General features: G+C 44.6%; 47 protein-coding genes. 22 read left to right on the top strand and 25 right to left on the bottom strand.

The window, feature by feature from the left end; all coding sequences use genetic code 11:
• Window positions 1–323: 323 nt before the first annotated feature.
• On the top strand, window positions 324–575 hold the full coding sequence (locus tag BC343_RS26160; protein ID WP_078350765.1) for a hypothetical protein: 252 nt from the start codon (window positions 324–326) through the stop codon (window positions 573–575).
• 3 nt (window positions 576–578) lie between these two features.
• Here the strand turns inward: BC343_RS26160 and BC343_RS26155 are convergent, their stop codons facing one another.
• From BC343_RS26155 to BC343_RS26145, 3 genes are all read right to left on the bottom strand, one after another.
• Window positions 579–2,333, bottom strand: coding sequence for an ABC transporter ATP-binding protein (locus tag BC343_RS26155; protein ID WP_238381875.1), 1,755 nt, complete (start codon window positions 2,331–2,333; stop codon window positions 579–581).
• Window positions 2,334–2,508: 175 nt separating this feature from the next.
• A complete protein-coding gene (gene truA / locus BC343_RS26150) occupies window positions 2,509–3,261 on the bottom strand; it encodes a tRNA pseudouridine(38-40) synthase TruA (RefSeq protein WP_078350762.1) in 753 nt (250 codons plus the stop codon).
• A gap of 51 nt (window positions 3,262–3,312) precedes the next feature.
• A complete protein-coding gene (locus BC343_RS26145; RefSeq protein WP_078350761.1) occupies window positions 3,313–3,579 on the bottom strand; it encodes a hypothetical protein in 267 nt (88 codons plus the stop codon).
• A 116-nt stretch (window positions 3,580–3,695) separates the two neighbouring features.
• Between BC343_RS26145 and BC343_RS26140 the strand changes: the two genes are divergently transcribed.
• Window positions 3,696–4,163, top strand: coding sequence for a DUF4293 domain-containing protein (locus tag BC343_RS26140; protein WP_078350759.1), 468 nt, complete (start codon window positions 3,696–3,698; stop codon window positions 4,161–4,163).
• A gap of 15 nt (window positions 4,164–4,178) precedes the next feature.
• Here BC343_RS26140 and BC343_RS26135 read toward each other — a convergent pair whose 3' ends face one another.
• The 6 genes from BC343_RS26135 to BC343_RS26110 all read right to left on the bottom strand — a co-directional run bounded on the left by BC343_RS26135 (window position 4,179) and on the right by BC343_RS26110 (window position 8,339).
• Window positions 4,179–4,481, bottom strand: coding sequence for a type II toxin-antitoxin system RelE/ParE family toxin (locus tag BC343_RS26135; RefSeq protein WP_078350757.1), 303 nt, complete (start codon window positions 4,479–4,481; stop codon window positions 4,179–4,181).
• A complete protein-coding gene (locus BC343_RS26130) occupies window positions 4,474–4,725 on the bottom strand; it encodes a hypothetical protein (RefSeq protein ID WP_078350756.1) in 252 nt (83 codons plus the stop codon). Before BC343_RS26130 ends, BC343_RS26135 begins: the two co-directional genes overlap by 8 nt.
• A gap of 295 nt (window positions 4,726–5,020) precedes the next feature.
• Window positions 5,021–6,028 (bottom strand): recombinase RecA, encoded by a 1,008-nt coding sequence (recA, locus tag BC343_RS26125; RefSeq protein WP_078350754.1) that lies wholly within the window; start codon window positions 6,026–6,028, stop codon window positions 5,021–5,023.
• Between the two features lie 128 nt (window positions 6,029–6,156).
• Complete coding sequence (gene nth / locus BC343_RS26120) at window positions 6,157–6,921, bottom strand: endonuclease III (RefSeq protein WP_078350753.1); 765 nt, start codon at window positions 6,919–6,921, stop codon at window positions 6,157–6,159.
• A gap of 227 nt (window positions 6,922–7,148) precedes the next feature.
• Window positions 7,149–7,295: a hypothetical protein gene (locus BC343_RS31145; RefSeq protein WP_156088776.1), complete on the bottom strand. Its 147-nt coding sequence runs from the start codon at window positions 7,293–7,295 to the stop codon at window positions 7,149–7,151.
• A gap of 459 nt (window positions 7,296–7,754) precedes the next feature.
• A complete protein-coding gene (locus BC343_RS26110; RefSeq protein ID WP_078350751.1) occupies window positions 7,755–8,339 on the bottom strand; it encodes an RNA polymerase sigma factor in 585 nt (194 codons plus the stop codon).
• Between the two features lie 433 nt (window positions 8,340–8,772).
• On the opposite strand from BC343_RS26110, the gene uvrA reads away from it, so the two are divergent.
• The 3 genes from uvrA to msrB all read left to right on the top strand — a co-directional run bounded on the left by uvrA (window position 8,773) and on the right by msrB (window position 13,059).
• Window positions 8,773–11,661 (top strand): excinuclease ABC subunit UvrA, encoded by a 2,889-nt coding sequence (gene uvrA / locus BC343_RS26105; RefSeq protein ID WP_078350750.1) that lies wholly within the window; start codon window positions 8,773–8,775, stop codon window positions 11,659–11,661.
• Window positions 11,662–11,911: 250 nt separating this feature from the next.
• Window positions 11,912–12,529, top strand: coding sequence for a peptide-methionine (S)-S-oxide reductase MsrA (gene msrA / locus BC343_RS26100; RefSeq protein ID WP_078350749.1), 618 nt, complete (start codon window positions 11,912–11,914; stop codon window positions 12,527–12,529).
• On the top strand, window positions 12,529–13,059 hold the full coding sequence (gene msrB / locus BC343_RS26095) for a peptide-methionine (R)-S-oxide reductase MsrB (protein ID WP_078350748.1): 531 nt from the start codon (window positions 12,529–12,531) through the stop codon (window positions 13,057–13,059). Before msrA ends, msrB begins: the two co-directional genes overlap by 1 nt.
• A 346-nt stretch (window positions 13,060–13,405) precedes the next feature.
• Here msrB and BC343_RS31475 read toward each other — a convergent pair whose 3' ends face one another.
• The 3 genes from BC343_RS31475 to BC343_RS26080 all read right to left on the bottom strand — a co-directional run bounded on the left by BC343_RS31475 (window position 13,406) and on the right by BC343_RS26080 (window position 16,144).
• Window positions 13,406–14,242 (bottom strand): glycine-rich domain-containing protein, encoded by an 837-nt coding sequence (locus tag BC343_RS31475; RefSeq protein WP_202909868.1) that lies wholly within the window; start codon window positions 14,240–14,242, stop codon window positions 13,406–13,408.
• Between the two features lie 116 nt (window positions 14,243–14,358).
• On the bottom strand, window positions 14,359–15,150 hold the full coding sequence (locus tag BC343_RS26085; RefSeq protein ID WP_078350747.1) for a UPF0158 family protein: 792 nt from the start codon (window positions 15,148–15,150) through the stop codon (window positions 14,359–14,361).
• A 73-nt stretch (window positions 15,151–15,223) separates the two neighbouring features.
• On the bottom strand, window positions 15,224–16,144 hold the full coding sequence (locus BC343_RS26080; protein WP_078350745.1) for an energy transducer TonB: 921 nt from the start codon (window positions 16,142–16,144) through the stop codon (window positions 15,224–15,226).
• Between the two features lie 275 nt (window positions 16,145–16,419).
• Between BC343_RS26080 and BC343_RS26075 the strand changes: the two genes are divergently transcribed.
• Window positions 16,420–17,730, top strand: a complete 1,311-nt coding sequence (locus BC343_RS26075; protein ID WP_238381872.1) for an MBOAT family O-acyltransferase — start codon at window positions 16,420–16,422, stop codon at window positions 17,728–17,730.
• Window positions 17,731–18,678 (top strand): hypothetical protein, encoded by a 948-nt coding sequence (locus BC343_RS26070; RefSeq protein ID WP_078350743.1) that lies wholly within the window; start codon window positions 17,731–17,733, stop codon window positions 18,676–18,678.
• An 82-nt stretch (window positions 18,679–18,760) separates the two neighbouring features.
• Here BC343_RS26070 and BC343_RS26065 read toward each other — a convergent pair whose 3' ends face one another.
• From BC343_RS26065 to BC343_RS26045, 5 genes are all read right to left on the bottom strand, one after another.
• Window positions 18,761–21,028 (bottom strand): aconitate hydratase, encoded by a 2,268-nt coding sequence (locus BC343_RS26065; protein WP_078350742.1) that lies wholly within the window; start codon window positions 21,026–21,028, stop codon window positions 18,761–18,763.
• Window positions 21,029–21,455: 427 nt separating this feature from the next.
• On the bottom strand, window positions 21,456–22,607 hold the full coding sequence (locus BC343_RS26060) for a PQQ-dependent sugar dehydrogenase (RefSeq protein ID WP_078350741.1): 1,152 nt from the start codon (window positions 22,605–22,607) through the stop codon (window positions 21,456–21,458).
• A gap of 75 nt (window positions 22,608–22,682) precedes the next feature.
• Complete coding sequence (locus BC343_RS26055; protein ID WP_078350740.1) at window positions 22,683–23,504, bottom strand: alpha/beta hydrolase; 822 nt, start codon at window positions 23,502–23,504, stop codon at window positions 22,683–22,685.
• A 4-nt stretch (window positions 23,505–23,508) separates the two neighbouring features.
• Window positions 23,509–24,267: a hypothetical protein gene (locus tag BC343_RS26050; RefSeq protein ID WP_078350739.1), complete on the bottom strand. Its 759-nt coding sequence runs from the start codon at window positions 24,265–24,267 to the stop codon at window positions 23,509–23,511.
• A gap of 51 nt (window positions 24,268–24,318) precedes the next feature.
• A complete protein-coding gene (locus tag BC343_RS26045) occupies window positions 24,319–24,936 on the bottom strand; it encodes a polysaccharide deacetylase family protein (RefSeq protein WP_078350738.1) in 618 nt (205 codons plus the stop codon).
• 82 nt (window positions 24,937–25,018) lie between these two features.
• On the opposite strand from BC343_RS26045, the gene BC343_RS26040 reads away from it, so the two are divergent.
• The 5 genes from BC343_RS26040 (at window position 25,019) to BC343_RS26020 (ending at window position 29,743) form a co-directional block, all read left to right on the top strand.
• Entirely contained in the window at window positions 25,019–26,377 is a 1,359-nt protein-coding gene (locus BC343_RS26040) for a TolC family protein (protein WP_078350813.1), read from the top strand.
• Window positions 26,378–26,409: 32 nt separating this feature from the next.
• Entirely contained in the window at window positions 26,410–27,753 is a 1,344-nt protein-coding gene (locus tag BC343_RS26035) for an efflux RND transporter periplasmic adaptor subunit (protein WP_078350737.1), read from the top strand.
• 229 nt (window positions 27,754–27,982) lie between these two features.
• Window positions 27,983–28,990, top strand: a complete 1,008-nt coding sequence (locus BC343_RS26030) for an NAD(P)H-dependent glycerol-3-phosphate dehydrogenase (protein WP_078350736.1) — start codon at window positions 27,983–27,985, stop codon at window positions 28,988–28,990.
• A gap of 30 nt (window positions 28,991–29,020) precedes the next feature.
• Window positions 29,021–29,359: a hypothetical protein gene (locus BC343_RS26025; protein WP_078350735.1), complete on the top strand. Its 339-nt coding sequence runs from the start codon at window positions 29,021–29,023 to the stop codon at window positions 29,357–29,359.
• A gap of 60 nt (window positions 29,360–29,419) precedes the next feature.
• The gene (locus BC343_RS26020; protein ID WP_078350734.1) at window positions 29,420–29,743 is read left to right on the top strand and encodes a hypothetical protein; all 324 of its coding nucleotides are present in this window, start codon (window positions 29,420–29,422) and stop codon (window positions 29,741–29,743) included.
• Window positions 29,744–29,760: 17 nt separating this feature from the next.
• On the opposite strand, the gene BC343_RS26015 is transcribed toward BC343_RS26020, so the two are convergent.
• From BC343_RS26015 to BC343_RS26010, 3 genes are all read right to left on the bottom strand, one after another.
• Window positions 29,761–30,129 carry a DUF6169 family protein gene (locus BC343_RS26015; protein WP_078350733.1) on the bottom strand — a complete coding sequence of 123 codons (369 nt, stop codon included), beginning with the start codon at window positions 30,127–30,129 and terminating at the stop codon, window positions 29,761–29,763.
• A 70-nt stretch (window positions 30,130–30,199) separates the two neighbouring features.
• Window positions 30,200–30,355 (bottom strand): hypothetical protein, encoded by a 156-nt coding sequence (locus tag BC343_RS31140; protein ID WP_156088775.1) that lies wholly within the window; start codon window positions 30,353–30,355, stop codon window positions 30,200–30,202.
• A 224-nt stretch (window positions 30,356–30,579) separates the two neighbouring features.
• Window positions 30,580–32,421 (bottom strand): DEAD/DEAH box helicase, encoded by a 1,842-nt coding sequence (locus BC343_RS26010; protein WP_078350732.1) that lies wholly within the window; start codon window positions 32,419–32,421, stop codon window positions 30,580–30,582.
• A 302-nt stretch (window positions 32,422–32,723) separates the two neighbouring features.
• Between BC343_RS26010 and BC343_RS26005 the strand changes: the two genes are divergently transcribed.
• Window positions 32,724–33,599 (top strand): alpha/beta fold hydrolase, encoded by an 876-nt coding sequence (locus BC343_RS26005; protein ID WP_078350812.1) that lies wholly within the window; start codon window positions 32,724–32,726, stop codon window positions 33,597–33,599.
• A gap of 103 nt (window positions 33,600–33,702) precedes the next feature.
• Window positions 33,703–35,763 carry an IPT/TIG domain-containing protein gene (locus BC343_RS26000; protein WP_078350731.1) on the top strand — a complete coding sequence of 687 codons (2,061 nt, stop codon included), beginning with the start codon at window positions 33,703–33,705 and terminating at the stop codon, window positions 35,761–35,763.
• A gap of 75 nt (window positions 35,764–35,838) precedes the next feature.
• On the opposite strand, the gene BC343_RS25995 is transcribed toward BC343_RS26000, so the two are convergent.
• Window positions 35,839–36,033, bottom strand: a complete 195-nt coding sequence (locus BC343_RS25995) for a hypothetical protein (RefSeq protein WP_078350730.1) — start codon at window positions 36,031–36,033, stop codon at window positions 35,839–35,841.
• A 100-nt stretch (window positions 36,034–36,133) separates the two neighbouring features.
• A complete protein-coding gene (gene tsaD, locus BC343_RS25990) occupies window positions 36,134–37,141 on the bottom strand; it encodes a tRNA (adenosine(37)-N6)-threonylcarbamoyltransferase complex transferase subunit TsaD (protein ID WP_078350729.1) in 1,008 nt (335 codons plus the stop codon).
• A gap of 199 nt (window positions 37,142–37,340) precedes the next feature.
• Here tsaD and BC343_RS25985 point away from each other — a divergent pair, with 199 nt between their 5' ends.
• Window positions 37,341–41,798, top strand: coding sequence for a translocation/assembly module TamB domain-containing protein (locus BC343_RS25985; protein WP_078350728.1), 4,458 nt, complete (start codon window positions 37,341–37,343; stop codon window positions 41,796–41,798).
• 14 nt (window positions 41,799–41,812) lie between these two features.
• Here the strand turns inward: BC343_RS25985 and BC343_RS25980 are convergent, their stop codons facing one another.
• The 3 genes from BC343_RS25980 to BC343_RS25970 form a co-directional block, all read right to left on the bottom strand.
• Window positions 41,813–43,018 carry a bifunctional 3,4-dihydroxy-2-butanone-4-phosphate synthase/GTP cyclohydrolase II gene (locus tag BC343_RS25980; RefSeq protein ID WP_078350727.1) on the bottom strand — a complete coding sequence of 402 codons (1,206 nt, stop codon included), beginning with the start codon at window positions 43,016–43,018 and terminating at the stop codon, window positions 41,813–41,815.
• Window positions 43,019–43,116: 98 nt separating this feature from the next.
• Window positions 43,117–44,535, bottom strand: coding sequence for an LptF/LptG family permease (locus BC343_RS25975; RefSeq protein WP_078350726.1), 1,419 nt, complete (start codon window positions 44,533–44,535; stop codon window positions 43,117–43,119).
• A 102-nt stretch (window positions 44,536–44,637) separates the two neighbouring features.
• Window positions 44,638–45,018 (bottom strand): START-like domain-containing protein, encoded by a 381-nt coding sequence (locus BC343_RS25970; RefSeq protein WP_078350725.1) that lies wholly within the window; start codon window positions 45,016–45,018, stop codon window positions 44,638–44,640.
• 378 nt (window positions 45,019–45,396) lie between these two features.
• Between BC343_RS25970 and BC343_RS25965 the strand changes: the two genes are divergently transcribed.
• The 7 genes from BC343_RS25965 (at window position 45,397) to BC343_RS25935 (ending at window position 57,435) form a co-directional block, all read left to right on the top strand.
• Entirely contained in the window at window positions 45,397–46,683 is a 1,287-nt protein-coding gene (locus tag BC343_RS25965) for a tyrosine-type recombinase/integrase (protein WP_078350724.1), read from the top strand.
• A 622-nt stretch (window positions 46,684–47,305) separates the two neighbouring features.
• A complete protein-coding gene (locus BC343_RS25960; protein WP_078350723.1) occupies window positions 47,306–47,713 on the top strand; it encodes a hypothetical protein in 408 nt (135 codons plus the stop codon).
• A complete protein-coding gene (locus BC343_RS25955) occupies window positions 47,710–49,128 on the top strand; it encodes a S1 family peptidase (protein WP_078350722.1) in 1,419 nt (472 codons plus the stop codon). Before BC343_RS25960 ends, BC343_RS25955 begins: the two co-directional genes overlap by 4 nt.
• A gap of 403 nt (window positions 49,129–49,531) precedes the next feature.
• The gene (locus BC343_RS25950; RefSeq protein ID WP_078350721.1) at window positions 49,532–49,894 is read left to right on the top strand and encodes a hypothetical protein; all 363 of its coding nucleotides are present in this window, start codon (window positions 49,532–49,534) and stop codon (window positions 49,892–49,894) included.
• Window positions 49,895–50,217: 323 nt separating this feature from the next.
• Complete coding sequence (locus tag BC343_RS25945) at window positions 50,218–53,403, top strand: hypothetical protein (protein WP_162276949.1); 3,186 nt, start codon at window positions 50,218–50,220, stop codon at window positions 53,401–53,403.
• Between the two features lie 117 nt (window positions 53,404–53,520).
• The gene (locus BC343_RS25940) at window positions 53,521–57,111 is read left to right on the top strand and encodes a DUF6443 domain-containing protein (protein ID WP_162276948.1); all 3,591 of its coding nucleotides are present in this window, start codon (window positions 53,521–53,523) and stop codon (window positions 57,109–57,111) included.
• 6 nt (window positions 57,112–57,117) lie between these two features.
• Window positions 57,118–57,435, top strand: coding sequence for a DUF1493 family protein (locus tag BC343_RS25935; protein ID WP_078350718.1), 318 nt, complete (start codon window positions 57,118–57,120; stop codon window positions 57,433–57,435).
• Window positions 57,436–57,671 lie beyond the last annotated feature (236 nt).

Here is a 57,671-nt window from a genome sequence, read left to right as displayed (position 1 = left end):
GATATGAGATGTGAGACATGAGATAACCTCAACGCAACACATTAAACCCTATTGTTTGCGAAAATAGCAAACCTGCTTTAAAGGTAAAAGTTTATGCTGGATAATTAACAATAATTAACTACACGATGAGCGGATGGAAAGAAAAGGAACAGGATTAAGGGATTAAATGATTAGTCAGGATTTTTTTGTTTGTCAAGTGTCACGTCCTGAAAAACGCTTACACTTTTTAAGGTGTCATAGCTGAAAATCCTGACTAATCTTTCAATCGCTAAATCCTGTTAAAATTCCGGTCAACAAATAAAGACCACACCTGTTAATCGTGTATGACAACACCAGCAAACAACCACGATAAACCATCCCCGTCAGATACACCTACCGAAAGGCCTGCAGACGAGGGGCACGAAAGCGTTGTAAAAAACAGCGACAAGCAATACCATGCCGACGAACCCGCGCAAAAGGACATCGCTAAAAAGCACGAGAAGGAAGAGCAACCGGTAACACCTGTTAAGGATGCGCCGAAGGAGAACCAGCCCGATGCATCTGACGATGGTGCACGCCGACTGGAATCCAAATAAGCCCTAAACGGGTTTAGCTATACCTGCTGAATTAAACTGCAGATCGTATAGTTTACGGTAATAGCCGTTCTCTATTTTCAGCAATTCCTGGTGGGTACCGCTTTCCATAATTTCACCATGATCAAGTACTAATATTTTATCTGCATTCTGGATGGTTGATAAGCGATGGGCTATCACTATAGCCGTGCGCCCCTGCATCAATTTGTTGATGGCGTTTTGTATCAATAATTCGGTTTCGGTATCAACCGACGAGGTGGCCTCGTCCAGCACCAAAATTGCCGGGTTATACACCAATGCACGGATGAACGATATTAACTGCGCTTGCCCTGCAGAGAGGGTTGCCCCCCGTTCCATTACATTATAGTCGTACCCGCACGGTAAACGTTCGATGAAATCATGCGCACCTACGTCCTTGGCTGCAGCAATAATTTCTTCGCGAGTAATGTTTTCGTTATTCAGGCTGATGTTATTGCCAATGGTATCGGTAAACAAAAAGACATCCTGTATTACTGTGGCTATTTTCGAACGCAGATAATCTACTTTGTAATCGCGGATGTCATGCCCGTCGACCGTTACGCTGCCCTTCCCAATATCATAAAAGCGGTTGAGGATGTTGATGGTTGACGATTTGCCTGCGCCGGTAGCACCGACTAATGCCAGCGTTTCGCCGGGCTTAATGTGGAAGTTTATGTTTTTAAGCACCCAATTCTCGTCGTTATAAGCGAACCACACATCTTTAAATTCGATATCGCCCTGTAAAACTGGTGGGGCCAGTTGCCCATCATTAGGAGCCACATCGTCGGTATCCAGCACTTTAAAAATACGGTCGGCCCCTACCATCCCCATTTGCAAGGTATTAAATTTATCTGCCAGCTGGCGTATAGGGCGGAACAGCATATTTAGCAGCACAATAAAACTGGTGATGAGGCCCGGCGTAATGCCATGCTCGGATGCCGAGATGGCATGCAATTGCTGATCGTTAAGTATGCGTTTGCAACCATACCAAACCAACAGCGCCATACAAACGGCGAACAATATCTCCACCACCGGGAAAAAGATAGAATAATACCAGTTTGAGCGGATGTTGGCATCGCGGTATTTCAGGTTCACGGCTTTGAATTTGCGCATCTCCTGTTCTTCGCGGGCAAAGTATTGGATAATGCTGATACCGCTGATGTGCTCGGCCAAAAAGGTATTCAACTGCGCTACCTGTGTTCGTACCTCCTGGAAGGATGATTTGATGGCCTCTTTAAAGACATAGGTTGACGCGAACAGGAATGGCATCGGTATCAGGGTAATGAGCGCCAGTTTCCAATCCTCGTGCAGCATCCAGCCAATAACGGCGATAACCAGCAGCATATCGCCCATAATGGAGATAAGCCCTTCCGAAAATATATCGGCAATGGTCTCCAGGTCGGATACCGTGCGGGTGATAAGCATACCAATGGGCGTGCGGTCGAAATAGCGCAAGCGCAAACTGGTGATGTGGTTGAATACATCCTTCCTGAGGTCGCGGATAACCGATTGGCCAAGCGAGTTGGTGAGGTAGGTTTGGTAATATTGCGCGATGGTTTGAATAAGCAGCTGCCCTATCATCAGCTCTACCATAAAAACCAACCCCTGGTAATCGTTGGCGAGGATATACTTATCCAGCGTGAGTTGTATCAATATAGGCTGCAGCAAAGCCACCACCGAGAGGAAGATAGTAAGGAAGGCCGCTACTACAAAAACCATTTTATAAGGCTTTACATAGTACATAATGCGCGAAAGCAATTTCCAATCGAAGGCTTTGCCGGTAACAACTGCGGAGCCCCCCCCGCCTCCGCTGGTTAGCGGAGGAGTTTTTGAAGTACTTTTGTTATCTTGTTTTTCTTCTTTACTCATTACTTATCAAATTTCCATTCCCCCTTCATGGGGTTAGGGGGCTTAAGGGTTATAGGTACAGGTACTTCACCTCGGTTAAATACAAGCCGCAAGCCGGTACACTTGTTCCGGCATTGCTGCGGTTTTTACTTTCTATAATATCGCGCACAGCTTCGGGTGGTATTTCGCCTCGGCCAACCATTATTAGCGTACCTACTATGGCCCTCACCATATTACGCAGGAACCTATCGGCCGATATTTTAAATACAATGCCTTTTTCCGTCGGTTCCCATGCCGCATTTACAATTTTACAATTATTGGTTTTAACCTGCGTATTCGATTTACTGAAACAGCTAAAATCTGAGTATTCCATGATAATTGCGGCAGCGCGGTTCATCAACTCCAGATCGGGCGTATCGCGCAGCAACCACGAATAGCCGTGCCTGAAAGGGTCTTTCTGAAAATGGATATGATACTCGTAACTACGTAAAGTAGCATCGAAACGGGCATGCGCCTCGGGTTCTACGGGGATAATGCGTTTAATGGCGATGTCGTGTGGAAGAAGAGCGTTGAGGCCTTTTTTGTCCATGGTCCATGGTCTATGGTCCATGGACGAATGATCAAAATGCACAAAGTACTCTGTAGCGTGTACGCCGGTATCCGTTCTGCCGCAACCTGTGGTTTCTATAGGTTGGCGCAACAAGGTAGATAATGCTTTGTTTAGCAACTCCTGAACCGTAACAGCATTGGGCTGTATTTGCCAGCCATGGTATTTGGTACCATCGTAAGCAAGTTCAATAAAATAGCGTTGATATTCTGCCACGGGGCAAAGGTAGTAAAGCCGTGTGTAAATGCAGGTGGTTTTGGTTATCTGCTAAGAATTGCGCGTGAAAATAAATTTGTTCCGGTGAACAATTAAAACCGCCACAGCAAAGGACAATACTACACCTAAAAAACCAGCCATCGACCAATCCATTAACTGGCCTGCAGGATCGTCGCCAAACATTAAAAACGGACTAAACAAAATCTGTGGGGTAACTGCAACACCCAGGCCAACAAAGCCCCAGGCAATTGTATTACGATGAAGCTTATGCCCAAGATAGGCGTAAACCGAAAAAATGATAATTGCGAGAAAGGCCATTGCGATAATAATTGGTAAAGTAAATATACATCCTTATTTCATCTTTTATAGGCTATTAACAAATTAGTTTTGCCAATTATTAAAAAAATTATCTTTGTGCCCATACTCAACAAACCATGATACAACGCATACAAAGTATATACCTCTTCGCGGCCTCGCTTGTAATGTTCGCCTTGTTTTTATTTCCGGTAGCGCACAACCTTTTTGTTGATGGTAAACTGGTAAACGTAAGCGTAACTGGCGTTTCGGAAATTGTGAACGGGCAAGAGAAAACCATCGAATCTTTCCCGGCATTGACGGCCATTACAGCCATCATAGGTTTAGTACCGCTGGCGATTATTTTTCTTTACAAAAACCGCAAACAGCAAATCACCTTATGCTACAGCGCTATATTGGCACTTATAGGCTACAGCTTCTGGATGGCTCAAACTGTAAAAAAAGTAGTTGGCCCTATACAATTGGAATATAAGAATATGGGGATAGGGTTGGTTTTAACTTCGCTAAGTATCATCCTTATCATATTTGCTTTTAAAGCTATTCAGCGGGATGAGAAGTTGGTGAAGTCGGCGGATAGGCTGAGGTAAGCTTGGAATCCGAGGTTAAAAAACGCTCAGCAACTTTTCCGGATTCTGCCTGCTATCGAATATCGTAAGGATTTTGACGGCATCCGGGGTCACAACAAAATAAATCACATTGTGCTTTGTGAGTACACAACGCTGCACTCTTTTCACTTTATCTATATAGGGGTATATATCAGGACTATCCAGTATAAAATTACAAACCTGGTTAAAACGTTTTATAAAATCATTGGTTACCTTTTCGTTCCAATCAGATAGAAGATATTCAATTATTGTTTCATAGTTAGCCAAAGCCAGCGGCATTAAAATGACTTCCTTAGCCATTTAAGCCGTACTTTTCTTTGATCCTTCTATTCACTTCAGCCAAAGGCGTTCCTAATCCCATTTCAGCTTGTTCAAGCCCCTTATTTATCAATTGTTTGTGCAATGCCGGTAACGAATCCCATTCTTCAATTTCAACCTGGCTATTAAGATAATTGGTTACCAGCCCATAAAGCTTAGTTATTTGCTCATCATCGGCATGCTCGATCTTATCAAGCAAATCACTTTTTAAAACAGCTGCTTCCATACCACCTCATTTTGTTTGTACTCAAATATACAAAAATCCATCTTTGAAATATTCCCTACTTTTTTGCGATCCCACTTCCAAACAGAGCGAGGCTTCCAAATTGGAAGCCTCGCTCTGTTTATTCTCATTGCCGTTGCGTTTATTGCAAGGCGGCTAAACCCCTCCCTGCCTTTGCATACATCCTACCGCACCCCTCCCCAAGGAGGGAATTATTTCGTCATTTAAAGACTTATTAGTATCTAACTCGCACTAAACCCAATCGGTGGAATCAAATCCAATCGGTGGAATCCCAGCCTTAGGCTTCCATCATGCTTTCGCCGGTTACGGTAGCTTTTATTTTGCTTTCCAGTTCCTCGGCTAATTCAGGGTTATCCAGTATCAATTGTTTAACAGCATCGCGGCCCTGGCCAAGGCGGGTATCGCCGTAGCTGAACCATGAACCTGCTTTTTTAATGATGTTGTATTCTACACCCAAGTCGATAATTTCACCAGCTTTAGAAATACCTTCACCGAACATGATATCGAACTCGGCTATACGGAACGGAGGTGCCACTTTGTTTTTCACAATTTTCACCTTCACGCGGTTACCTGATACTTCGTCGGTGTCTTTTATCTGCGATATACGGCGTACATCTAAACGTACCGAAGCGTAGAATTTAAGGGCGTTACCACCGGTAGTAGTTTCGGGGTTACCGAACATTACACCTATCTTATCGCGCAGCTGGTTAATGAATATACAGCAGCACCCGGTTTTGCTGATGGTACCGGTTAGCTTACGTAAGGCCTGCGACATTAAACGGGCGTGCAAGCCCATTTTCGAATCGCCCATTTCGCCTTCTATCTCGGCTTTTGGCACCAGGGCTGCCACTGAGTCGATAACCAAAATATCGATAGCACCCGAGCGGATCAGATTGTCGGCAATTTCTAAGGCTTGCTCACCATTATCGGGCTGAGAGATGAGCAGGTTCTCTACATCTACACCTAATTTTTTAGCGTAGAACCTGTCGAACGCGTGCTCCGCATCAATAAAGGCAGCAATACCACCTTTTTTTTGTGACTCGGCAATAGCATGAATAGCCAGGGTAGTTTTACCCGACGATTCCGGGCCATATATTTCAATGATACGGCCTTTTGGCAAACCACTTACGCCCAAAGCAATATCCAAACCCAACGAACCGGTTGATATTGTTTCGGTTGCCTCAATAGCTTGTTCGCCAAGCTTCATGATGGTGCCTTTTCCGTATGATTTTTCCAGCTTATCAAGGGTAAGCTGTAGTGCCTTCATTTTATCTGTATTGCTCATCTCTATGTTTTTCGTGAAACAAATATAAACAGTGTTTTTATTATTTGCTAATTATTTTAGTATTTATTTGAAAATATTTTTTGCTTAGCCGCCCCGTGGATGGGCCCGGCAATGATTTGGGTTGCAGCTTAATTATTATCCTGCTTGTCCACACTCCGCTTTTTCAGCTCCTTGCTTATTGCGTTCAGCGCCTTTTTCTTTTTGGCTTCTTTAGCTTTCTTCTGTTTAAGGGCTTCAGCTTTTAGTAGTGCAGACTCGGTGTTGTGTTGCTCGTAGTATTTGCAGAACCAGGTTAGCGGGCAAATATCGCATTTAGGGCTGCGGGCAACGCAAATATAGCGGCCATGCAGTATCAACCAGTGGTGTGCTATAGCCAGGGTATTCTCGGGCAGGTTCTTTACCAATTGTTTTTCGACCGCCAGCGGAGTGCTTGCCTTCACCAGCCCAAGGCGGTTTGCAACTCTGAACACGTGCGTATCTACTGCGATAGCCGGCGCCTCAAAAACTACCGACGCTATCACATTGGCCGTTTTACGCCCAACGCCGGGCAGTTGCTGCAATTCTTCTATACCCGAAGGGACTTCGCTGCCAAATTTCTCTACCAACATTTTGCCCATGCCCGCCAGGTGCTTTGCTTTATTATTAGGATAGCTTACACTGCGTATGTAGGTAAATATCTCATCAGCATCAGATGCGGCCAAAGCCTCGGGCGTAGGGAAACGCTCGAACAATTTGGGAGTGATCATATTGATGCGCTTATCGGTACACTGTGCAGAAAGTATCACAGCCACCAGCAATTCGTAGGGGTTGCCATAATGGAGCTCAGTTTCGGCTCCCGGCTGGTTCTTCTGAAAATATTCTAAAAAATGGCGGTAGCGTTCGGCTTTCAGCATTTAGTTTATTCGTTCATTGGTTCATTAGTCATTGGTAACTAAGTGGTGAACGGTTACGCAATATTCATGATTTGTTGGCAAAGCAGCAAGTATGCCGCGCATAAACTTATCAGTTGCACACCAATGAACCGGTGAACCAATAAACTAAAAATAGAAAGGTTCATAAACCAAACTTCAGGCCTTGCCGGCAGAATGGTCTATGAACCAGTTTCGGGGGTGCGATGCACTTAACGCAGGCTCTTCGAGTAGTCGAGTATCTGGTGGATGGTTTGCGGTTTTGGTTTCTTTTTCAGAAGATCCAATTCGGCATGGATAGAGTGGTAGAATATCACTGTATCGGCATCCAGATTTTCTTGTGTAAATAACTCGTTCATCTGAGCATGATTAGTGTCCGCGTAAAAATTTGTAGTAAAGGTTTCACCCATAAGCTATTTTTGTTTTTTGTTATGTAAATAACGACAGTTAATTTCAATTATTTTATAAAGATGAAAATTAAATGAAATTTTTTTCATCTTGCTAATCAACTGATGCTCATCGCCTATACGCACACTCATTGCGTTTAAACGACACGCTTAATTGCTATTATTTTTACAACGCAAGGGAGTGGCGGAAAATTGTAATTGGAAGGAAAATGTTACATGAATGTTACTTTTCTGAACTCGAATTTGGGGGAATTTTTAGAATTATACAGAAGGGAAAAACTACAAGACTGTTGATTCTAAAAATTCGGAAAATTCCATAAAATTCGAGTTCAGACAAAATAAAAAAAGCCGCCCGTGAAACGAGCAGCTCAAATATCTTCTTCTAACCTCTAACTAACCAGCCTCTAACCTCTAATTCTTGAGACTCAACTCCTTCGTCTGCATCATTTTGCGCAGGTTGTTAAGGGCGTAACGCATGCGGCCAAGGGCAGTGTTAATGCTTACATCAGTAACGTCGGCAATTTCTTTGAAGCTCATATCGCCGAAGTGGCGCATGATTAGTACTTCTTTTTGCTCGGCGGGCAGCAATTGTATCAGGGCTTTTAGGTCTTTATGGGTTTGTTCGCGCACCAGTTTGTCTTCAGCGCTTTCGTCATAATTGCCCAACACTTCAAAAATATCAAAGTCGTCGCCATTGCTTACCATTGGCGCGCGTTTTTCGCGGCGGAAATGGTCTATCACCAGGTTGTGCCCAATACGGGTTACCCATGGTAAAAACTTGCCCTCTTCGTTATATTTGCCGGCTTTTAGCGTATTAATAACTTTAATAAAAGTATCCTGGAAAATATCTTCGGCCAAGGCTTCGTCTTTAACGAGCAGGTAAATAGAAGTGTAAATTTTGGATTGGTATCTTCTGATGAGCTCCACAAGTCCTGCTTCGTCACCGGCGATATATAGATGGATTAGATCCTGATCACTTTTCAATTGAAAATCCATAGAGAGCTACTAATAAACTAAATTAAAATCTTTTGCGTTATTAAAAGTAGAGTTCTATCTATAGCGTTTCTGTTAGGGGTTAAAAAATGTTACCCTCAAATATAATGATCTTAAAAATAAAAGCAAATATTTTTTAGAAGGGCTATTGTCATGCCTTTATCACAATGCTCACCTGTCAGTATATTGCAAGTATTCATTTTAACGCCTCCGCTATTCCACAACTCATTTGCAAAAAGCTAAATATTTTAGGATTTTTGCATTCGCAAACGGTTCATGGTTAATAGATCATAGTTCATGGCATAATGCACTATGTAAGAACAAATAAAGGTTAATAAACCTTTAATGTTAGATGGTTCCCCAAAAAAAGGTTTAACCCAATAACAAACTATTTTTACTATGATCTATGAACCATCAACAATGAACTAATTTAACAATGACCAAAGAAGCCGAAAAAGACCCGCAAAAACATATCATCATAAAAGGGGCCAGGGTACACAACCTGAAAAACATGGATGTGGCCATCCCCAAAAACAAGCTGGTGGTGGTTACCGGCATGTCGGGTTCGGGTAAATCCTCGCTCGCCTTTGATACGCTGTATGCCGAAGGGCAGCGCCGCTATGTAGAAAGCCTGAGCAGCTATGCGCGCCAGTTTTTGGGGAGGATGAATAAGCCTGATGTAGATTACATTAAAGGTATTGCCCCGGCCATAGCTATAGAGCAAAAAGTAATTACCAGTAACCCGCGCAGTACCGTGGGCACCAGTACCGAGATATACGATTACCTTAAGCTGCTTTTCTCGCGCATTGGTAAAACTATATCCCCCATTTCGGGCGAAGTGGTGAAAAAGGATAGCGTTACCGATGTGGTGAACTTTGTAATGAGCCTACCTACCGATACGCAGGTGACTATCCTTTGCCCCCTGCATCCGCATAATAACCGCAGCCTGAAAGAAGAACTGGCGGTGCTGATGCAGAAAGGCTTTATCCGTGTGGAATATAACGGTCAGTTAAACCGCATCGAGAGCATGCTGGAAGACGAAACAGTTGCCAACGTTGCCTTTGGCGACGCACCCGAAGCAAAACCTAAGAAGGGGAAAGCCAAGGTAGCCGAAGAACCCGAAGCCCCTTTAGCTGCAAATGATTCTTTGAAAATAGTTATTGACCGCATAACCAAAAACGACGAGGACGAAACCATAAGCCGGCTTGGCGATAGTATACAAACTGCCTTTTTTGAAGGCAAAGGCGATTGCTTTGTACGCTACCGCGAACCGGAAAGTGACGTAGAACAAGAACGCTTCTTTTGCGACCGGTTTGAATTAGATGGAATTCGCTTTGAAGAACCATCGGCAAACTTCTTCAGCTTTAACAATCCTTATGGTGCCTGCAAACGCTGCGAGGGCTATGGTAAGGTGATAGGTATTGACGAGGACCTGGTTATCCCCGACAAAAGCAAAACCGTGTACGAGGGCGCTATTGCCCCATGGCGCGGCGAAAAAATGCGCGAATGGAATGATAAACTGGTAAAAAGCGCCATCAAGTTCGATTTCCCTATACATCGCCAATACAACCAGCTTACCGAGGCACAACAACGCCTGCTTTGGGATGGTAACCAGTACTTCCGCGGGCTCGACGATTTCTTTAAAGAGATGGAGGAGCAAACCTATAAGATACAGTATAGGGTTTTGCTATCGCGATACAGGGGTAAAACAACCTGCCCCGAATGCAAAGGCAGCCGCCTGCGCAAGGATGCCACTTATGTGAAGATAGACGGCAAATCGATAACCGATGTGGTGTTGATGCCATTGGATAGCGCATTGGAATTTTTCGGCAGCCTGAATTTAAGCCCAACCGATGTAAAAGTGGGCAAGCGCTTATTGCTGGAAATAACCAACCGCCTGCGTTTTTTAAATGATGTGGGGTTGAGTTACCTCACGCTAAACCGCTTATCGAACACCTTATCAGGTGGCGAATCGCAGCGTATAAACCTGGCAACATCGCTGGGTAGTAGTTTGGTGGGTTCGGTATATGTGCTTGATGAACCAAGCATAGGGCTTCACCCGCGCGATACGCAACGGTTGGTGGGCGTGCTTAAATCGCTGCGCGATGTGGGTAATACTGTACTGGTGGTTGAGCACGAGGAAGAAATTATGAAAGCTGCCGACCACATTATTGATATTGGACCTGAAGCCGGCACCCATGGAGGCAACCTGATATTCACCGGTACTTACGACCAGATCATCACCGACGATGATAGCTTAACCGGCAAATACCTCAGCGGCCGCGAATCTATCGCTATCCCTACCCATCGCCGTAAATGGAACGATTATGTGGAGATAAAAGGCGCACGCGAAAACAACCTGAATAACGTGAGCGCTAAATTCCCGCTGGGTGTGCTTACCGTGGTTACGGGCGTATCGGGCTCGGGTAAAACCAGTTTGGTGAAACGTGTACTTGCCCCCGCCCTGCAGAAAATATTAGGTAACTATAATGGTGAGCAGACCGGCGCCTTCGATAGCGTAGAGGGCGATTACGCTAAAATAGAACAGGTAGAACTGGTGGACCAAAACCCCATCGGCCGTTCGTCGCGCTCTAACCCGGTTACTTATGTAAAAGCCTGGGATGAGATACGCAACCTGTATGCCGCCCTTCCAGCCGCAAAAGCTGCGGGATTGAAGCCATCGGCATTCTCTTTCAACGTAGAAGGCGGGCGCTGCGATGTTTGCCAGGGCGAAGGCGAAGTGAAGATAGAGATGCAATTTATGGCAGATATCTTCCTCACCTGCGAATCCTGCGGAGGCAAGCGCTTTAAGCAGCATATTTTGGATGTGCAGTACAACGAAAAGAACGTTTCGGAAGTTCTGGAACTTACCATTGACGAAGCGCTTATCTTCTTCGCTAAGGAGCCTAAGATATTGGCCAAAATAAAACCTTTGGTCGACGTGGGATTGGGCTACGTACAGTTAGGTCAATCGAGCAATACGCTATCGGGTGGCGAGGCGCAACGTATTAAGCTGGCATCGTTCCTGGTGAAGGGCAACAATACGCATAAAACGCTTTTTATTTTTGATGAGCCCACCACAGGACTGCACTTTGCAGATATCAAGAAACTTTTGAAATCCTTCGATGCTTTATTAGACCATGGCAACACCATTATTGTGATAGAGCACAATATGGATGTGATAAAATGTGCCGACTGGATAATAGATATCGGCCCCGAAGGCGGTAACAAAGGAGGCAACGTAGTATTTGAAGGCACCCCCGAAGGGTTACTGAAACAGAAAGGTAGCTTTACCGGGGAGTTTTTGAAGGAAAGGTTCGAGTAACGGTTAGAGGCCAAGCCGAAAAAAAGCAGCGGGAATGCGCGATTCCTTCCTTGGGGAAGGTGGAGGAAGGGGTTTAGCCAATAATGCATATTCGAATTGCATATCGGCTAAACCCCTCCCTGCATTTGCGCTCATGCCCTACACGCCCCTCCCCAAGGAGGGAATTTTAAATGCCGCCCTTTGTCAAGCCTCTATCATTTTGATTTTCCCGAATACCTCAGCACTAATTACCCCGTATATACATTTACATATGAAAAAGATAACCCTATTTATAGCCTTGCTTATAACAGCAGGCACTTCGGCATTTGCGGGGAAGCCTGCGAACAGCAAACCGAAGCTTGATACCGCTACATTTGCCACCGGTTGCTTTTGGTGCACCGAGGCCAAGTTTAAACAATTGAAAGGCGTTACGGCCGTAACATCGGGTTTTACCGGCGGAACTACCGTTAACCCCAGCTACAAAGAGGTTTGCACAGGCAACACCGGCCATGCCGAAGCATGCAATATTGTGTACGACCCAAAGGTAATTACCTACGATGAACTACTTGCTGCCTTTTTTGTAGCACACGACCCTACCCAGCTTAACCGCCAGGGTAATGATGTAGGCACGCAATACCGTTCAGCCATATTTTACCACAATGCTGCCCAAAAGCAAAAAGCCGACTATTACATTGGTAAACTGAATGCTGAACATGCCTACAAAAGCAAAATAGTTACACAAGTGGTGCCCTACAAAGTGTTTTACAAAGCCGAAGACTATCACCAAAACTACTTCGCTTTAAACGGCAAGCAGCCCTATTGCAAGTATGTGATACAGCCCGAGCTGGAGAAATTTAAAAAGGTATTTAAAGATAAATTAAAGCACTAATGAGATATTTGATAGTATTGCTGTCGGCCTTCCTGCTCATAAACACAGCCAATGCCCAGCAGATAAAATCGGCCAACGGGCACCAAAATAACCCGTACTATTCCAATACCGACACCAAACACTTAAATGTGAGCAATGCCGAGTGGAAGAAGATATTGCCAAAAGACCTGTATGCCACCGCCCGCGAGCAAGCCACCGAACGCGCCTTCACCGGCAAGTATTGGAATCAAACTGCCAAAGGCACTTACTACTGCGCAGTATGCGGCAACAAGCTTTTCCGCAGCGATGCTAAATTTGCAAGTAACTGCGGCTGGCCAAGTTTCTTCGAGCCATCGCGCAAGAATGCCGTAGTTTACAAAGAAGATAAATCGTACGGTATGGACCGCACCGAAGTTATTTGCGCCCGTTGCGACTCGCATCTTGGCCATATCTTCGATGATGGCCCCGCCCCTACCTATAAAAGGTTCTGCATGAATTCCATCTCACTGGATTTTCAGCCGGATGCTTTAGGGAAGTCTTCGGGGTTATAAAAACATAATACTTATTAGCAAGCCCGTGATCTACCAGGCGTTTCTACGGAACGCGGGAGGGTTACGGGCTTTTTGCTACCAACCAGGCATTCCGATGGGATGCAGAAGCGCCTACTCTTACCCATTGGTGATAACTAACAATGAATTAGCTCGTGCCGGTAGGCACGTCTGGTTGGTAGAAAAAATAAAAGCAGCATTCACGTTCCATCGGAACGTTTGGTGAGAATAGCGAGGAGATAGGGTATCACCATCAAAGAGAAATGGCTATAAACGACAACGCCCGTTGCCGGGCAATAAATAGCTGCAAAGGTAGCAGCAAAAGAAAAGTAAAAAGTCGATAGAGAGCTTAATCGCCGCCACCGCCGCAACCACTACAGCCGCTGCACCCCGAACTGGAGCAACCTGAACATCCGCTACTACAACCGCTGTGCCCACCATCTCCTCCATGATGCCCACTATCGTGCCCGCCTTGGTGAGAGGCATCGCCCCCACAGCCGGCAGTACTGCAACCGCTGCCATCATTTCGTTTTCGTTTCCCGTTGTGTTCTTCAGGGTTCGATTCCCATTTGTACACTCCGATAGTTATCGCTATAAATATGCACAGCATAAATAGAAATGCGCCATAATCTGCGATCGCCTGGATGAACATACCGCAAATACCAAACACCACAGCTAATACCAGGAATGCCGTTATTGGTATCCTCGGCTTTCTGATCACCCAATTACGCTTCATGTTTACCCGCTGAAAATCGATATCGGAAAACCGTTGCTGGTTATTATGCCAGATATCCTCGGGTGGTGCGGTTTCAAAGGCATCGATGTAAAGAGTTTGCGATGAGGTATAAAAGCTATCGAACTTCTTCGCCTCCTGTTCGCCGCCTTTGGTGGGGTTGTGGTGAACTTGCCTGCCAAGGGTATTCTGGCACAAATCAACCCAGTAACTTCGGGTAAAGGTAAGGTGCAGGTGCCAGGCCTGGTCTACCGGGTCAGATGGGGTAACGCCGGTTTCGGTGATGCAACACAGGAAGATGAACTTCTTATATTCTGCTATCACGCGGTTGGTGTAATTGCAGCTCCAGCCATTCTCCTTGGCGAGCCTTTGCGAAAAACTGAAGCTTACGCCGGGTTCATCCAGCGCAAAGGCATCAATCTTCTGCCATAATTCTTTTTCTTCTTTCGTCATTTTAGTATGTATAAATTAGCTAAAGCTAATCAGAAAGAAGATTCGTCGAATTAAGTAATTATTAAATTATCGTTATTTAATGTTAGGTGAATATTAAGGCGTCAGCAAGTGATGAGTTATTTCAATTGCACCTCGATCGTTCTATTTTCGATATCCAACGACACCCAGTTTAAGGAAGATGCATCCGGCAGGCAATCCGAAAGTTCGTCCCCATCTTTGCATTTTTTTAAAGATTGCAGGCCTAATTTAATTGTCATCTGATATTTATCCTGGCCGCTTTCCCCTATGAAAGCTTCTGTCTCTATAGTGTGATTAGTGAATATGTGCTCCCTGCTCAGTTGCATATCGTCGGTTGGTATCAATACACCATCGCACCAAATATGCTTAATAATCTTATCTGTTGAGTTTCTGAAAGCTTCACTTAAACGATACTCTAATTCGTAACAAAAGCTTTTATCAAAAGAACTATTAATGGTATTTGCCTGTTCCAAAAAACGATCCGCTTGCTCCTTTACATAGTCAAGGTAATTGCTATCCTTAAAGGGGAACCATTGCTCCCGTAATTCGGGATAATTATGCAGCAGGTTGTTAAAATTGGCGAAAGGCTTTTTTCGGGATAGCACGCCAATAAATTTATTGTGCGTAGGGATATGGTCTATTCCGTGAACAAACCGCTCCATTACTTTGAAAGACTGATGGCTGTCTAAAGCATCAAACTCGAAATAATCGCCTGGGTTATCATTTACTTTTTGTGCAACATCTTCCCAAAGATCAAACACATCAGAATCTTCCACCCCATTCGGATAAGACACTATTTCGCCGGTGTTTTTGTTATAAAAACACAACATTCCCATTTGCAACTCACCGGCAATTTCCTTTAACGCTTGTTCACCCAGCGGTTCTACCATAGCATAAATGTTAAGCCACAAATATAAAAGGTTAAATCATGTAGCAATACTTGAATAGGTTTCAATGTAATACCTACTTCTTCTCATACGGAAATGGCAGCCTCATCCTTATCTCGCTATCCTCGCCGGTTTTGTTGATGTATTTGGCGGCTTTCATCACGCGCAGGGCTTCTTCGTCGCAGCCGTAGCCTAAGCCTTTCACCACCTGCACATCTTTAGTATTGCCATCTTTATCAATGGTCAGCTGAACGGTAACGGTGCCTTTAATATTGTTGGCCTTTGCGGCTTCGGGGTAATTCAATGCGGAGAAAATAGCTTCGTCGCCACCAACGGCTTCAATGGGCGACTCCTCTCTTTCCTCCCGGTGGTAATACATACTCTCGGGGTTGGGTTTATCTGCAGTCGGTACTTTGTAAACGATGTTCCACTGCTTTAAGTAAACTGCCAAGGGCGGCATACCTATCTTCGCTCTTCGCTTATCTACATTCGGCTCGTCTTCAATCGGATATACCTTTACTCCATCTTTAGTTTCGTGCATTTGCGAACCATAGATCTGTTTTTTGCCACGACCGGTGCGTACCCTATCTACCAATATGGCTAATGATGCTGCACGCAATTCGCCTTTATTAGCAGCTTCCGTTATCAGGGGTAGGTATTTCTCTTGTGCCGGCTGGTCGTTATGTTGTATCACCATAAACGCGTACGACTGGCGTTCCTCTCCCACCATCGATTTGCCGGGATAGCCGTACTGTGCAAATATCTTCTCCACCTTGGCTAAATTCTGCAGGTCAATCACCGATTGCTTGGTCATGTTACTTTTGTCCAGCTCGGGGTTATTTTTACCAGCCTCCTGCATCGCTTTGCTGCGGTATTGCTGGTCGGCAGCGTAGATGGAATCTAATTGAGCAATGAGTTTTTTATTGGTTTGGGCGAAAAGCCCGCCGGCTAACAAGAGTATAAAAACGGTGAGCGAAATGCGTTTGTAGAGTTTCATTTAATAAATAAGGTTTTTTCTTTTTTAGATATTTTGGGCGTTTTAAAGTTACAACAGGCGCGCCATTTCTTATCAAAAGTCTGCCGAATAATCATCATATTTAAGCTCTCTGTAATTCGGCTCCGGCAATGCTTTTTAACTCCGTACAGTTTCTATTCTTTTTCGCAGGAGTAACATCGCTATATTTTATCCTGCCGCATCGTTTCCGCTGGATATTGCTGTTATTAAGCAGTTGCTACTTCTACATGTTTTTTAAGCCCGTTTACATTTTAATAATGGCCTTTACCATTGTTATAGATTATTTTGCCGGGCTGCAAATAGAAAAAGCAACGGGTAAAACCCGCCGAAACTACCTCATCATTAGCATTGCGGCCAATGTGCTTGTACTGGCCATTTTTAAATACTATAATTTCTTAAATGACAACTTTACCTGGCTGTTAAACAATGGCGGCTATCATAACCCTATTCCCTACCTCAGCATATTGCTGCCTATAGGTTTGTCGTTCCACACTTTCCAGGCCATGAGCTATACTATTGAAGTATACAGGGGCAAGCAAAAAGCCGAAAAACACTTTGGCATTTATGCTTTATATGTAATGTTTTATCCGCAATTGGTTGCCGGCCCAATAGAGCGCCCGCAGAATATACTTCATCAGTTTAAGGTTGAGCACTATTTTAATTACGAGAGGGCAACTCGCGGGCTCCGGTTTATGCTTTGGGGCTTTTTTTTGAAAATTGTTATAGCCGATAATATGGCGCTTGTTGCCAACAATGTTTTCGATAAATACGAACACATGGGAGGCTTGGCTACGCTTATAGGTACCATGGCCTTCACCATACAAATCTTTTGCGATTTTGCAGGCTACTCGAGCATCGCCATAGGTGCCGCGCTGGTAATGGGCTTTACATTAATGGCAAACTTCAGGCAGCCTTATTTGGCTGCTTCTGTATCTGATTTTTGGTCGCGCTGGCATATATCGCTATCCACCTGGTTTAAAGATTATTTGTATATCCCCTTGGGTGGCAACCGGGTAGAGGTGCCGCGTTGGTGCCTCAACATATTAATTGTATTTGCCATAAGTGGGCTTTGGCACGGCGCCAGCTGGACGTTTTTGATATGGGGCGTATTACACGGCCTTTTACTCATCATCGAGCGCATATCCAAACCATTGCGCAATATGCTGGCATCGGCAATTGGCTTAAACAAGCTTCCGATATTTACGCGCATTATTAAAACGCTTATCGTTCTTGTTTTGGTAAGTATTGCCTGGATATTCTTCAGGGCCGAAACATTGCACCAAGCTATATTTATGATCAGGAACCTGTTTGAGGGAAACTATATAGCAAACGACGGGAGGAACGCCATATCGCCCTGGGGTGCGGACACATTCTCTAAATTCCCGATACTGGCTGCGTTATTTATACTCGCATTAGAACAATTTTACCGGGAATTTGGGTGGAAAACCGGGAGTGTTGCTGTACGGCGTAACTTGTATTTGCGGTGGAGCATCTACCTGTTCCTGCTTTTTACCATATTTTTATTTGGCGCCTACCAGGGCGTGCGGTTTATTTATTTTCAGTTTTAAATGGGTGTATTTTTTAAAAAGCTTGCCGCTTTCTTTGTTATTTCGTTGCTTTTGGCTTTTGCCTGGCAATGGGTAATTGATAGCGGTCTTCGCAAATCTGCCTATTCTGAAAATTATAAAGAGTGGTACGATATTTACAACGGCAACATTAAAGCTGATATCATTTTCCAGGGATCATCACGGGCAAGGGCGCATTTCTCTCCGTATGCATTCGAAAATGCATTTAAGCTTGATGCGTATAATCTCGGTATAAATGCTTCTTCGTTTTCGATGCAGCAATACCGGTTTAAAGAGTTTTTAAAGTACAATAAAAAGCCCCGCTACCTTATACAGGCGGTTGACCATCTTTTACTGGGAAGCCCCGGTTATGTAGATAATGCGCAGTTTATTCCGTACCTAAATAAAGGTGTTATTAACGAGTTACAAGGCCAAATCATTTATGGCTACACCGACCTTTACCTGCCTTTATATAAATACCACAGCAGCCCGGGCGCAGCAGCTACCGGCATTCATAATTTTTTGAATAAATCGGTTGCGGATAACGGCACTTACCGTGGCTTTATGAGTTACCAGGGTGAATATGATCCCGCTGCGATGAATGCGTTTCTGCACAAATACCCCCACGGCACCGATACGGCCCTACCAACGGCAGCAGAGTATCAAAACTTTGTAGATTTTATACAGTATTGTAAAAAGGAGAACATAACCCTGATACTGGTTTGGACGCCGACTTTAAACCGCTATCAAAACCTGGTACACAAAAGGGAGGCTGTAACTAATATGTACAAAGCCCTCGCAAAAAAATATAGGCTTAGCTACCTGGATTACAGCAAACTCCCTATATGTAATGACAGCACCATGTTTCACGATTATTTCCACCTGAATAACACGGGTGTAGAAATATTCAACAAACAGCTAACAGAAGACCTTAAAAGCATTATTCGTTAACAAAAAAAGCCTCCCCGTTTCCGGAGAGGCTTTGAAAATTTATCGATCAAAAGCTTTACGCTTTGGTCTTTCAGCTTTTGGCTTAAGAAGCCATTTGCGCGCGGATGATGTTTAGCGCACCACCTGCTTTGAACCACTCGATCTGTTGTTCGTTGTAGGTATGGTTTACCGGGAAGCTTTCGCTGGTACCATCGGCGTGGTGTAATACCACGGTCAATTGTTTGCCCGGGGCGAAAGTTGTTAAACCATCGATATCGAAGATATCATCTTCCTGTATTTTATCGTAATCAGCAGGGTCAGCAAAAGTGATACCCAACATACCTTGTTTTTTCAGGTTGGTTTCGTGGATACGGGCGAAAGATTTCACCAATATAGCACGAACTCCCAGGTGGCGTGGCTCCATTGCAGCGTGCTCGCGCGATGAACCTTCACCGTAGTTCTCGTCACCCACTACTATCGAACCAATACCGTGCGCTTTGTAATCGCGCTGGGTAGCAGGCACAGGGCCGTACTCGCCGGTCAGTTGGTTTTTAACGCTATCGGCGTTCAGGTTAAAGTAGTTGATAGCACCGATCAACATATTGTTTGATATGTTATCCAGGTGGCCACGGAATTTCAACCATGGGCCTGCCATCGAAATATGGTCGGTAGTACATTTACCTTTTGCTTTTATCAGCAATTTAAGGCCTTTAATGTCGGTACCTTCCCATGCAGCAAATGGATCAAGCAATTGCAAACGTGCCGAGGTTGGGCTAACAATAACTTCTACTTTGCTACCGTCTTCGGCTGGTGCCTGGTAACCTGCATCTTCTACAGCGTAACCACGTACCGGCATTTCTATACCCAATGGCTCGTCCAGTTTCACCTGCTCGCCTTCTTTGTTGGTCAGCGTATCGGTCATCGGGTTAAAGGTAAGGTCGCCTGCAATAACCATAGCGGTTACAATTTCAGGAGACGCCACGAAAGCGTGGGTATTAGGGTTACCATCCTGGCGTTTTGCAAAGTTACGGTTGAACGAAGTAATGATAGAGTTTTTGCGTGTAGGGTCATCAGTGTGGCGTGCCCATTGGCCAATACAAGGGCCGCAAGCGTTAGCCAATACAACACCGCCCATGCTCTCAAAGGTACCTAAGTAACCATCGCGCTCTACAGTGTAACGCACCAGTTCCGAACCCGGAGTAATGGTGAACTCTGCTTTAGTTTGCAGGTTTTTATCGATAGCCTGTTTGGCAACTGATGCCGAACGGGTAATATCTTCGTAAGATGAGTTAGTGCAAGAGCCTATCAAACCAACTTCCAAAGCAACAGGCCAGTTGTTCTCGCGAACAGCGGTAGCAAATTTAGAAAGCGGCCAAGCCAGATCCGGTGTGAAAGGGCCGTTAATGTGCGGCTCCAGTTCGCTTAGGTTTATCTCGATAACCTGGTCGAAGTAAGCAGCAGGGTTTGCGTAAACCTCATCATCACCTGTTAAATGCTCAGCAACTGCATTTGCCAGTTCGGCAATATCAGCGCGCGAAGTACCGCTCAGGTAAGCAGCCATTTTCTCGTCGTAACCGAAGATAGAAGTAGTTGCACCAATTTCGGCACCCATGTTACAGATGGTACCTTTACCGGTAGCCGAAAGCGAACGTGCGCCTTCGCCAAAGTATTCAACAATAGCACCGGTACCACCTTTTACGGTAAGTATACCCGCTACTTTCAAAATAACGTCTTTTGCAGATGCCCAGCCCGATAATTTACCGGTTAGGTTAACACCTATCAGTTTAGGGAATTTTAGCTCCCATGGCAAACCTGCCATCACGTCGCAAGCATCGGCACCACCAACACCAATAGCAACCATACCCAAACCACCTGCGTTAGGGGTGTGCGAGTCGGTACCTATCATCATACCACCCGGGAAAGCGTAGTTCTCTAACACTACCTGGTGGATGATACCAGCACCGGCTTTCCAGAAACCGATACCGTATTTGTCAGAAACAGAAGAAAGGAAATCGTATACCTCTTTATTGATATCAACAGCAGTGCTTAAGTCTTCAACAGCGCCAATTTTGGCCTGGATCAGGTGATCGCAGTGTACAGTTGATGGTACGGCAACTTTAGGGCGGCCGGCTTGCATAAACTGCAGCAGCGCCATTTGTGCGGTAGCATCCTGCATGGCAACACGATCCGGTGCAAAGTCAACGTAATCGGTACCGCGCGCAAAAGCTTTAGAAGCATCACCTTCCGAAAGGTGGGCGTATAATATTTTTTCTGTAAGAGTAAGGGGTTTACCGGTCGCTTTACGTGCCGCTTCTACGCGGGTGCTATAGCGATCATAAACTTTTTTGATCATGTCTAAATCAAAAGCCATAATGTTTGATTTTTTTAGTGGTAAAACGAGATATCCAGGCGTTTCCGTTGGATAGCCGCGAATTTACAAATTATAAACTTTATTCACAGTTAGCGCTTTACACAATCGTTATTTAGATGCGATATAAATAAGAGCCCCCCAGCCCCCTGAAGGGGGAGCAGAATTTGATTGAGACATTGAAAATAAAGATTATTTCAACTGAGGTGTTTCAGGCAAATTCCTGTATTCGCCTTTTTAGTTCTTCTATCGTGGGTGCCTCCCTCTCGGCAAAATTATTTTGGTCTAAATAATTCTGGTATTCTGGATCGTGATCTATTTGGATCATATCTAACTTTTCCAATCCCACAATATTTCATAGGCTCTATCATCAAGTATATTGATAGTTAGTGTTTTCATCCGTTACTAAGATATCCAAATTTAAAACAATTTAACTCATGCACCTATGTAAAGTTCCCCCTTCAGGGGGGTAGGGGGCTGCCACCTTAATTATCCTATCAGCATTACCACCATTACTGGTTATAATAAACACTTCGCCCTGCGGCGATATAGCCACATCTCGCATGCGGCCATAGGTGCTTTTATAATAAGTATTTACCGTTTCAACCTTATCGCCGGTAGCGTTTAGTTTCAATTGCAGCAATTCAGAATCTTTTAACACGGCAAGTAACAGCGAGTTTTTCCACTGGGGGATGGCATCGTTATTATAATAATCGATACCCGAAGGGGCAATGGTTGGCGACCAGGCTTGTATGGGTTCTGCCACATCATTTGCAGCACAAAATGTTTGTTCGGCAGAAGTATTGCAAAAGCCTTCAATATTCGGCCAGCCAAAATTTCGGCCTTTTTGAATGATGTTTATCTCATCGTCGGTGCTTTGCCCGTGTTCGCTGCTGTAGAGCCTATCGCCCACAAATACCAGCCCTTGCGGGTTACGGTGCCCGAACGTCCAGAGCGCACTGCCCGCAACAGGGTTATCTGCCGGGATGCTGCCATCTAAATTAATGCGCTGAATTTTGCCGGCAAAGTTGCTTTTATCCTGCGCGCGCGATGCTACTGAAGCATCGCCGCTGGTGATATACAGCTTTCTATCAGGCGATATGGCCAGGCGAGTACCATTGTGGATATTGGCAGCCGGGATATTATCAAGCAGCACAACAGGATTTACCAATGTGGTGCCGTTATAGGTAAACTTCACTATCTTTTTGGTATAGGTACCGCTCTTGCTGTAATTGTAGGCTACAAACACTTCGGGGGTGGTAGTAAAATCGGGGTGCAATACCATTCCCAACAAACCGCCCTCGCCCTGCGATACCACATCGCTGAGTGTTATCACCGGCGTAACGGCACCATCGGCAGGGTTAACGCGGCTTATTCTGCCGCCGCGCTCGGTTATCCAAAGCATATTATCAGGCCCCCAAAGTATTTCCCAGGGAAAGTTGAGCTTTTCGGTAATTACCTTATCGGTAAGTGTTGCATCGCCCGGAGTGGTAGTGGGCGGATCGTTGGTTGAAGTTTTTTTACAATTTGCAAAGCAAAGTATGCCCGTAACAACTACTGCGGCGGCTATCCATTTTCTCATATCCTTTAAGTTTTTACCGGGGCTGGTAAATTGATTAACAGCGAGAAAATGAAATTGTTGCGCCTATCGGTACTGTTAATTAATAAGCCAGTTGTAGAAGGTTTTAAAAGCTACTTTCCATTGCGCCTCGTTGTGCTTGCCATCTTTTATCACCAGCGGCGCCGGCACATTTTTGCGGTTATATCCTTTAATCATCAGTACCGAATCCATCCGGGCAACAAATTCGGTTTCATTTCCCTCTTTATCGCCGCAGGCTAAAAAGTAGCGTTGTTTGTTATCTATTTTCTCCCCCTGCGCCAGCGAGTAAATTTGCGGCGCTATCCAAAAAGACGGCGAAAACACACCCGCCACGCCAAACACTTTTGGATATTTAAGTGCAGCGTACAATGATATTAACCCGCCCATCGAACTACCGGCAATAGCCGTGTGCTTTGCATCTGTTTTGGTGCGGTAAAGGCTATCGATATGTGGCTTCAGCGTTTTAGCAATAAACTCTACATAGGCATCACCATCGGGTTGTTTGGCATATTGGCTGGTGTAGGCATTGTACTCTGCCATGCGGTATTTGCCGCTGTTATCCACCCCAACTACAATTGCCTGTTTATCTGCCGGGAAGGTTTTCAAAGTAGAATCAACCAGCCAGCTTCCCGCAAAACTGGTATTACCTGTAAAAAGGTTCTGCCCATCGTGCATGTACAGTACCGGATATTTTCTTTTAGATGTGGCATAGCCCGCAGGCAGGTAAACACGTATTGTACGCTCGCGCACAAGTTGTGGCATATTGAGTTTGCTTATAACAATTTGCGCGGTATCAACATTTTGGGCGAATAAGTTTTGTACTAAAAACACCTTAAAGGCTATGCCGACTAAGCAGCGCATAATTATTTTATTACCCATTACCTTACTTTTTAATGTAACGCACACGCTTTGTTTGTATGAGTATGGTATCAGTGGCCGACAGGCTTTTTAACGCATCGATATTAAACCGGGCCCTCGCAAATATATATACAGCCGGCGAGGAATTACCAACTTGCCTGGTAAGTAAAAATGAGATATAATTCTTGTAGATATTGCCGTCTTTTATAACAAATGGTTTTTCTTCGCGGTAATCACATACCGACGCTTGACCGGAAGCCGGGTCTACCGCGGCGCAATTGCTAAATGGCTTAATGGTATTGGCATTTAGCAACAGTTCTTCATCGGCGCTGGGGCGCATGGTCAAAAAAGCATTTATAACATCTACTGCCTTAAGGTTGAAGCCCGAAGCTGATTTACCTTCTATTTGATATTTGTTTGACTCCAATTTGCCCGTAGTGGCCGAAAGTGATTTTACATATGCCTCCGAGCTGTTTTGAAAATCAAGTTCCACATCATTCTCCTTATAAGGCTGATTTTTAGCCTCAGTAGAAAAAAGGTTTGCTATATTAGTTTTGTTAACCCTGCCAATATAGCTCTTCACCATACTTTGATCGGTAATTTCTCCGCCCTTTGTAAACAACTGTGCATTCATAAAAGACAAGGTATCAACAGCAACATAAGTACCGCTAAGTGAAACAGTATCGGGGGCATTACTCTTTTTGCAGCTCACCAACAGCAAACCACCAAACATCCCAATAAAATATAACGATTTGATTTTACCTTTTAGAAAACCGTATTGCATAGCGACGAGGAATAGATCTCTACGAAAATACTAAATTATAGGCAATTCCGCCTAAAGCGTCTCGAAGCTATATCCCTTACCGCTCCAATACTCCAGCGCTCTTGGCAACACATACTCCAGCCTGTCAAAAGCTTTCAAACTATCATGAAAAACCACTATCGAACCGGGGCGGGTGTGCTTCAATACATTCTTCAGGCAATCCTCGGGTTTTAGGTTGATGTCGAAGTCGCCGCTTAGTACATCCCACATTATTATTTGCAGATCGGGCTTGGCTTGTTTCAGTAGCTTTATTTGCTCACGTTTTATACGGCCATAAGGCGGGCGGAACAGGTTGGTGCCCGTCAATTTTTGCGCCTGCAAAAAGTTATCCAGATAAATGCGGCTATCGGTATCCCAGCCACGCAGGTGGTTGTAGGTGTGGTTACCAATGGCGTGCCCGGCGTTTTTTACAGCATCAAATACATCGGGGTGCTTGTCAATATTATCGCCAATACAAAAAAAGGTGGCCTTTGCATTGTAAGCTTCTAAATTTTTTAACACAAAAGGTGTAACAATGGGTATAGGGCCGTCGTCAAAAGTCAAAAAAATGCTGCGGCTGCCGGTTGGCGCCTCCCATACCAGGTTAGGGTATAACCATTTAAGCGGGGCGGGAGTTTTTACCAGGTACATGCGCACAATAATTTAATAAGCACCATACATTAACAAAGGCTTGCAAAATAGCAGCATTACCCGGCAATTGTATACCAAAATTATGAAACTAATATTTACAGCAACAAAAGTAACCATTGCTTGCCTCATATTAATAGCTGCAGCCCCCAAAGCAAATGCACAGGAACTAATTACCCTGCAAAAAGCGGTAGACCGTGCTTTGGAACGCAACCTCACCATTAAGCAATCGCAATATAACGAAGCGATAAGCGCCGAGAACTATAACCAAAGCCGCTACAACAAATTGCCGGCCGTTAGCGCTAACCCGCAAGGCGGTTTCAACTTTGGCCGTAACATCGACCCTACATCCAACCAGTTCGTTAACCAGCGTACCTTCACCGTAAACGCCGGTATAAACGCGCAGATAACCTTATTCCAGGGTGGGCAGCTACGTAACCAGATCATCCAAAACCGTATTTTGGTTGATGTAGATAAAAGCAATACCGCCAAAGTAAAAAACGACCTGATACTAAACGTAGTTACCCAATACCTTACCGTTTTAACCAACCAGGATTTGGTAACCGCATCTAAACAACAAATAGATATTTCGAAAATTGCTTTAGACAGAGCGCAGAAAAACTTCGATGTAGGCAACCAAACCCTTGCCGACCTATCGCAGGCCAAAGCGCAGCAGTCTACCGCCGAACTTAACTTAACCACTGCACAAAACCAATTAGACTTATCATTGCTGGTATTGAAGCAATACATGGAAATGAATCCGTTGGAGGAAATAACCGTAGAGAAGCCGGATATCAGCAAATTCAAAGATGTACAAACCGACTTCGACGGCGCATCCGTGATAAAAACCGCCCTCGAAATAAACCCCGATATAAAACTGGCGGAAACCAGGCAAGCTTCGGCACAGCAAGCTATCAAGATAGCGCAGGGTGGTTATTACCCCAGCCTGGTATTATTTGGCTCGGGCAACTCAAGGTATTCTGATGCTGCCGTAAGATTCAATAACCCATCGATACCTTACAGGTTTTTCGACCAGTTTAAAGATAACTTTAACCAATCGGTAGGCTTTTCGCTGCAGATACCTATCTTCAGCCAGTTCAGCAACCGTACTGCTGTGCGCAAAGCTCGCCTACAGTTCGAGAACGCACAGGTAAATACACAGCTATCGAAAAACAACTTAAGCAAAGTAATTATACAAGCGGTGTTTGACCTTCGCGCTGCGCAGAAAAAACTGGTAAGCAACGAGCAAACCTACCAATCAAACAAAGATGCCTTTAACGTGGTACAGCAACGCTACAACGTAGGGCTGGTTAACTCGTTGGATTATAACACATCGCTTACCAACTTGAACAAATCGCAGTTCGACCTAATACAGGCACGTTACGAACTGGTTTTCAGAAGCAAGGTAATTGATTACTATCTTGGCAACCCAATAACACTCTAAACTTTAAATAATAAACTCCTGAAAAAAATATCATGGGAAAGTCTACTAAATATGTCCTCATTGGCTTAGGCGCGGTAATAGTACTTATTGTAGTACTAAAATTTGCCGGCGTTATTGGCAAGCCGCAACTTACGCAGGTAGCTATAGAAAAAGCCGCCGAGCGCGACATTAACGAAACCGTATCTGCCAGTGGTAAAATTAAACCGCATATTGAGGTAAAAATAAGCCCCGAAGTAAGCGGCGAGGTGGTTGAGCTACCAATAAAAGAAGGCGACGTGGTGAAAAAAGGCCAATTGCTTTGTAAGATCCGCCCGGACATTTTGAAATCGGGTTACGAGCGTGCCGTGGCATCATACAATTCGCAAAAAGCCAGCGTAGGCAATTCGGCACAGATGCTGAAACAATCTGAAGCCACATTTGCCAACCAGGCATCCATATACAAACGCAGCCAGGAACTCTACAAAAACAAAGTATTGACCACCGCAGAGTTTGAGCAGGCCAAAGCCAACTACGAAGGTGCCAAAGCTTCGTTAGAAGCTGCCAAGCAAAACGTTATCGGTTCGGAGTATGGGCTGGCACAATCTTCGGCATCGGTAAAAGAAGCGCAGGATAACCTTGCCAAAACCACTATTTATGCACCGGTAGATGGCGTGGTATCAAAACTATCTATAGAGATAGGCGAGCGCGTACTGGGTACCCAACAGTTTGCGGGTACCGAGATCATGACTATATCCGACCTCAGCAAAATGGATGTGAACGTGGATGTGAACGAGAACGACATTAACCGTATTGGTATTGGTAACCCTGCACAAATAGAGATCGACGCTTTCCTTGGTAAAAAATTTGAAGGCCAGGTGATAGAGATAGGCAGCTCGGCCAATGTGGTAGGTACTAATGCCGACCAGGTAACCAACTTTACTGTTAAAGTAAGGATAACTGCCCAATCGTACCTGGACCTGTTGAAGAAAGATGCCGCTAACCACTCGCCTTTCCGTCCGGGTTTAACAGCTACGGTTGACATCAACACCAACCACGTAAAAGCACTATCGGTACCTATCCAATCGGTTACTACCCGCGAGGAGAAAAAAGAAGTTAAAAAAGACGACAACGGAACCGACGAAGAAGCAAAACGCACAGCCAGCACGCCACAAGCAAAAGAATATGTTTTTGTGTTGGATAAAGCCAATAAGGTGAAACAAGTACAAGTTAAAACCGGCATACAGGATGATACCTACATACAAGTACTCAGCGGCCTTAAAGTCGGCGAGGAGGTGGTATCGGCACCATTCGCAGCTATTTCTAAAGACCTGAAAGACGGGCAAGTAGTAGAGAAAGTTGACAAAGCGAAACTGTTTACCGGCGAGAAGAAGAATTAATTTAAGAGTCGGAAGTCCGCAGTCTGAAGACGGAAGAATTGCACAAGTTAAGAGCTGCATTTGGGAATCGATACCCCGAATGCGGCTTTTTAATTATATCTAACTCCCACCCCGGACTTAAGACTTCTGACTTGCGACTTTAAACTCCCCACTTCACACTTTCCCTAAAAATCCATTACTTTGTACCGTTAGGGAAAACCATTTGCCCCTGCAGTACATTATATCCTTAATGCTTAAGCACATCAATAAAATTACCGTAGTTGGCGGTGGCAGCTGGGCCACAGCCAATATTAAAATGCTGACCGATAACGCCGCCGAAAAAGAAATTTTTTGGTGGATGCGTAACGGGCAGGCGGTAGAACATATCAGCAAATTCCGCCATAACCCCAACTATCTTAGTTCGGTAGAAATAAAAGTACCGGCTGCAAATATCTCCTCAGACCTGAAACCGCTGATAGAAGCTGCAGACTGCATTCTTTTGAACGTACCCGCCGCCTTTTTAAAAGAAGCGTTGGCCGGGATCACACCTGAAGACTTTAAAGGCAAAAAGATAGTATCGGCCGTAAAAGGTATAGTGCCCGATGAGAACCAGATCATTGGCGAATTTATGCACCATAAGTATAATGTATCATTTGATGATTTTATGGTGATAAGCGGTCCCTGCCATGCCGAAGAGGTTGCACTGGAAAAACTATCGTACCTCACCATTGCCTCGCAGGACGTAGAACTGGCAACCGAGTTTGCCGGCATGCTGAATACCCGCTACATCAAAACCATTGTCTCCGACGATATATATGGCACAGAATGGGGCGCTGTACTCAAGAACGTTTACGCCATTGCCAGCGGTATATGCCATGGCGTGGGTTACGGAGATAACTTCCAGTCGGTACTCATCTCCAACGCCATCCGCGAGCTGGAGCGCTTTGTAGACGAGGTGCACCCTATCGACCGTGATATAAAAGAATCGGCCTATCTGGGCGATTTGCTGGTTACTGCCTACTCGCAGTTTAGCCGTAACCGCACTTTTGGCAACATGATAGGTAAAGGCTATACCGTAACCTCGGCACAGTTAGAAATGAACATGATTGCCGAAGGCTACTATGCAGTAAATTGCCTACACCAGGTAAACCTGCAGCACAAGGTAGAAATGCCTATATGCGAGGCTGTTTACGCTATTTTATATAAAAAAGCATCGCCAACTATAGAAATGCGCAAACTGGCAGAAAAATTGAGTTAACCTATACAGTTAACACAATTTTAAACTACCATGAAAAAGTTATTCAGTACAGCAATGTTCGCGGCAGCCATGTTTGCCTCAGCTAACACATTTGCACAAAGCCATAAGGACACTACTGTTGCACAGAAAGTAGGCACCACTGCTAAAAAAGGCTGGGCGGCTACCAAAAAGACAGCCAGCAAAGTAGGCAACAAAACAGCCGAAATAGCTTCAAAAGGCGCATCCGCCGTGGCGGATAAAAAATACGATAGCAAGGTAGGCCCGCAGGGGCAAACCATTTACATTGATAAAAACTCGTATTACTATTACGTAGATGGCAAAGGCCGCCATATTTATGTGAAAGAATCGGCATTGGTTGCAAAACCATAACGCAAATATCACGAAGCGCCTGTTGCAAAGCAGGCGCTTTTTTTGTACCTTATCACCACTATGAAAACAATTACCCCTACCCTCATATACATCGGCAGCGCATTAATTTTATTAACGGCCGCATGTGGCAACGGTACTAAAACCGAAGAAAACAAACAGCTGCAAGGCAATTGGAAAGCCAAAGATGGCACCGAGCTAAAAATAACCGCCAAGCAATTTACCATGGATAACCAGCCCGAAGATTACTTCATAAAAGGCGATACCATTTTCACGTCCTTTGAAGGAAACCTGCCCTACACCAAATTTGTGATAAAAAAACTGGACGAGAAACAGCTGAATTTGGTGTTCCCGGATGATACTGCAGCGGTTGAGTTTAGCCGTTAAACAAAAACAGTTATCAATTAAAAGTTGTCCAATTCCGACTTAAAGCTTTCTATGATCAAATCACCTAACGGATTTTGATTATTATATAACACCGAAGCATTAATTGGATAACCATTTTCAGATACAGCAGCATAATTGAATTTGCTCACATAAGCGTAAACTTCCGCTGATTTTTGATACCAGTATTCAAAAACCAAATGGCGTTTGTCATGCCGATTATCTTCCGAATCACAGATGTAGAAAATCACGTTCGAATCCTTTTCGAGGATATCGCCAATAACTTTAATAACTGTATTCTTTATCCAATGATCTACATGGCTTGGTTCTGTATCGGGGTATAACGACAAAGAAAAAGCGTTGATCTCGCCTAATTGATAGCTGATCAACGCTAATTGATATGTAATGTTATATCGTGTAGTAAAGGTGTAGGCGAGGCCGTCTTCAGACGGTATTACCTCATAAAGGTTTTGCAAAATTAATACCCTTCTCTTTAGCAAGGTCGCTCAACGGCTTTTTGTTTTTCAAAGCCTCTTGCACATCCTTTTTGTCCTGCATCACCTTTTGTAAAAATGCAGAACCTCCTTTTGGCGTTTGCTTTTTGTTTTCTTCCATATTGGGTGATCTTTATTTAAATACCTATGCTCTATAAACGATAAATTTACTTACTATGTTTCACAAGTGCAATACCTGATAGATATACTAAGTAACAAAACGTTCTTAAACAAAAACCTCCCGTATGCAGTGCAAACGAGAGGCTTTGTAAACAAAACTAAACTAAAACTATGCTTTTGGGTAAACTACCCCCCAAAAGCTCTTATGAAAACTAAAAACTGATCTTAAAATCTTCTGCGGCGTTCCGGGCGTTCTTCGCGGGGTTTACCAGAGAAATCGCGGAAACCACCGCCACCGGCGCCTTTATTCCTGTCTCTGTTAAAACCACCTTCGCGGCGTTCGCCACCACCGTAGCTTCTTTCGCGGTTAAAGCCGCCTTCGCGCCTTTGGTAACCACCTTCGCGCCTGTCGCCGCCGCTGCGTGGGCTGCTTGTGCCTTCGCCCGATATTTCTATCCTAACTTCGCGGCCTTTGAACTCAACGCTTTTAAAGTTGTTCATCACCATATCAACGTCGCCTTTGTTCACTTCAAAGAAAGAGTAAACACCTTTAACGTCGATCTTACCTACGGTGCGACCGCTAATTTTAGCGTTGTTGCAAATGTAACCTAACAGGTCACCGCGGGTAAAGTCGTCCACACTGCCTAAGTTAATAAACAAGCGTGTGTACTCGCTGCCGCCTCTGTTGCCATCGCGCATGCCGCGTTCGCCCCTTTCGCCATCCCTGCGGAAATCATCAGCAGGTGCGTTAAGGTCCGGTGCGTTTTTATAATAATCAAGGAAGCGGTTAAACTCCAGTGATGCAAAACGTTTTATAACTTCTTCTTTGCTCAGCTCGGCAAACTCATCCATAATACGCGGGATGTATTGCTCTATCTGCTGCTCGTTCACGGTTACATTGTGTACCTTGTGTACCAGGGCAAACAATTGTTTCTCGCAAACATCAAAGCCTGTTGGTATATCGGCTTTAACAAATTTTTTGCCTATCACACGCTCTATCTGGCGTATTTTGCCCAGCTCTTTGCTGTTCACTATAGAGATAGATACACCTGTTTTACCGGCACGTGCGGTACGGCCGCTACGGTGGGTGTAGTTCTCTACCTCATCGGGCAGGCTATAGTTAATAACGTGGGTAACGTCGTTCACGTCGATACCACGGGCAGCCACGTCAGTCGCAATAAGCAATTGCAGGCTGCGTTCGCGGTAGCGTTTCATTACCTTATCGCGCTGTTGCTGAGAAAGGTCGCCGTGTAACGAGTCGGCATTATAACCATCTTTAATTAAGGCCTCAGCAATTTCCTGGGTCTCAATTTTGGTACGGCAAAATACTATACCGAATATCTCGGGGTTATTGTCAACAATACGTTTAAAGGCAGCGTATTTTTCGCGGGCACGCACTACATAGTATTCGTGCTCGATATTGGCGTTGCCGGTATTTTTTTCGCCCATGGTTAACTCAAAAGGGTTATCCATGTATTTTTTAGCGATCCTTCTTACCTCTGCAGGCATAGTGGCCGAAAACAGCCAGGTCTTTTTCTCGTCGGGTGTGGTAGATAAAATATCGTCGATGTCTTCCTGGAAGCCCATATTGAGCATTTCATCGGCCTCATCCAATACTACGTACTTAACCTGCGAAAAATCGATGGCTTTACGGTTAATAATGTCCAGCATACGGCCAGGCGTGGCCACCACAACCTGTACGCCGCGTTTAATTTGGCGTAACTGGTCTTGTATGCTTGCACCGCCATAAACGGCAACAACATTAACGTTGTTCATTTTTTTGGCGTAGTTCTTAATGTCGTTCGTGATTTGTAAACAAAGTTCACGAGTTGGGCATAAAACAAGCGCTTGCGGATGATTTTCTTCGAAATCGAGCAGTTCTAATAGCGGCAGTCCAAAAGCAGCTGTTTTACCGGTCCCTGTTTGGGCTAATCCGACAAAATCGTTGCTGCCTGTTAACAAAACCGGAATCGACTGTTCCTGGATTGGCGTAGGATTTTCAAATCCTAACTCAGAGATGGCATTAACAATATCATGACGGATTCCCAGATTGATAAATGGGTTCATGAATTTAAATAACGTATTTGGCTACATCGCCAAATCGGCTGCAAAGGTAAGTTTATTATTATTCAAAAACAACACCTTTTTGCAAATTTAAAATTATGGTAATTTTAGATTGAACCCAAGCTTTAAAATGCTTAAAATCAATAGGTTTTTTAGGGGTAAATTAGCAATTCTTCAAAGGAGCTAAATTTGAATACCTAACCAGCTATTGTTCAAAAACACTCGTATTTAGGCGATAACTACAACGATTTTAGCTAAATATGCTCAATTTATTTTATACCTTTAAATATCAACACCTTGCCAATATGAAACCTTTCAAAGCCATCCTCGCCGTTTTATTAGCCTTAACTTTTTTCAACGCCAATGCCCAGCAAAAAGATACATTATTAAAAAAGAACACTATCTACGGAAACAATAAAGCCGTGGGCAAATACGCTGATATCCGCGGCTTTAAAATGTACTACGAGGTTTACGGCAAGGGAGAGCCATTGTTAATCATCCACGGCAATGGCGGCTCTATAGGCGACTTCCGTTACCAGATACCGTATTTCGCTAAAAACTACATGGTGATATTGGCAGATAGCCGCAAACAGGGCAAGTCTACCGATGCCACCGATTCGTTAAGCTATGAGATGATGGCCGACGACCTTAACGGACTGCTGGATAACCTGAAAGTAAAAAGCGCTAACGTAATAGGCTGGAGCGATGGCGGTATTGAAGGATTATTACTGGCCATGCGCAACCCCGATAAAGTAAAAAAGCTTGCTGTTACAGGTGCCAACCTTTGGCCCGATACCACTGCGGTAGATAATTACGTAGCCGATTTTGTAATGAAACAAAACATAGTTGGCGCCGATAGCGTGAAGAAGATGAAAAACCCATCGGTAGAAATAAAGAACCAGCTAAAACTATTACACCTGCTCAGCTACGAGCCGCACATAACCCGAGAGGCACTACACAAAATAAGCTGCCCTACCCTGGTTATAGGCGGCGACCATGATGTGATAAAAGCTGAGCATACCCTGGCCATTGCCAAAAGTATCCCGCAATCGTACCTATGGATATTACCAAACTCGGGGCATTCAACACCTATTTTCTACAGGGATATGTTCAACCAGGTGATAGGCGATTTCCTGAGCAAACCGTACAGGAAGATAGAGGGTTGGAAGGTGTTGGAGTAACACATCCGTACTACCACGTACAAAAACATGCCCAAAACACGCTATTTACGCAAACCACTTAAAACCTGAGTTTTACCTGTAAACACCAAACCCGTTTACAGTAATGAAAACACACTTAAAAGCCCTCCCTAAAGTGGTAGTATTAATGCTGCTGCTTATTACGGCCACTATCTCCTGTAAAAAAGACAAGAAGGTAGAACCAACACCTGTTACGCCCACCAGCAGTATGACGGGTACCATTGATGGCAAAGCCATTAAACTGGATGCCAATGCGCTTACTTCTACCTATTACTCTTCTGCCGGAGACGACAGCAAAGCGTTGGAAACTACAGCCACACTAAACGCCGATGGCGATAAACTCAAATTCTTCATCAACGACCTGAAGAACGGCATCACCAACATTACCAAAAAATCGGGCACCTCGTTAAACCCGGGCTCGCATACCATCAGGCTGAATGCCGATACCCAAAGCCCTGTTCAATCTTATGTTACCTACTACAGCGCCAGCAACGCCTATTTTGCTTACTCAGGCACTATCGAGGTTCTAATTACGGAAACTACCATCACCGTAAAATGGAGCATCAACTTTAAAGATGCAGCTGGCCGCGAGTTTAATTCGGCAGGTTCGTTCACCTTTGTAAACTTTATTGCTACAACCAAGCCAAAATCGGAAGTGAAAGACCCTACCCCGGTTGCCGCCACGCCTACCATCGAAAACATTAGCCCCACATCGGGCAAATCGGGCGATACCGTTTCTATCACCGGTGTTAACTACAGCACTGTGTTGGCCGAGAACGATGTTAAATTCAACGGCACTACCGCTACCTTAAAATCGGCAACTGCTACCCGCATCGTAGCTTATGTACCGCAAACCGGCACTACCGGCGCAATAACCCTTAAAGTAAAAAACAGCGATTTAACCACCGGTCCGGTATTTACTTATGTGCAGCCGGCAACCATTACCAGCATTACCCCGCAACAGGCACACGTTGGCGATACCGTTACGGTTAAGGGCACCAACTTCAGCACCGTAATTGCCGAGAATGAAGCCGGTTTTAACGCAACACCGGTACGCCTCGCCGGTACTGTAATATCGGCTACCGCAACTGAACTGAAGGTAATTGTACCGCAAACGGCATTAACCGGGGCATTTACACTGCGTGTTCGCGGTGGGGCTACTCTCACCTGGGATTTTGTAGTGTTGCCTACCCCTCCGCCACCAACAACCGGCGGTACCTGGCAGGATGTTAACGTACCCTTCAATTTCTCGGAAATGAATATGGCAGTAAGCGCAGGCAAAAGTGTACTGTTCGCCAACAAGGGGCAAAAATACCTGTACTACTCGGCAGATGGTGCTACTTACAAAAACGTTATTGATAGCCTTCCTTTTGATAGGGTGAATGTTATTATAAACCGATTGGCGGTTGATAACACCACTTACTATGTGGCCACAAACCTGGGCCTGGCCAAATCTACCGACGGGCAGCATTGGGTGAAGTTAACCCCATCGGCAAACCTGGCCAACCAGGGCTTTAACGGCATTGTTGCCCGCCGTAACACTGTTGTGGTGATGAATGGCAGCACGGTATTTTGGTCGAACAACCAGGGTGATACCTGGAACAACCAAACCATGGATAAAGGCGGTGCCATTTATCTTGATTATATCTTCAGCGATAGCTCGGGCAAATATTTCTATTCGATAGATGTTAACCGCGATTCGGGCGATGGCGTTACCAAAACCCTTTATGTAAGTACCGATCAGGGTAAAACATGGTCGGCGCAAAATGCAGGCGTTACCGGGCGTTACCTATTCAGCGGCGGCTACCCCGAGTTGTATGGCTCTACCAACTCTGCGCAGTTCTTGTTGTACTCGCCAACTACTTCGTCCATATTTGATATGCGTGTATTTCGCTCTACCGACCAAGGCAGAACATGGACTAAAGTAAGTGACGACCAAACCTATTTTGTAAAAGTATCGGGCACTACGGTAGCCTTTGGCGATACCAAGCTGCACCTATCTAACGATGAAGGCGCAACCTTTAAAATTGTTGATATACCTGCAGGTTTCAGCATTGGCGGTTACGTAAAAACAGATGATTACCAATACATCTTCTGCACCAAAAACGGCACTACTACTCACAAAATATTCCGCATGGCCAATTAACAGGCAAGCATAAAAACAGAACGCCTCACCATAACCGGTGAGGCGTTCTGTTTTTAATATTGTTTTAGCGCGGTATTATTGCGTAACGGTAGCCGCACCCGTTTGGAACATGTGGTTCCAGGCCATGTAAACGATTACCACCACTACAATTACCGTTAATACAATAATGCCGAGGGTACCTTTACGCTTATCCTGCTTTAATACCCAAACCAAAAAAGCCAAAAGCGGCAGTACAAAAATTATCCAAAAAATTAGTGATGCGGTAGTCATTGAGCCCCCTACCCCCCTAAAGGGGGAATTAATATGTTATAAAAATTATTTGTTAACTAATTTGCCAACTCCTGCTCCCCCTTTCAGGGGGCTGGGGGGCTTAGCTGCCAAACGGCATCCTCGCCATCGGCGATACATCCTGCCCTACAAATTCGCCCTGAAGGTATTTATAATGTCCGGCAATGGCTATCATGGCAGCATTATCGGTACAGTATTCAAATTTGGGGATAAAGCAGTTCCAGCCTTTTTCGGCGCAGAGGTTTTTAAGCCCTTCGCGCAAGCCGGTGTTCGCCGACACCCCGCCTGCCAATGCAATATCCTGTATGCCGTATTCTTCGGCAGCGCGCTTTAATTTGTTCAGTAATATAGTAGCTATGCGTTTCTCTACCGAGGCGCAAATATCAGCTATATTTTCCTGGATGAAGTCAGGATTCTTAGCTACATTATCGCGGATGAAATACAGTATGGCAGTCTTCAGTCCACTAAAGCTAAAATCGTAACCCGGTATTTGCGGCTCGGGGAATTTGTAGGCATCGGGGTTACCCAACCTGGCATTCTTATCAATAAGCGGGCCACCGGGGTATGGCAGCCCCAATATTTTGCTGGTTTTATCCATGGCCTCGCCCGCAGCATCGTCAAGTGTTTGGCCTATTATCTCCATATCAAAATAGTCTTTCACCAAAACTATCTGCGTATGGCCGCCCGAAACCGTAAGGCACAGGAAAGGGAATTTCGGCTTTTCATCGGCAATAAAATGGGCCAATATATGGGCCTGCATGTGGTTAATATCTATCAGCGGCAGGTTACGGGCCAATGCAAACGCTTTAGCGAACGATACTCCTACTAATAATGAGCCCAAAAGCCCAGGTCCGCGCGTAAAAGCTACTGCATCAATATCATTTTTGTGTACTTTTGCGTTCAATAATGCTTGTTGCACAGCAGGGACAATGTTTTGCTGATGAACTCTCGAAGCAAGTTCGGGAACTACGCCGCCGTAGGCTTCGTGTATGGTTTGGTTGGCAATTACATTGCTCAATATGCGGCCATCAACACACACCGAGGCAGAGGTTTCATCGCATGACGATTCGATAGCTAATATTACAGGCACTTTTATAAAGTAAAGAATCGGAAGTTGAAAGTCTTAAGACACTTCTGCTTCCGAATTAATAAATAGATATTCAGAAGTAAAACACTTTAAGCGTTTTTGAATTTTTACTTTTGAATTTTTAATTAAACACAAAGTTATTAAAAAACTACTCAAAATAACGTTAGGCACCGTACTGGTTATACTGCTGTTTGTCAGTATTGTGTTAATATTATTCCAGTACAAGCCGGTGCAAACCTGGGCGGCAAAAAAAGCCACCACTTATCTTTCTAAAGAACTCAATACTAAAGTTGATATCAAAAGCCTCTATATCGTTCCGTTCAAATCGGTAGTGTTAGAAGGCCTTTACGTACTGGATAAGCAGCAGGATACGCTTTTGAGTACCCCAAAACTGGCTGTAGAACTTAGTGGCTTTTCTCTCTTCAGCAGCATTAAAAAACGCGTTATCGATTTTAAATCGATACAGCTGGATAACGGCAACGTATACCTTAAAAAGCAAAAAGACAGCACCAGCAATCTTAAGTTCATTATAGATTATTTTAACTCGGGCGGCGATACCACCAAAAAAGATACCGCCAAAGGCAGGCCCTGGAAGCTCAACTTCGAGAAAATAGCGCTTAATAACTTCCATTTCCGTTATAAAAATCACCTGCGACCGGCGCTTGTAAAAGGGGTAAATTTTAACGATGTAGATGTAAATCACCTCAGCATCATTGTGCGCAATATGGACCTGATGAACCACCTCTTTAAGGCGGACATTACCGGGCTTACCCTGAGGGAAAAAAGCGGTTTTAAGGTAAATAACTTTAATGCCAACGCTACTATAGATACTACGCAAATATTGCTGCAAAACCTGGATATTGTTACGCCAAGCTCCAAACTGCGCAACTTTTTTAAGATGACCTTTAAGTCGTTCGATGATTTCGACGATTTTGAGAATAAGGTAACCATGGATGCCGATATCAAGTCGTCGCACCTGTCATCAAAAGATATTACCTACTTCACTACATCGCTTGGTAAAGTAAATTTCGAGTTAGGTGTTGATGGGCGCATTCGCGGAAAAGTGAATGCCTTACGCGCAAAAAACCTTACGGTAACGGCCGCGCAGGCGACTTTTGTAAAAGGCGACTTTAACCTTACCGGCCTGCCCGATTGGGATAACACCTTTCTCGAACTAAAATTCGAGCAGGTAGCTACCAACAAAAAAGACCTTGATTATTTATACCAGCACTTTACCGGTACACCAACTGCAAAACTGCCCGCTATAGTAAGCAAATTCGGCAACGTGAATTTTGCAGGGCGCTTTACGGGTATACAAAACGATTTTGTGGCTTATGGCACCTTCAAAACCAAACTGGGCCGGCTTGACCCGGATATAAACCTGAAGATAGACAAGAAAGGCAACCCGAGCTACAGCGGCAAACTCACCGCAACAAATTTTGATGTGGGTGCATTGCTTGATGATAAAGACCTTGGCCGGACTTCGCTATCGGGCAACATTAAAGGCAGCGGTGATGATATTGCCACCCTGAATGTAAAAGGCGATGCCCGTATTAAATACATTGGCTACAAGGGCTACAATTACAGTAACTTAACTACAAGCGGTACCTTCATCAAGAAAATTGCAGCGGGGCAGATAGCCATTAACGACAAGAATGTTAAGCTCGATCTTGCAGGCAGCATCAACCTGAATCCCAAGCTGCCTATAATTGATTTTACAGGAAACGTTGAGAACGCCCATCTCCGCAATCTTAAATTATTGGGAGATACCATTACCGTCACCACGCAGCTGAATACTAACTTTTCGGGTACCAACCTTGAGAACCTCGACGGGCATATCCTACTCACCTGCATCCGCGTTACCGACCCGCGCCAAAGCTACGTGGTAGATACCGTGAATATTGATGCAGAAGGTAAAGGCGATGCGCGCACTATTTCCCTGCACTCGGATGTGGCCGATGGCAGCATTAAGGGCAGTTTTAACCTGGCCACGCTGCCCTCGTATTTTAAAACCATAGCCAAAAAATATATCCCCAGCTTAAAAACGGATATTACGCCGCCCAAGCCGCAGAACTTTGATTTTAACCTCACGCTGAAAAACCTCGACCCGGTGCTGGCCATCTTCCGCCCCGATTTGAAAATACCCGACCAGGGCACATTTGTAGGAAAGTTCAACTCCAACGAGAAAACTGCAACGCTGAATGGTTATATTAAAACAATAAAAATGGGCAAAATGGTGTTTCACGATTTCATTATCGATGAAAGCACCAGCGACGATATGCTGGGACTAAACGTTTCGCTGAACCGTGTAGACCTTACGGATAGCCTCTACATCAAAAACATCAACATTACCAACTTTCTTAAAAACGATAGCCTCAACTTCAACGTGAAGTTATCAGATAAAGATGCTACCAACCAGTTAGACTTGTACGGCTTGGTGGAGTTTGGCCGCGATACCACGGCTAAGCTAAAGCTGCTGCCATCAGATGTGATACTGGAGCGCCAGAGCTGGAAGATACAGGAGCAAGTACGCATACGCTTTTTAGATGGCAAAACTCAGGTATCGGGCTTTGAGCTATCAAACGGGATACAAAAAGTAAAAATAAACGGATTTATATCTGATAGCCCTACGGATGAGCTGAAGGTGAGTTTCCAGAAGTTTAGCATGGCTACGTTAAACCAGTTAACCAAGCCGGCGGGCATAGCCCTTAGAGGTTCATTGAACGGCGATGTGGTACTTTCTGCCGTCACCAAAAAACCGGGGATTGATGCCAACCTGAATGTCGATTCGCTCTTTATGAATAAAACGCTGCTTGGCGACGTGAAGATAAAATCGAAACTGGATAACCAGCGCGAACAGGCAGATGTAAACATAAACATTACCCACCAGGGGCTGGAAACGCTGAATATTGCCGGTATATACACACTTGGGCACGATGCCGGCGACAACCTCGATTTTGACGTAAAGATGGACCATACCGAGGCCATCATTTTCGAACCATTTGTAAAGGGGCTGGTATCTGACCTTAAAGGCACCGTATCGGCCAACCTGAAGCTCTCCGGCTCACCATCGAACCCGGAGCTGGACGGCGACCTCTCCCTAAATAATACCGGCGTTACGGTTGACTACCTCAAAACCGCCTACACCGTAAACCATAAGCTGAATGTGCACAACAGCGTTATCAGCCTGGATAATATGGTGCTGAAGGATTTCAGGGGCGGCACCGGCACGGCAACCGGTAAAGTTGACCTCACCAACCTGAGCAATCCTTACATCGACATTACGCTGGAAGCCAAAAACCTGCTGGCACTAAACTCTACCTTTAAAGACAACCACCTGTATTACGGTACGGCCTACGGCACCGGTACTTTTAAATTCAATGGCCCGGTTGATAACATGAAAATAGATATTACTGCCAGTACCGAGGCGGGTACCATCTTCAATATTCCGCTGAACACTTCTACCACGGCGGCCGATTACGACTTCATCCGTTTTGTTGACCATAACGATACCACGCGCAAGGTAATCACCAAAAAGAATGCTTTCAACGGTGTTACGCTAAACTTCGACCTTACGGTTGATGAGCAAACCATTGTACGCATCAGTACCGATTACGGCGTGCTGGAAGGCACCGGGCAGGCGCGTAATCTTAAGCTGAACATTAACAGCCTGGGCGATTTTGAGATGTTTGGCGATTTCCTCATCACCTCGGGTAAGTTTGAGTTTACCGCTAAAGATTTTATCAGCAAAAACTTTGTGGTGAGCCAGGGCGGTACCATCCGCTGGACGGGCAACCCCGCCAATGCCGAAATAAACCTGAAAGCCCTTTACGAGGTGCGAACGGATATACAACCCCTGTATAACGCGGCGGGCTTAACGTCGCCATACGGTTCAAAACAGGTATTGGTGCAGGCGGAGTTGCTTATCACCAAATCGCTGATACAGCCAAATATCGATTTCAACTTTACCTTCCCGGTCGATCCATCTATTAAAGACGACCTGAGCACTTACCTGGCCGATAATAACAACCGCAGCCAGCAGGCGCTGAGCATTATTGTGCGGCGAAACTTTGCATCGGGCACCGGTACTAACATAACCAACCAGGTATTTGGAACAGCAAGAGATGCGGTGAGCGAGTTCGCTTTCAACAAGCTCAACAGCTTTATTTCGCAATCGAATATCAAAAACGTCGATTTAAACATACGTTCGTTCAGCGATGCAAGTTTGGGCCTTAGGCTAATAAACGAGCGATTGCTTTTGAACGGAAGCTTATACTCCAACACAGGCACAAACGATATTTTTAATAGCTCCAGCCTTTTCAGTTCCGATTTCCGCACGCTGAATAAAGACTTTGAGATACAATACCTCATACGTAAAGATGGCAACCTGCGTGGGCGCTACTCGTACCGTGCGCTAAACAGTACTACGCTAAACACTATTAATGATCAATTGGGCACGCAGTATGTAAACGGTATCGGTTTGGTTTACCAGCGCGATTTTGACACCTTTGGCGAGTTTATACGCAATATATTCAGGCAAAGCCGCCGCAACAGGGCACCGGTAAATCCACTGCCCGTAGCCCCTGCAACCACAGCCCCGCCCGTAACGAACGCCGCCCCCGACGATAACGACGGAGGCGACGATAATATAGACGATTAGAATATAATTTCTGTTTAGTGTTCGCGCATGATGGCGTGGTCCATCTTATCGCGTTTGGTGCGCAGGTAGGCTTCGTTGTGCGGGTTTGAAGCTATTTCTATCGGCAGGTTTTCTACCACTTCCAAACCATAGCCAATAAGGCCTGCGCGCTTTTTTGGGTTGTTGGTTAACAAGCGCATTTTTGATATGCCCAGGCTGCGCAGTATTTGCGCGCCAATGCCATAATCGCGCTGATCCATACCAAAGCCAAGCTTAATGTTAGCTTCTACGGTATCCAGCCCGTTCTCCTGCAAATGGTAGGCTTTCAGCTTATTTACCAGGCCAATGCCGCGGCCTTCCTGGTTCATGTATACAATAACGCCTTTCCCTTCTTTACTGATAATTTCCATGGCCTTATGCAACTGCGGGCCGCAATCGCAACGGCACGAGCCGAAGATATCGCCGGTAACGCATGAGCTGTGCACGCGCACCAAAATAGGTTCGTTGGGTTCCCATTCGCCTTTTACCAGCGCAAGGTGGTTTTCGCCGGTGTCAAGCTGGGTGTAGGCTATCATATCAAAATCGCCCCATTGGGTTGGCATTTTTACCGATACCTCTTTCCGTACCGATGATTCGGTGTTGAGGCGGTAAGCTATCAGGTCTTTAATAGACACGATGGGCATATCAAACTCGCGTGCCATCACCAACAGCTCGGGCAGGCGGGCCATGTCGCCATCCTCTTTCATTATCTCGCAGATAACGCCGGCTGGTTCAAAACCTGCCAGTACCGATAGGTCAATAGCAGCCTCGGTGTGCCCGCTGCGGCGCAATACACCGCCGTCTTTGGCTATCAGCGGGAATATGTGCCCCGGGCGGCCCAAATCCTCGGGTTTGGTAGCAGGGTCAATTAATGCTAATGTTGTTTTAGATCGGTCGGACGCCGAGATACCCGTAGTGCAGCCATGCCCCAGCAAATCAACCGAAACGGTGAAATTGGTTTCGTGCGAGGTGGTGTTGCGGCTAACCATTGGCTCCAGTTCAAGTTCGCGTGCGCGCTCTTTGGTAATGGGCGCGCAAACCAACCCGCGGCCATGGCGTACCATAAAATTAATGGTTTCGGGGGTAGCGTTTCGGGCGGCTGTTAAAAAGTCGCCTTCGTTTTCGCGGTCTTCATCATCAACCACTATGATGGTTTTCCCGGCTTTGATGGCCTCAATGGCCTCAGGAATAGTATTAAGCATGATGTGTGTCTTTCTTAAGCTTTAGCGGTACATAAGTGTGCTAAAGGTTTAACAAAGTTAAATGATAAATTATTTATAACGGTTTACGATTTGTAAAACTATATGGTTGCCTTACGCCGGCGGAAACGCCTGAAGAAGCGCTTATAAACATCCATATCAAACAAAGCCGAATCGGTCGCTGATTTATAGGTGAGGAATAAACCAATGGGCAGCAATGCAATAATGGCTATCCACGACCCGATAATAGGCAGCAGATCGCCCTCTTTGGCAGATTTTTCGCCAATGGTACCTATGATGTAGTAAATAAGGAAGAAGATAACCGACATTACCACAGGAAGCCCTAAACCACCCTTGCGGATAATAGCACCGAGCGGAGCACCAATTAAAAAGAACACCAGGCAGGCAGCCCCGAGCGTGAACTTTTTATGGTACTCTAAAATATAACGGCGGATATTTTTGGTGGCATCTTTATAATTTAAGGTGCGGTTGCGCAGCATATCCTGTATCTGGCGCACCTCGCTGGCAGCGTTGTTGTATGCGTTCAGCTTATCGCTAATTCCTTTCAGCGGAAGCGTATCGGCAGGCGCTATGTGTTTGACACCGGGCGCCTTGTCAGGTATCGAAAAATATTTAATGTAAGGCTTAACAAGGGTGTAATTGGTACCCGCTGTACTATCCACATTCATTTTTGCCGAATCTACATAATGATCTAACTGCCGCAGATTCATCATCATTGAGGCACTCCTAAACTCGTCTTGCGGGGTGCGCTTGATCGTTAGGTCGTCCATTGAGAAACGCTGCTCGGTCTCCTTGAATTTAAACCGCGTAAACCTCTGCCTGGTAAAATAATTATTCTCGCTGGGCTCTTCCTGGTACCGCACGCCGTTTTTTAGTTTCAGTATTAAAAACAGGTCGTCTTTACTGCGGTACATTAAGCCCGATTCGGCAAAAGTCACACTCTGATTTACTTCAAGGTTCTCTTTTTTGTAAATCATAATATTGTGAAGCGTTTGTCCATCGGCGTCTTTACGCCCAACGCGGATAGAGTAACCCGGGAAACGGTTGCTAAAAATATTTTCAGGCAAAAAATCGGCTGATTTTTGCTTGCGGACATCATACAGCAACGAATAGTATTTAAGATTGGCGATGGGCAGCATCCAATCAGAAAAAGCGAAAGCCGCCACGCTGAGGATAGCCACAACGATCATCATTGGGTACATTGCCCGGCGTAACGATATACCAGCTGATTTGATGGCCACCAGCTCGTAGTTTTCGCCCAGGCTGCCGTATGTCATGATAGATGACAGCAATACCGATAGTGGAAGCGCCATGGCCACGTTGGTAGCTGAGTTATACATCATCAGCTCCAGTATCACATACCACTGGAAACCCTTGCCAATAAGGTCGTCGATGTATTTAAACAAAAACAACATCAGCAGCACAAACATCACAATAAACAGCGTGACAACAAATGGCCTGATGAACGACTTTAAAAGTAAGAGGTGTATCTTCTTCATTCCGGGGTAACCGTGCAGCTTGCTCGCCGCGCATAATGCATAACCGTAATTACCGGTGCATATTGTAATTACGGCCGCAAAAATACCAAAAATAAAGTTTGCTTAAGCGCCCAGCACGCTAATGAGGTAATCTATCTGGTTATCCCAAATCTGTTTTCGCTCGGTAAGGGTTTCTTCGGTGGCAAAATCGGTAATGCCCAAAGCTACATCGTTGGTGAGCTCGTCCTGCAGAATTTCCATCTCAAAATAGGCCTGCGGCTCATCGTCGAGCCATTTAAAACGCACCAATTTGTTCTCTTTTATGGCTACAAGCTTAGCTTTTTGGCTTTCACCATCCCAAGTGAAGGTATAAATCTGGTCGCGCACGTTAACATCATCAGCAAACCATTGCGATAAGCCATTCGCCTCATTTAGAAAAGTATACAATATTCTTGGGGACGATTTTATTTCGTATTCGAGGGTAAATTTCTTCTTTTCGGACATGGGCGATTCAGTAGTTAGCAGCCATTAGGGTGTAAATGTTAACATTTTTTCTAAAGAAAACTAATTTCTGCTATATTTGCAAACCTTTTTCGGGAAGCATCTAAATATATCCCGAAAAACAAGCGGCAAAAAAAGCTGCAAATACAACACCACCCGGCGGGGTAGCTCAGATGGTTAGAGCGTAGGATTCATAATTTCCTCTGTAATAATCCAATTTGTTGCAAAATGTGCTTAAATGGCGTTTTTGAGGGGTTCCACAAACCACAAAACACCACCAAAACACAGGTTAATCCAACCGAACCGTTAACAAAACCGTTAACAAAATGCGACCTTTGAGAAGCACACGGAAACAATTTTTAACCTTAAAAATGTTTCCAAATGGCAACTGCAAAAATCGTGACCTGGAGTCGTCCCGACAAAAACAAACAATTCCCTATTGGTATTAAAGTTTCTCAAAATGGAGTTCCCGCTTATTTGTTCGAGGGCAATGCGCTGGCTTCTCGCGATCATTGGGATGCAGCAAAGCAGCAAGTAAAAAAAGCACACCCGCAGCACATGCGCATGACCAACTTTTTGATCAAGCGCCTTGCTGAAATCAACGGTAAAATCCTTGAGTTTGAAACCGACAAAAAACACTACACGGCTGAAAGCCTCGTCGAGGCTATTAAGCCAAAACCGATAAAAGAGGTTGCGCCACCGCAGCCGATACCGGCACCGAAAGCCGCCTTGTTCAAAGAGGTTGCCGATAACTACCTCGCAGAACAAAAGAGCCTCGGTAACTTCGACGTTTGCAAAACCGATACAAGCAAGCTGAAACGGTTTTATGAGTTTGCAGGAGAAAAGGTAACGTTCCCTGAAATAACCGTCGAACACCTGCGCCGTTACACCATATTCCTGCGCACGGGTAACAAGCGCAATATGAAAGAGGTTAAGCCACTTAGCGAACGCACGGTTACTAACCATTTAATCGTTATCCGCACCATCTATAACCGCGCCAAAACCGCCGGACTTGTCGGTAATGAAACTTACCCGTTTGGCGGCAAGGGAAAAATCAATATCAAGTTCGGCAAGACGGAAAAGATCGGGCTTACAGGCGAAGAAATCAACCAACTAAAAGAATACAAGTTTTCCGAGCAATACAGCTACCTGCACCATAGCCGCAACATATGGCTAATATGCTTTTACTTCGCAGGCATGCGCATCACAGATGCGCTGCTACTGAAATGGTCGGATTTTCAGAATGGGCGTTTCTATTACACCATGTCTAAAAACGGCGAACCGGGATCGCTGCCTGTGCCTGCGGTGGTGGTAGCCATCATCGAAGAATACAAAGCGGTTGAGCCAACACATGGGCTGGTGTTCCCGTTCCTGAAAAATTTGGAAAACCTTGATAACCGCTATTTGGTGCGCAGGCGCATTAACTCGGTTACAAAGCTAATCGGTACGCATATGGGCGTTACCATGGGCTTGCTTAAGATCAACAAAAACGCATCGCCGCACAAAGCCCGCCACGCTTTCGCACAACGTGCCGAAGAAAAGGAGATACATCCCAAAGTGCTGCAAAAGATGTATCGCCACGAAAGCATTATTACAACGATGCAGTACCAATCGAACTTCTCGCACCAAAAGGCGGATGCGGCATTGGAGGCGGTGTTAGACTTCTAAATAGGTACCAAGGGGCTTTCGCCCCTTGGTTTAAGAGTGCCTTTCAGCAATGTTTTTACAACTACTTGGTTCATATAGACTGTTTATTTTTATTTTAACAAGACCTAAAACACACAGAAAGACATGGCAAATCAACAATTAGAAAATCGGGCGAAAAAGAAAAACGCCCAACTGGCGGCGTACGCCTGAAATGCTCGTCGGTTTAGTAATTAAAGACAACCCTATTTATGCTGTAAATTACTTGCTGCAAGAGGGTGGTGTCTTGCAGCAAGTAATAAACGTACAGCTAGCGCCTTTCATCAGATGGGGCTAAAGAAAGTTATTTACGGTGAGCATGTAGACATGAGTGAAAATGATGTCGTGATCAGCAAGTAAAAGTAATGCGCAATTCTCTCGTAAACTTTCAGAAGGCCTGTCAAAGCGTGTACGATTTAACGAAGAGGAACAACGAAAAATCGGCGTCGTATAGCAATTATTGTAAGGTGCTGAGAACCGATATTTAATAGCTCCTTCTAACGCATTTTTCTAAAAGAAATTGGAACTTATTTGTTAGATTTATAACGTCACAGCGAGTTAGTTTTCAACACATTCACCTGTATTCAAAGACCTAAAACTTTTCACAATGAAACCCAATACCAGTCTTTTTTTAGGATTCTCAGCTTTCGGTTTATTGATTGGCTTCATAGCAGGAATTACCTCGGCACCAATCACTAATACCATACTCGTATCACTTTTCGCGTTGATCGGCGGAAAGACACTTTTTGATAGCATCAAGCAAGGTGCTGAGATTCAGAAGAAAGTTGGGTTTATTTTAGCTGCGTTGTCTATTTTTTGTCTAATTGGAATTACTGTTGGCATATCCATTAAAGTAAATCGTTCATTTACGCAGTCGACCATCCAGCCTTCACCGATTGATACGATATCGTTATTAAGAAATTACAAAACGGACATTATCGAAAGCAAGTGGCGAAACGGCGAAATCTCTGGGGATTCAGCTATGCGGTTAATTCTAAAAGAAAAAGAACAATGAAAACTAACAACTTTTTGACAAGCTTACTTTTCTTTACATTGTTTAATTGCGTTTTGGCTAAGGCGCAAGATTATAATTCATTCATTGTCAGGATATACACAACTAAAATCGACCGAACTACCGGAAAGAGTAATTCATTTATAGGGACAGGTTTTTTTGTGAAGATAAATGATAATATTTATATAAGTACTGCTTACCATTTGATCGTAGGTAGCCGGGATATCGATGCTCATTGTGTCAGTGGGCAACTATCTAATATAGCAGTAGCGGCTTACAACGAAGAAAAAGATATTGCGTTGCTTAATTTTCAAGCACCTAATCGTCTGCCTGTAAATTCGTTGAGTATTTTATCAGTACTACCTAAAAGATTATCTTCTCTAAAAGGCGTATTGATAGGTAACCCTATGGGAATAGAGCGATATAAAGTAGAAGTTGATTTCAACATGGATCAACTCATTCCTTCAAAAAGCTACAAAATTCTGTCTACAGATGTTAGCTTGGATCTGCTACCAGCTACAGCGACGGTTAATAACGGCATGAGCGGAGGTCCGGTCATCCTTAACGGAAAGGTTGTCGGGCTTCTCTCTGGTTCATTTAATCAGGGTGGATCTATGCTTGTGGTTATTCCAGCATTTTATCTGATCAATGACCAGAAAATTAGCAATCAGTTAAAAAATGGCTTCAATCTATCACTCAGAAACGGCAACAAGCTACCTCCACTCCGACTTTATAGGCAGGGGCGCGGCTATAACGAATTGGTTAGGAACGAAAAAGTTGAAACCGTGCCCCCGTTAATATACGATCAATTTCAGGCTGCTGTATTGAGCTTCCGATCAGATAATCTCATTTTTGCGCGCTTACTAAATGAACGTATACAATTATTTTTGGTTTATCGTAACGCGATAAAGCGTGCTACGGATGTTGCTGATTTTATCAAACAATCTAAACAATATAATTTTTTACAGAGCATCAACGATTCCTTACTGTTGAAATCGGCAGCGTTGATGAGGGAAAACACCAATATTAAAAGCGCACTCTTCGGTGAAATAAGCAATGAAAATAAAGATAATAAAGTATACACTCAGTATGTCTTGCGTGAGGCTATTCCGATTATTTTCCGCTTGGATTCGATCAACCAGGAGAACGCAATTATTGACAAATCAGTGGCGGTTAATTCACAAAAGATTTTTGAACTTGAACGTGATTTGCAAAAATTTGCCGGAAATAATGATTTTCTTCATACGAGGGAAACACGTGGGGAATGGTTAGAATCAAATATAGAGTGGTGCCGGCTGACACTGAAAAAACTAAGTTCTTTAAATTTGTTATTTGATAGTGAGTTGCTTCTGAAAGATTTGATGGTTGAATCTTTGATATATACGGACAAGCGACGGGCTATTCCCAATGAACAGTAAGATGCAGCAATAACTTTTGTCATTTCTGTCGATACGGTTTTCTCACAGTAAATCCAGAAGCAGTTTTTGCTACAGTAAGTTGCCACTACCAGTTATAATGGATTCTGATGAACTAGGATTAGCTACAATATTTGAATGTACTATTTAAGAAAGTGGATTGCGTTTGCTTCTAAATTCAAAATCACCACAGTATTTGTACCGCTGGTAACGTAATTCTTTAAAATGTATTTCTCGGGGGGGGGGCGCTTCCATTTTTTTTAACATTGTGCCCCACTAAAAACAGAATTCAATTCGGACACATATATCTACCAATAGATATTTTTTAAAGTAGTAAAGTGTTATCATTAAAGATATGATTATTTAATAAACAATATTTATATTTGATATACCGAAACTTTTCACAATGAGAAAAAAAAGACTCGCATCCACCATTTTTTTTATTTTTTGCTTTGCCTTTTGTTTTGCAGCACTTTACAGCCCCTCAGGCGACTGGTCTGGGCACCTAGTTAAAGATGACGGTACTAATTACCCTTTAAATTACCATTTCGTGGTTAATGAAAGCGTATTAACAGGTACAGCAAAAAGCGAACTCGGAGAATTCCCGATAGACTCCGGTAAGGTAGGCACCGGCGGCTTTTCCTTCAAAGTTACTGTTAACGGATTAGATATCAACCACAGCGGTAAATTCTACCAGGATTCTGTGGGGCTAGATATTGAATTGAATGGAGCCCAAGCCCATTGTACGTTGCACAGAAACGAGCATTGATCTTTCTCCGATATGATTTTATTTAAAGTTGAGTGGTAGATAATTCGCCGGAATTCAATCAATCAAGTAGTTGCCGCAGCGGTTCTTCCGAAAACTCATTTATGCTTTTATACTACTAAATATTCTAATAATATATGCATTGGCTATTTAAATTTTCATGCCGCGTAACGATAATAGTGATCTTTGGGCTGTTATTATCTAATACGATATACTCGCAAAGTACTACGGTAATACCGCCATCGCCTAACGCGGCTTCTATCGGTAAGTATGGTGAGATCCCTCTTAATCATAGTTCTGGCCTTCCAAATCTGAGTATACCACTTTTGAACCTAAGCCAAGGCTCATTGAGCCTTCCTGTCTCTATCAATTATAATTATAGCGGTTACCGCCCGTCAGATCTGCCTGGAGTTATAGGCAGGGGATGGTCGTTAATGGCGGGCGGGCTCATAACACGGACAGTTAGAGGATTGCCCGACGAAAGGCATGGTAGTGGTGTCTTTGGGTATTTGTATAACAGCGCCAATATAACCAGCATTATAAACAAGGATGGTACCCTTAACTGTAGTGGGGATGGCTGTCCGGTTTGCTTTAACAACGGTTCGTGTGATGGCGAACCTGATATGTTTTATTTTTCGTTTGGCAATGTAGCAGGAAAGTTTTTTTTCGGTGAAGACGGCCAACCACATATTGTTTCTGACAGGAAACTAAAAATTAGTTATGTAAATATTAATACATCTCTCAGGATTAAAAACGGAATATTTGATAATTTTTATGGGTTCAGTATAACGACTGAAGATGGGACGATCTATCGGTTTGGCGACCCGGCAAAGTCTATTGGTGACATTGATCCAAATCAGCCCATGCAAAATGTAGAATTCTCTTTTTCGCAAAGTGAATTTTTTAACCCTTATATGGACAATTACATTACCCCTGTCACCGCGTGGATGTTGCGGGAAATAGAGGATGTAAATGGCAATAAAATATACTTAACCTATCAAAATGATTATAGGAATTCCAGCGGCTTTTTTTTTCAACAAAACCGGCAAAGGATAACAGTCTTGCCTTACGACTACTTTCACAGGCGGCCGGGCCATACTGAAAGTTCGCTTACAGGTTTGACCTATTCTGTGGCATCAGAAAATTTGTTAACGAAAATTGAAAGCACAAATTGGAAGGTCGATCTTTATTATAAAAATACAGAGCCGAACGAACTGCATACTTTAGATTCCATTTCTTTTTGGGACAATAAAGGCAACGAAATAAAGCACTTTGGCCTGGAGTATTCCAGTCGTGATATGCTAAGTGTACTGACTACCTTGAACGAGAGGCCAAATAGTGCAAGCCCGATGGTTCGAAGGCACTCTTTTCTATATAACAGTTTTCCGGCAGGCGCTATCAATATAAGAGCTTTGGACTACTGGGGCTACTATAATGGCGCAAACAATACCAGCCTGATACCTTTTGCACCCTACAATGCCAATCGTGCCCCTTTATTAGATTCTACGGTGATGGGCGCTTTAAAGAAGATAACGTACCCGACGGGAGGAGCCACAACTTTCGAGTATGAGCAAAATGAGTTTAGTTTTACAAGGAATTATACGACCAATACGCTACGGCAGCCTTGCGGGGGCATACGCTTGAAAAAAATTACCGATACCGATATTGCGGGTAATCCTCCTGTAGTAAAAACATATTCTTACGATTATTTTACCAGCCCGTCGCTTTCCAGCGGATTTATTTCTGCCCCGATAAGTAATTACTACTATAATTTCTATGTCAGTCAACCGAGTAATGATTTTGGGGGGATCTTTGGACCGTCGGTGCCAGATATCCAAACAAATTGGGAGTTCTGGAAATCAGATCCGTTTTATTCCCTTTCTCTCTTGCCTGTATATTACGCCAATGTAAGGGAAACCATAGGCAACTCGCTAAAAACGGACTTTACTTTTACATCCCATTTGGATTATCCGGACGAGCTGGGAGTCAACTACGGCTTGGGCGATAACCAGGTTGGTAGCTATGGAAGTTTCGATTTTGCTCGTTCACTACCAAAAAATGTCAAATATTATAAAAAGGACACCCTGGTACTTGAAAAACAAACTGACTACACAGTGAGCGTTAATTATCGCGCAAGGACACTTTGGAGGCAGGTAGCCGTATCCACGCCCAACGTAGTTTTCCAGTTCATTAAAGGGTTAAGCACAATTTCGGGAACGGCACTCAAAACCAGCGAGACAACTAAAAGTTATTTTCCCGCTGAGGTTGTGAGTACAACAAGTTACGAATATGACCCTAACTATCATTTTCAAAAAAAACAAGCACAAATTAACAGCGACGGAAAAGTAACGGAAACAAGTTATAAATACCCTTTTGACATGCAGGGCAGTGTGTATTCCGGAATGGTCGCCAAAAACATTGTATCGCCTGTAATAGAAACTACTGTTGCTGTTAACAATGTTCAGCAGTTACTTTCCCGTACCAATTACGGCATTTTCAATGATAGCCTTTACCTTCCAAAAACAGTAGAAAGCCAGGTTGGAAATAACGAAATTTTTCTAAAAGGAATTTTGAATGATTACGATGCAAAAGGTAAACTGCTGGAAGAAAAGATTCCTGGCGGGATCAGTACCTCCTATCAATGGGGATATGGTGGCCAATATCCCGTTGCGAAAGTAACAAATGCCCATAACTATTCTACTACAGTAACGGGCCCGGGTACCGGAACAAAAAACATTGCTATTTACCTTGGCCCAACGGGCGGTAACTACCCTAACCCGTCAACGACTACATTTGTGCAGGCCACAGCGGGCGATATTGTTTTGCAATTTTCGGCAGGGGCGCCCTATAATGCTACCAGCACTTCGTTCAGTTTCACCCTTTCTGGCCCAAGCAATAAAAGCGGGTCGTTTTCATGCAGCAACGGTACCTGCAATTTACCAGTAGGCGGGGCAATAACCTACACCAATATGCCGCAAGGAAATTATACGCTCTCTTTATCCGGTAGTACAAGTTTTCAAAGCTATACTTTTCAGGTCGGCATTACTTGCTCATATCGGGCAATGTTGCAAAATGTTATTACCGAAAACCAGTATTTTCATGAGAATTTCGAAGATGGGAACGGCGACAGCCCGGCAGAAGACAGTAAAACGGGGCATTTTAGTAAACTATCTTCCTACTCAAAAGCGCTAACGAACCTTGTTAATGGAAGCTATATATTATCGTATTGGGCAAAAACAGGCGGCAGTTGGAATTTTGTCAAAATGAATGTATCGGTTACAAATAACAGTTATCCGATAAACATTACGGGACAGTCCGACGACCTACGCTTTTATCCTGCCGATGCGCAGATGACGACGTACACCTACGACCCTTTGGTAGGTATGACCAGCAGTACTGATGCTAAAAACCAAACCACTTATTATGTGTATGACGGTTTTCAGCGGCTTATTACTATCAAAGACCAAAAAGGCAACATCCTGGAAAATTACGATTACCATTACAAACCTTAACCGTTCACTTTCACAATAATGAGGCACCACCATAAAATTTACTACTTAGCGGTTCTTCTTACAGGGCTGCTTTTTCCCTCCGTGTCCTTTGCACAAAGCCCTGACCAGAACTATATCTTGAAGCGGGTACCCCGCGTAAAGGTCACAACGGCTGCCCGGCTTGGCGAGCTTACGGATATCAAAGACTCTGTAATGAGCACTGTGCAATATTTCGATGGGCTTGGCAGGCCTTTGCAGGTAGTTCAGCGGCAAGCATCCCCGTTAGCTAAAGATATTGTGCAGCCGGTAGCGTATGATGCCTTTGGAAGGGAAGCGGTCAAATACCTGCCCTATGCAAGCCCAAGTACCGCATACGGGAGTTATAGGCCCGAGGCCCTTAGCCCCGGCGATGGGGTAATGGCGTTCTATAACCCTGTAGGCGGAAGTGGGCCCCAGCAATCCAACGGCGTTGTACGTACTGCTTTCCCCTTCGCGGTAACAGGTTTTGAACCCTCGCCGCTAAACCGGGTAGTAGAGCAAGGCGCACCCGGTGCCGCCTGGCAGTTTACCGGAGCGGGAAATTCCGGCAGCAGTAGCCATACGCAACGCTCGCAATGGGCAACCAATGACGATCTGGTCTTTAAAACTACAGATACTACGGATAACCCTGGAAGCAAAAGAGTTGCGCTTTATTATGTAACGGTCAATCCCGACCAAAGCCGTACGCTGGCGCGCGACAGCAGTTGGGCGAAATGTTACCAGCCCGGACAGTTGTACGTAGCCATTGCCAAAAATGAGAACTGGCAACCGGGGGACGGCTGTATGAACACTACCGAAGAATATAAGGACAGACAAGGGCGGGTAGTGCTTAAAAGGGCTTATAATTTTCGGAGGGCGTCAGATGAAACGCTCAGGGCGGAGATGCTGTCCACCTATTACGTTTACGACGGCCGGGGCAACCTGTGCTTCGTATTGCCGCCGCTTGCCGAGCCGGACAATACCGTTGAGATTACCCAAAGCTACCTGGATGGCATCTGTTACCAATACAGGTATGACGAGCGCAACCGGTTAACCCAAAAGAAGCTACCGGGGAAAGGATGGGAGTTCATGGTATACAACACGCTCAACCAGCTCGTGCTTACGCAAGATGCCCAGCAGCGGAATAAGTCGCCCCAGGAATGGAGCTTCAGCAAATATGATGCGCTGGGCCGCGTGGTGATCAGTGGCAGATGGCAGCATACCGACGCCGGGGCTGATGCCAATTATAGTGCCCCAGACAGGCAATGGCTAATGGCGCTTGCGGCCCAATACAAAACCAGCAGTAACCCCAAATGGGAAAGCCGGGATAGCACCACTACCACAGGCTACAGTAATGTGAGTGAGCCGTTGAACAGCCTTTCCTATTATAATATCAGTTACTATGACACCTATGATGGTATACCGGGTTTGCCTCCAACCTATGACCGGAGTACCAGCACTGCCTACCGCCAAATGATCGCAGGGTTGCTTGCAGCCACTAAAACATGGGTGCTTAATAGCACTGCAGCGTTATGGACGGTTCCCTATTATGACGACGAGGGGCGTGTGGTACGCACGTTCACGCAGCATTACCTTGGAGGCTCTTCAAACCTAACCCAGCGTAACTTCGACGATGTAACCACGGTATATAACTTTGACAACCAGCCAAAAAACGTGACCCGTAAGCATTATATTAGTGGTACAGGCACAACGGTAATATTAGCACTTACGGTAACCGACTCTTACACTTACGACCACATGGGCCGCAAGCGTAGAACCTCACAGCAGGTAAAGCATGCTGACCAGGCGGCTCAGCCTACAATCATCATTTCACAAGCAGACTACAACGAGGTAGGACAGGTGAGGGTGAAAAGATTGCATTCTATCAATGGCGGCACCAGCTTCCTGCAACACGTAGATTACCGTTACAACCCACGTGGCTGGCTTACCAGCATCAACAATACTTCACTGGCCGCAGAAGCCAATATCAATTCCGGCACTAACGACAAATTCGGGATGGAGCTCAACTACGAGTCCGGGGGCACGGGAACGCCTCAATATAACGGCAATATCAGCAGCGTAACATGGAAGATGGGGCAGGTTGGCGGGGTTACGCCGCTTGCCCAAAGCTACAGTTACCAGTACGACTACCTCAGCCGCCTTACCGCAGGCGTATCTACGGAGGGTACCGCTAAAGATGGTTTTTACAATGAATACCTGCGGTACGACAAAGGGGGCAATATCACCTCCCTGGGCAGGTATGACAAACAAAACGGAGTAAAAACGCGGATCGACTCGCTTACCTACGTCTACTACACCTTCAAAAAGCTCAGCCAGGTAAATGATAACACAGGAAATACCGCCGGGTTTAACGACCGCACCCAAACGGCCGACGAATACTCTTACGACCTGAATGGCAATATGCGGAGGGATTTGAACAAGAATATCAGTTCGATAACCTACAATGTGCTGAACCTGCCGGCCACTATAACGAAATCTGACGGCAGTACCATAGTCTATATTTATGATGCTGCCGGCCGGAAATTACGCAAGATATACAGCAGCGGGGGAAATACTACTACAACGGAATATATAGATGGTATCCAGTATGATGCCAATACCGCGAGCCCTACACCTGCCTTTACGTTTTTACAAACGGAAGAAGGCCGGGCGATGAAAAACGGAACCGCTTACCTGTATGAATATGATTTAAATGACCACCTGGGCAATACCCGCGCTACCGTAAAGCCAGATACAAACGACCCGACCCAACAAACGGCGGTTGTCCTTCAGGAGAATAGCTACTACCCCTTGGGTGCCAACATAGCCTCGCTGCAACCGGTTGTGCCAAGCCCTCCAAATCGTTACCTTTACAATGGCAAGGAATTGCAGGAGGAGACGGAACTTTATGATTATAGTGCTAGGTTCTACGACCCTGTAATAGGGAGATGGACGACCGTAGATCCATTAACGGAAAAAAGCAGGCGGTTTTCGCCTTACAATTACGGTGAAAATAATCCCATACGGTTTATCGACCCTGATGGGATGAGCGTAGAGGAAGATGCCGCTAGGTTACAACAGGACGTGTATCGGGCTCATGCGAGAGAGGCTGTAAGCGAACAGCACCGGGATTTCATGGAACGAATGACGGGTATGGAAAGTGTTGGTTCAACTTCAACTACCGAAATTGGCTTATCTGAAAGAAGCGCTGTTCCTGATACAATAAAAAAAGCAAACGTATCATCTTCAACCGGGAATCAAATTAATGGCACGGGCAATTCGGGCGACGACTACAGCGAGTTTGACACCGCAAACCCATGGCGACACGTAATTGGTCCTGGTTTTATGTCATTAGCAACTCCCACTCCTAAAAGATTCGTTGCGAAAAACTCTTCGGAGGCATCAGCTTTTTTTTCGGAGCTTATGTCAAGAGCATATCCCAAAAAAATACTGTATAAAGGAGAAAAAAGACTCTACACACACACAGTAAACGGGGCTCCTCGATACGCGGCAACTTGGGGTAGGTATATTGGACGTTGGGGCACACGAATCGCTTTTCATGTCGGAACCGCTTTGACGCTATACGATATGGGAGCTACAACGTTGGAATCATTCGAATATTTTAAAACTTTGCCAATAAAAATACAATTTAAAGTGGTTAATCATCAAATGCATTCTGGAGCTGCATATCCATTTTATAACGAACGATAATTAATTATGAAAGAGAACGATAAAGGGTTTGAGATATTTATTGAATTTATTAGATATGAAGCAGGGTTGAAAGATGATTTTGAAATTAACCTTGTAACATCGATAGAAGAAGACTTAGGCGTCACAGGTATGGAAGCTGTAGAGCTAATTGAGAAATTTTCTGAAGTGTTTAACGTTGATATTTCTTGTTTCACAGCCAAGCTATATTTTCATCCAGAATTTTATTGGGGGGTAGAAGAACGTATAATCAGACCGTTTACGGTTGGTGACCTTTATCTTGCTGCTTTATTAGGAAAGCTTGATGACAAGAACATTGGGAACTAGATTCAATCTGGAGAGTATGCAAGGCTCGCTGTGCATGACTTGAACCTAGGACATTCTCAATAGTAATTTTTATATACTAGCTCAGGCCACTTAAGGCTGCCTATAATCGAACATTAAAGCTAAGTTAAGTAAGTCCGGAAACTATAAAACAACATATCTAATCTTCGTTGTGGAGTTTGTATGTAACATTATATGAGCATAGCGTGCTCGTGTCTAACCAAGACTACATTTGCATC

Origin of the sequence: Mucilaginibacter pedocola, assembly GCF_002013915.1 — a bacterium.
In the GTDB taxonomy this organism is placed as follows: Bacteria; Bacteroidota; Bacteroidia; order Sphingobacteriales; family Sphingobacteriaceae; genus Mucilaginibacter; species Mucilaginibacter pedocola.
Note: the sequence above shows the minus strand (reverse complement) of the source record. Positions and strands in the feature narration are given on the sequence as shown.

What these genes read in the sequence shown, in the direction of transcription:
- BC343_RS26160 (WP_078350765.1), top strand. Translation starts at nt 324, where the DNA reads ATGACAACACCAGCAAACAACCACGATAAACCATCCCCGTCAGATACA.
- BC343_RS26155 (WP_238381875.1), bottom strand. Translation starts at nt 2,333, where the DNA reads ATGTACTATGTAAAGCCTTATAAAATGGTTTTTGTAGTAGCGGCCTTC.
- BC343_RS26145 (WP_078350761.1), bottom strand. Translation starts at nt 3,579, where the DNA reads ATGGCCTTTCTCGCAATTATCATTTTTTCGGTTTACGCCTATCTTGGG.
- BC343_RS26140 (WP_078350759.1), top strand. Translation starts at nt 3,696, where the DNA reads ATGATACAACGCATACAAAGTATATACCTCTTCGCGGCCTCGCTTGTA.
- BC343_RS26135 (WP_078350757.1), bottom strand. Translation starts at nt 4,481, where the DNA reads ATGGCTAAGGAAGTCATTTTAATGCCGCTGGCTTTGGCTAACTATGAA.
- BC343_RS26130 (WP_078350756.1), bottom strand. Translation starts at nt 4,725, where the DNA reads ATGGAAGCAGCTGTTTTAAAAAGTGATTTGCTTGATAAGATCGAGCAT.
- recA (WP_078350754.1), bottom strand. Translation starts at nt 6,028, where the DNA reads ATGAGCAATACAGATAAAATGAAGGCACTACAGCTTACCCTTGATAAG.
- nth (WP_078350753.1), bottom strand. Translation starts at nt 6,921, where the DNA reads ATGCTGAAAGCCGAACGCTACCGCCATTTTTTAGAATATTTTCAGAAG.
- BC343_RS31145 (WP_156088776.1), bottom strand. Translation starts at nt 7,295, where the DNA reads ATGAACGAGTTATTTACACAAGAAAATCTGGATGCCGATACAGTGATA.
- BC343_RS26110 (WP_078350751.1), bottom strand. Translation starts at nt 8,339, where the DNA reads ATGGATTTTCAATTGAAAAGTGATCAGGATCTAATCCATCTATATATC.
- uvrA (WP_078350750.1), top strand. Translation starts at nt 8,773, where the DNA reads ATGACCAAAGAAGCCGAAAAAGACCCGCAAAAACATATCATCATAAAA.
- msrA (WP_078350749.1), top strand. Translation starts at nt 11,912, where the DNA reads ATGAAAAAGATAACCCTATTTATAGCCTTGCTTATAACAGCAGGCACT.
- msrB (WP_078350748.1), top strand. Translation starts at nt 12,529, where the DNA reads ATGAGATATTTGATAGTATTGCTGTCGGCCTTCCTGCTCATAAACACA.
- BC343_RS31475 (WP_202909868.1), bottom strand. Translation starts at nt 14,242, where the DNA reads ATGACGAAAGAAGAAAAAGAATTATGGCAGAAGATTGATGCCTTTGCG.
- BC343_RS26085 (WP_078350747.1), bottom strand. Translation starts at nt 15,150, where the DNA reads ATGGTAGAACCGCTGGGTGAACAAGCGTTAAAGGAAATTGCCGGTGAG.
- BC343_RS26080 (WP_078350745.1), bottom strand. Translation starts at nt 16,144, where the DNA reads ATGAAACTCTACAAACGCATTTCGCTCACCGTTTTTATACTCTTGTTA.
- BC343_RS26075 (WP_238381872.1), top strand. Translation starts at nt 16,420, where the DNA reads ATGGCCTTTACCATTGTTATAGATTATTTTGCCGGGCTGCAAATAGAA.
- BC343_RS26070 (WP_078350743.1), top strand. Translation starts at nt 17,731, where the DNA reads ATGGGTGTATTTTTTAAAAAGCTTGCCGCTTTCTTTGTTATTTCGTTG.
- BC343_RS26065 (WP_078350742.1), bottom strand. Translation starts at nt 21,028, where the DNA reads ATGGCTTTTGATTTAGACATGATCAAAAAAGTTTATGATCGCTATAGC.
- BC343_RS26060 (WP_078350741.1), bottom strand. Translation starts at nt 22,607, where the DNA reads ATGAGAAAATGGATAGCCGCCGCAGTAGTTGTTACGGGCATACTTTGC.
- BC343_RS26055 (WP_078350740.1), bottom strand. Translation starts at nt 23,504, where the DNA reads ATGGGTAATAAAATAATTATGCGCTGCTTAGTCGGCATAGCCTTTAAG.
- BC343_RS26050 (WP_078350739.1), bottom strand. Translation starts at nt 24,267, where the DNA reads ATGCAATACGGTTTTCTAAAAGGTAAAATCAAATCGTTATATTTTATT.
- BC343_RS26045 (WP_078350738.1), bottom strand. Translation starts at nt 24,936, where the DNA reads ATGTACCTGGTAAAAACTCCCGCCCCGCTTAAATGGTTATACCCTAAC.
- BC343_RS26040 (WP_078350813.1), top strand. Translation starts at nt 25,019, where the DNA reads ATGAAACTAATATTTACAGCAACAAAAGTAACCATTGCTTGCCTCATA.
- BC343_RS26035 (WP_078350737.1), top strand. Translation starts at nt 26,410, where the DNA reads ATGGGAAAGTCTACTAAATATGTCCTCATTGGCTTAGGCGCGGTAATA.
- BC343_RS26030 (WP_078350736.1), top strand. Translation starts at nt 27,983, where the DNA reads ATGCTTAAGCACATCAATAAAATTACCGTAGTTGGCGGTGGCAGCTGG.
- BC343_RS26025 (WP_078350735.1), top strand. Translation starts at nt 29,021, where the DNA reads ATGAAAAAGTTATTCAGTACAGCAATGTTCGCGGCAGCCATGTTTGCC.
- BC343_RS26020 (WP_078350734.1), top strand. Translation starts at nt 29,420, where the DNA reads ATGAAAACAATTACCCCTACCCTCATATACATCGGCAGCGCATTAATT.
- BC343_RS31140 (WP_156088775.1), bottom strand. Translation starts at nt 30,355, where the DNA reads ATGGAAGAAAACAAAAAGCAAACGCCAAAAGGAGGTTCTGCATTTTTA.
- BC343_RS26010 (WP_078350732.1), bottom strand. Translation starts at nt 32,421, where the DNA reads ATGAACCCATTTATCAATCTGGGAATCCGTCATGATATTGTTAATGCC.
- BC343_RS26005 (WP_078350812.1), top strand. Translation starts at nt 32,724, where the DNA reads ATGAAACCTTTCAAAGCCATCCTCGCCGTTTTATTAGCCTTAACTTTT.
- BC343_RS26000 (WP_078350731.1), top strand. Translation starts at nt 33,703, where the DNA reads ATGAAAACACACTTAAAAGCCCTCCCTAAAGTGGTAGTATTAATGCTG.
- BC343_RS25995 (WP_078350730.1), bottom strand. Translation starts at nt 36,033, where the DNA reads ATGACTACCGCATCACTAATTTTTTGGATAATTTTTGTACTGCCGCTT.
- BC343_RS25980 (WP_078350727.1), bottom strand. Translation starts at nt 43,018, where the DNA reads ATGCTTAATACTATTCCTGAGGCCATTGAGGCCATCAAAGCCGGGAAA.
- BC343_RS25975 (WP_078350726.1), bottom strand. Translation starts at nt 44,535, where the DNA reads ATGAAGAAGATACACCTCTTACTTTTAAAGTCGTTCATCAGGCCATTT.
- BC343_RS25970 (WP_078350725.1), bottom strand. Translation starts at nt 45,018, where the DNA reads ATGTCCGAAAAGAAGAAATTTACCCTCGAATACGAAATAAAATCGTCC.
- BC343_RS25965 (WP_078350724.1), top strand. Translation starts at nt 45,397, where the DNA reads ATGGCAACTGCAAAAATCGTGACCTGGAGTCGTCCCGACAAAAACAAA.
- BC343_RS25960 (WP_078350723.1), top strand. Translation starts at nt 47,306, where the DNA reads ATGAAACCCAATACCAGTCTTTTTTTAGGATTCTCAGCTTTCGGTTTA.
- BC343_RS25955 (WP_078350722.1), top strand. Translation starts at nt 47,710, where the DNA reads ATGAAAACTAACAACTTTTTGACAAGCTTACTTTTCTTTACATTGTTT.
- BC343_RS25950 (WP_078350721.1), top strand. Translation starts at nt 49,532, where the DNA reads ATGAGAAAAAAAAGACTCGCATCCACCATTTTTTTTATTTTTTGCTTT.
- BC343_RS25935 (WP_078350718.1), top strand. Translation starts at nt 57,118, where the DNA reads ATGAAAGAGAACGATAAAGGGTTTGAGATATTTATTGAATTTATTAGA.